This window comes from Micromonospora sp. NPDC005174, assembly GCF_040608495.1.
Taxonomy (GTDB): Bacteria; Actinomycetota; Actinomycetes; order Mycobacteriales; family Micromonosporaceae; genus Micromonospora.
On record NZ_JBEXIJ010000040.1, the window covers coordinates 1 to 53,342 of the forward strand.

48 protein-coding genes and 2 pseudogenes are annotated in these 53,342 nt (G+C 66.3%); 27 read left to right on the forward strand and 23 right to left on the reverse strand.

The window, feature by feature from the left end:
* Positions 1 to 906: 906 nt before the first annotated feature.
* Positions 907 to 1,527: a GNAT family N-acetyltransferase gene (locus tag ABZU91_RS29285; RefSeq protein ID WP_355247343.1), complete on the reverse strand. Its 621-nt coding sequence runs from the start codon at positions 1,525 to 1,527 to the stop codon at positions 907 to 909.
* 32 nt (positions 1,528 to 1,559) lie between these two features.
* Positions 1,560 to 2,800, reverse strand: a pseudogene (locus tag ABZU91_RS29290) (IS701 family transposase).
* Between the two features lie 957 nt (positions 2,801 to 3,757).
* On the opposite strand from ABZU91_RS29290, the gene ABZU91_RS29295 reads away from it, so the two are divergent.
* Together ABZU91_RS29295 and ABZU91_RS29300 are read left to right on the forward strand one after the other, a co-directional pair.
* Complete coding sequence (locus ABZU91_RS29295) at positions 3,758 to 4,423, forward strand: hypothetical protein (RefSeq protein ID WP_355247346.1); 666 nt, start codon at positions 3,758 to 3,760, stop codon at positions 4,421 to 4,423.
* 7 nt (positions 4,424 to 4,430) lie between these two features.
* A complete protein-coding gene (locus ABZU91_RS29300) occupies positions 4,431 to 6,596 on the forward strand; it encodes a DUF262 domain-containing protein (protein ID WP_355247349.1) in 2,166 nt (721 codons plus the stop codon).
* Positions 6,597 to 6,827: 231 nt separating this feature from the next.
* Here the strand turns inward: ABZU91_RS29300 and ABZU91_RS29305 are convergent, their stop codons facing one another.
* Both ABZU91_RS29305 and ABZU91_RS29310 read right to left on the reverse strand, forming a co-directional pair.
* Entirely contained in the window at positions 6,828 to 10,820 is a 3,993-nt protein-coding gene (locus ABZU91_RS29305; protein WP_355247352.1) for a hypothetical protein, read from the reverse strand.
* Between the two features lie 470 nt (positions 10,821 to 11,290).
* Positions 11,291 to 11,704, reverse strand: a complete 414-nt coding sequence (locus ABZU91_RS29310; protein WP_355247354.1) for a hypothetical protein — start codon at positions 11,702 to 11,704, stop codon at positions 11,291 to 11,293.
* Positions 11,705 to 11,864: 160 nt separating this feature from the next.
* Between ABZU91_RS29310 and ABZU91_RS29315 the strand changes: the two genes are divergently transcribed.
* The 5 genes and pseudogenes from ABZU91_RS29315 to ABZU91_RS29335 all read left to right on the forward strand — a co-directional run bounded on the left by ABZU91_RS29315 (position 11,865) and on the right by ABZU91_RS29335 (position 16,877).
* Positions 11,865 to 12,647 (forward strand): hypothetical protein, encoded by a 783-nt coding sequence (locus tag ABZU91_RS29315; protein ID WP_355247357.1) that lies wholly within the window; start codon positions 11,865 to 11,867, stop codon positions 12,645 to 12,647.
* A gap of 731 nt (positions 12,648 to 13,378) precedes the next feature.
* Positions 13,379 to 13,714 (forward strand): annotated as a pseudogene (locus tag ABZU91_RS29320) (RICIN domain-containing protein); the annotation flags it as partial.
* 159 nt (positions 13,715 to 13,873) lie between these two features.
* Positions 13,874 to 15,016, forward strand: coding sequence for a hypothetical protein (locus tag ABZU91_RS29325; RefSeq protein WP_355247476.1), 1,143 nt, complete (start codon positions 13,874 to 13,876; stop codon positions 15,014 to 15,016).
* Positions 15,017 to 15,127: 111 nt separating this feature from the next.
* Entirely contained in the window at positions 15,128 to 16,264 is a 1,137-nt protein-coding gene (locus ABZU91_RS29330; RefSeq protein WP_355247359.1) for a hypothetical protein, read from the forward strand.
* A gap of 61 nt (positions 16,265 to 16,325) precedes the next feature.
* A complete protein-coding gene (locus ABZU91_RS29335; protein ID WP_355247362.1) occupies positions 16,326 to 16,877 on the forward strand; it encodes a hypothetical protein in 552 nt (183 codons plus the stop codon).
* Positions 16,878 to 17,326: 449 nt separating this feature from the next.
* Here ABZU91_RS29335 and ABZU91_RS29340 read toward each other — a convergent pair whose 3' ends face one another.
* Together ABZU91_RS29340 and ABZU91_RS29345 are read right to left on the reverse strand one after the other, a co-directional pair.
* Positions 17,327 to 18,271: a CU044_5270 family protein gene (locus tag ABZU91_RS29340; RefSeq protein WP_355247365.1), complete on the reverse strand. Its 945-nt coding sequence runs from the start codon at positions 18,269 to 18,271 to the stop codon at positions 17,327 to 17,329.
* On the reverse strand, positions 18,268 to 18,870 hold the full coding sequence (locus tag ABZU91_RS29345) for an RNA polymerase sigma factor (RefSeq protein WP_355247368.1): 603 nt from the start codon (positions 18,868 to 18,870) through the stop codon (positions 18,268 to 18,270). Before ABZU91_RS29345 ends, ABZU91_RS29340 begins: the two co-directional genes overlap by 4 nt.
* 382 nt (positions 18,871 to 19,252) lie before the next feature.
* Here ABZU91_RS29345 and ABZU91_RS29350 point away from each other — a divergent pair, with 382 nt between their 5' ends.
* The 3 genes from ABZU91_RS29350 (at position 19,253) to ABZU91_RS29360 (ending at position 20,932) form a co-directional block, all read left to right on the forward strand.
* A complete protein-coding gene (locus ABZU91_RS29350; protein ID WP_355247371.1) occupies positions 19,253 to 19,972 on the forward strand; it encodes a hypothetical protein in 720 nt (239 codons plus the stop codon).
* A gap of 311 nt (positions 19,973 to 20,283) precedes the next feature.
* Complete coding sequence (locus ABZU91_RS29355; protein WP_355247374.1) at positions 20,284 to 20,487, forward strand: UDP binding domain-containing protein; 204 nt, start codon at positions 20,284 to 20,286, stop codon at positions 20,485 to 20,487.
* 22 nt (positions 20,488 to 20,509) lie between these two features.
* On the forward strand, positions 20,510 to 20,932 hold the full coding sequence (locus ABZU91_RS29360; protein ID WP_355247377.1) for a hypothetical protein: 423 nt from the start codon (positions 20,510 to 20,512) through the stop codon (positions 20,930 to 20,932).
* Positions 20,933 to 21,014: 82 nt separating this feature from the next.
* Here ABZU91_RS29360 and ABZU91_RS29365 read toward each other — a convergent pair whose 3' ends face one another.
* Positions 21,015 to 21,929 (reverse strand): hypothetical protein, encoded by a 915-nt coding sequence (locus ABZU91_RS29365; protein WP_355247380.1) that lies wholly within the window; start codon positions 21,927 to 21,929, stop codon positions 21,015 to 21,017.
* 112 nt (positions 21,930 to 22,041) lie between these two features.
* Positions 22,042 to 22,875 carry a hypothetical protein gene (locus tag ABZU91_RS29370; protein ID WP_355247383.1) on the reverse strand — a complete coding sequence of 278 codons (834 nt, stop codon included), beginning with the start codon at positions 22,873 to 22,875 and terminating at the stop codon, positions 22,042 to 22,044.
* A 602-nt stretch (positions 22,876 to 23,477) separates the two neighbouring features.
* Here ABZU91_RS29370 and ABZU91_RS29375 point away from each other — a divergent pair.
* From ABZU91_RS29375 to ABZU91_RS29385, 3 genes are all read left to right on the forward strand, one after another.
* Complete coding sequence (locus ABZU91_RS29375) at positions 23,478 to 26,573, forward strand: hypothetical protein (RefSeq protein ID WP_355247386.1); 3,096 nt, start codon at positions 23,478 to 23,480, stop codon at positions 26,571 to 26,573.
* 379 nt (positions 26,574 to 26,952) lie between these two features.
* The gene (locus tag ABZU91_RS29380) at positions 26,953 to 27,453 is read left to right on the forward strand and encodes an ADP-ribosylglycohydrolase family protein (RefSeq protein ID WP_355247389.1); all 501 of its coding nucleotides are present in this window, start codon (positions 26,953 to 26,955) and stop codon (positions 27,451 to 27,453) included.
* On the forward strand, positions 27,356 to 27,676 hold the full coding sequence (locus tag ABZU91_RS29385) for a hypothetical protein (RefSeq protein WP_355247479.1): 321 nt from the start codon (positions 27,356 to 27,358) through the stop codon (positions 27,674 to 27,676). The genes ABZU91_RS29380 and ABZU91_RS29385 overlap by 98 nt, the downstream gene beginning before the upstream one ends.
* 207 nt (positions 27,677 to 27,883) lie before the next feature.
* Here the strand turns inward: ABZU91_RS29385 and ABZU91_RS29390 are convergent, their stop codons facing one another.
* The 3 genes from ABZU91_RS29390 to ABZU91_RS29400 all read right to left on the reverse strand — a co-directional run bounded on the left by ABZU91_RS29390 (position 27,884) and on the right by ABZU91_RS29400 (position 31,175).
* A complete protein-coding gene (locus ABZU91_RS29390) occupies positions 27,884 to 28,573 on the reverse strand; it encodes a hypothetical protein (RefSeq protein WP_355247392.1) in 690 nt (229 codons plus the stop codon).
* 392 nt (positions 28,574 to 28,965) lie between these two features.
* Positions 28,966 to 29,565: an ATP-binding cassette domain-containing protein gene (locus ABZU91_RS29395; protein ID WP_355247395.1), complete on the reverse strand. Its 600-nt coding sequence runs from the start codon at positions 29,563 to 29,565 to the stop codon at positions 28,966 to 28,968.
* Between the two features lie 1,247 nt (positions 29,566 to 30,812).
* Positions 30,813 to 31,175, reverse strand: coding sequence for a hypothetical protein (locus ABZU91_RS29400; protein ID WP_355247398.1), 363 nt, complete (start codon positions 31,173 to 31,175; stop codon positions 30,813 to 30,815).
* A 345-nt stretch (positions 31,176 to 31,520) separates the two neighbouring features.
* Here ABZU91_RS29400 and ABZU91_RS29405 point away from each other — a divergent pair, with 345 nt between their 5' ends.
* The gene (locus ABZU91_RS29405) at positions 31,521 to 32,048 is read left to right on the forward strand and encodes a hypothetical protein (protein WP_355247401.1); all 528 of its coding nucleotides are present in this window, start codon (positions 31,521 to 31,523) and stop codon (positions 32,046 to 32,048) included.
* A gap of 99 nt (positions 32,049 to 32,147) precedes the next feature.
* Here ABZU91_RS29405 and ABZU91_RS29410 read toward each other — a convergent pair whose 3' ends face one another.
* Complete coding sequence (locus ABZU91_RS29410; protein WP_355247403.1) at positions 32,148 to 32,414, reverse strand: hypothetical protein; 267 nt, start codon at positions 32,412 to 32,414, stop codon at positions 32,148 to 32,150.
* A gap of 18 nt (positions 32,415 to 32,432) precedes the next feature.
* Between ABZU91_RS29410 and ABZU91_RS29415 the strand changes: the two genes are divergently transcribed.
* Together ABZU91_RS29415 and ABZU91_RS29420 are read left to right on the forward strand one after the other, a co-directional pair.
* A complete protein-coding gene (locus ABZU91_RS29415) occupies positions 32,433 to 32,888 on the forward strand; it encodes a hypothetical protein (protein ID WP_355247406.1) in 456 nt (151 codons plus the stop codon).
* 45 nt (positions 32,889 to 32,933) lie between these two features.
* The gene (locus ABZU91_RS29420; protein WP_355247409.1) at positions 32,934 to 33,407 is read left to right on the forward strand and encodes a hypothetical protein; all 474 of its coding nucleotides are present in this window, start codon (positions 32,934 to 32,936) and stop codon (positions 33,405 to 33,407) included.
* Between the two features lie 75 nt (positions 33,408 to 33,482).
* Here ABZU91_RS29420 and ABZU91_RS29425 read toward each other — a convergent pair whose 3' ends face one another.
* Positions 33,483 to 34,322 (reverse strand): IS5 family transposase, encoded by an 840-nt coding sequence (locus tag ABZU91_RS29425; protein WP_355247412.1) that lies wholly within the window; start codon positions 34,320 to 34,322, stop codon positions 33,483 to 33,485.
* A gap of 800 nt (positions 34,323 to 35,122) precedes the next feature.
* On the opposite strand from ABZU91_RS29425, the gene ABZU91_RS29430 reads away from it, so the two are divergent.
* Complete coding sequence (locus ABZU91_RS29430) at positions 35,123 to 35,437, forward strand: hypothetical protein (protein WP_355247414.1); 315 nt, start codon at positions 35,123 to 35,125, stop codon at positions 35,435 to 35,437.
* A 135-nt stretch (positions 35,438 to 35,572) separates the two neighbouring features.
* Complete coding sequence (locus ABZU91_RS29435) at positions 35,573 to 36,655, forward strand: NAD-dependent epimerase/dehydratase family protein (RefSeq protein WP_355247467.1); 1,083 nt, start codon at positions 35,573 to 35,575, stop codon at positions 36,653 to 36,655.
* 86 nt (positions 36,656 to 36,741) lie between these two features.
* On the opposite strand, the gene ABZU91_RS29440 is transcribed toward ABZU91_RS29435, so the two are convergent.
* From ABZU91_RS29440 to ABZU91_RS29455, 4 genes are all read right to left on the reverse strand, one after another.
* A complete protein-coding gene (locus ABZU91_RS29440) occupies positions 36,742 to 37,896 on the reverse strand; it encodes a hypothetical protein (protein ID WP_355247470.1) in 1,155 nt (384 codons plus the stop codon).
* 99 nt (positions 37,897 to 37,995) lie between these two features.
* On the reverse strand, positions 37,996 to 38,745 hold the full coding sequence (locus ABZU91_RS29445; protein WP_355247416.1) for a ZIP family zinc transporter: 750 nt from the start codon (positions 38,743 to 38,745) through the stop codon (positions 37,996 to 37,998).
* A 42-nt stretch (positions 38,746 to 38,787) separates the two neighbouring features.
* On the reverse strand, positions 38,788 to 39,978 hold the full coding sequence (locus ABZU91_RS29450; RefSeq protein WP_355247419.1) for a GNAT family N-acetyltransferase: 1,191 nt from the start codon (positions 39,976 to 39,978) through the stop codon (positions 38,788 to 38,790).
* A 54-nt stretch (positions 39,979 to 40,032) separates the two neighbouring features.
* Positions 40,033 to 40,752, reverse strand: a complete 720-nt coding sequence (locus tag ABZU91_RS29455; protein WP_355247422.1) for a protein phosphatase 2C domain-containing protein — start codon at positions 40,750 to 40,752, stop codon at positions 40,033 to 40,035.
* 62 nt (positions 40,753 to 40,814) lie between these two features.
* Between ABZU91_RS29455 and ABZU91_RS29460 the strand changes: the two genes are divergently transcribed.
* Positions 40,815 to 41,837, forward strand: a complete 1,023-nt coding sequence (locus tag ABZU91_RS29460) for an AAA family ATPase (protein ID WP_355247425.1) — start codon at positions 40,815 to 40,817, stop codon at positions 41,835 to 41,837.
* A gap of 7 nt (positions 41,838 to 41,844) precedes the next feature.
* Here ABZU91_RS29460 and ABZU91_RS29465 read toward each other — a convergent pair whose 3' ends face one another.
* Entirely contained in the window at positions 41,845 to 42,405 is a 561-nt protein-coding gene (locus ABZU91_RS29465; protein WP_355247428.1) for an XRE family transcriptional regulator, read from the reverse strand.
* 57 nt (positions 42,406 to 42,462) lie between these two features.
* Between ABZU91_RS29465 and ABZU91_RS29470 the strand changes: the two genes are divergently transcribed.
* Positions 42,463 to 43,674 (forward strand): benzoate/H(+) symporter BenE family transporter, encoded by a 1,212-nt coding sequence (locus ABZU91_RS29470; RefSeq protein WP_355247431.1) that lies wholly within the window; start codon positions 42,463 to 42,465, stop codon positions 43,672 to 43,674.
* A gap of 69 nt (positions 43,675 to 43,743) precedes the next feature.
* Here ABZU91_RS29470 and ABZU91_RS29475 read toward each other — a convergent pair whose 3' ends face one another.
* From ABZU91_RS29475 to ABZU91_RS29490, 4 genes are all read right to left on the reverse strand, one after another.
* Entirely contained in the window at positions 43,744 to 44,112 is a 369-nt protein-coding gene (locus tag ABZU91_RS29475; RefSeq protein ID WP_355247434.1) for a hypothetical protein, read from the reverse strand.
* 56 nt (positions 44,113 to 44,168) lie between these two features.
* A complete protein-coding gene (locus ABZU91_RS29480) occupies positions 44,169 to 44,420 on the reverse strand; it encodes a hypothetical protein (RefSeq protein ID WP_355247437.1) in 252 nt (83 codons plus the stop codon).
* Positions 44,421 to 44,501: 81 nt separating this feature from the next.
* Positions 44,502 to 44,963 (reverse strand): large conductance mechanosensitive channel protein MscL, encoded by a 462-nt coding sequence (gene mscL, locus ABZU91_RS29485; RefSeq protein ID WP_355247440.1) that lies wholly within the window; start codon positions 44,961 to 44,963, stop codon positions 44,502 to 44,504.
* A 39-nt stretch (positions 44,964 to 45,002) separates the two neighbouring features.
* Positions 45,003 to 45,698 carry an FCD domain-containing protein gene (locus ABZU91_RS29490; protein WP_355247443.1) on the reverse strand — a complete coding sequence of 232 codons (696 nt, stop codon included), beginning with the start codon at positions 45,696 to 45,698 and terminating at the stop codon, positions 45,003 to 45,005.
* A gap of 50 nt (positions 45,699 to 45,748) precedes the next feature.
* On the opposite strand from ABZU91_RS29490, the gene ABZU91_RS29495 reads away from it, so the two are divergent.
* A complete protein-coding gene (locus ABZU91_RS29495; protein WP_355247447.1) occupies positions 45,749 to 47,023 on the forward strand; it encodes an MFS transporter in 1,275 nt (424 codons plus the stop codon).
* A 13-nt stretch (positions 47,024 to 47,036) separates the two neighbouring features.
* Here ABZU91_RS29495 and ABZU91_RS29500 read toward each other — a convergent pair whose 3' ends face one another.
* Entirely contained in the window at positions 47,037 to 47,393 is a 357-nt protein-coding gene (locus ABZU91_RS29500; protein WP_355247450.1) for an STAS domain-containing protein, read from the reverse strand.
* Positions 47,394 to 47,558: 165 nt separating this feature from the next.
* Between ABZU91_RS29500 and ABZU91_RS29505 the strand changes: the two genes are divergently transcribed.
* The 6 genes from ABZU91_RS29505 to ABZU91_RS29530 are packed head-to-tail and all read left to right on the forward strand — an operon-like array spanning position 47,559 to position 53,147.
* Positions 47,559 to 48,419: an STAS domain-containing protein gene (locus ABZU91_RS29505; RefSeq protein ID WP_355247453.1), complete on the forward strand. Its 861-nt coding sequence runs from the start codon at positions 47,559 to 47,561 to the stop codon at positions 48,417 to 48,419.
* Positions 48,419 to 48,829 carry an STAS domain-containing protein gene (locus ABZU91_RS29510; protein WP_355247455.1) on the forward strand — a complete coding sequence of 137 codons (411 nt, stop codon included), beginning with the start codon at positions 48,419 to 48,421 and terminating at the stop codon, positions 48,827 to 48,829. The genes ABZU91_RS29505 and ABZU91_RS29510 overlap by 1 nt, the downstream gene beginning before the upstream one ends.
* On the forward strand, positions 48,826 to 49,245 hold the full coding sequence (locus tag ABZU91_RS29515) for an anti-sigma regulatory factor (RefSeq protein WP_355247458.1): 420 nt from the start codon (positions 48,826 to 48,828) through the stop codon (positions 49,243 to 49,245). The genes ABZU91_RS29510 and ABZU91_RS29515 overlap by 4 nt, the downstream gene beginning before the upstream one ends.
* Positions 49,233 to 50,255 carry a SpoIIE family protein phosphatase gene (locus tag ABZU91_RS29520; RefSeq protein WP_355247461.1) on the forward strand — a complete coding sequence of 341 codons (1,023 nt, stop codon included), beginning with the start codon at positions 49,233 to 49,235 and terminating at the stop codon, positions 50,253 to 50,255. The genes ABZU91_RS29515 and ABZU91_RS29520 overlap by 13 nt, the downstream gene beginning before the upstream one ends.
* On the forward strand, positions 50,245 to 51,606 hold the full coding sequence (locus ABZU91_RS29525) for a sensor histidine kinase (RefSeq protein WP_355247464.1): 1,362 nt from the start codon (positions 50,245 to 50,247) through the stop codon (positions 51,604 to 51,606). Before ABZU91_RS29520 ends, ABZU91_RS29525 begins: the two co-directional genes overlap by 11 nt.
* Before the next feature lie 2 nt (positions 51,607 to 51,608).
* Entirely contained in the window at positions 51,609 to 53,147 is a 1,539-nt protein-coding gene (locus tag ABZU91_RS29530) for a SpoIIE family protein phosphatase (RefSeq protein WP_355247473.1), read from the forward strand.
* Positions 53,148 to 53,342: the final 195 nt, after the last annotated feature.

Consider the following 53,342-nt stretch of genomic DNA (forward strand, 5'->3'; position numbering starts at 1 on the left):
TGCTCCGCCGCCTCGCCCGAGGCGAACCCGCCACCCGCCAACAACGCCTCACCTTCGACACACCCGACTGACAGCAATGTGAAACGCCCTCTTAGTGTCCTTCAGCATGCGCCCAATATCGATGCCGACTGTTGCGTCGTCACCCGCGAGTTCGAGTAGCGACTGCGCACGGCCGCGGTCAACGAGTGCCGCTTCACGGGTAGCGAAACCGAAACGTCGCAGCTGCCACCGCTTGCCATCGGGCTGCTTTGGTAGCTCGATTCGGTAGGCCCACGTGCCGTGGGTGGCGCTCCACGCCCCACAGGCGCGGCGCAGCCTCGGACATGCGGTGCCGATCTTGTTCTTGTTCCCATCACGGCATGAGCAACTCTTGAACGGCGATCCCCGTGACACGTGTTACTCCCGGTAGGCGCGCCTACGCCTTGCGATCGGGTCCGCAGGCGGTGGTCTGTCGCTGACTTGAGTTGGACAGGTTTGGTCAAGGTCTAGGACCCGTCGCCTTGCTTGCGAAGGGGGCAGCGACTGCAGCGGGGACGTAGAGGTCGCGCCCTCTTTCGTCGCGCATCGTCTCAACCGCTTGCTTTCGGCGGCAAAACCACCCAAATAATCCCGAATGCCCGATCCAGCCACGCTGACATAGTAAAACACGCATGAGTAGGAGAAGCTGAGACAGCTCGACTGCTCGAAGGAGTGACTAAACGATGTCCCGGTCACCCCGGGGATGTCCGGTGAGCTTGTTGCCGCCTTTGGGCGGCGCTCGCCACGGATGTTGGTGCGGCAGCAGCGGGTGACCGGGTCAGCCGGGCCTAGTACTCCAGCAGGAGATTCGTTTCATAGCTCGGTGAGGGCTTGTCGGGCGTAGTGGCTGGCCACGGCTTGTCCTTGGTACCGTCGCCGAAAAACGCTCTACTGCTGGTTGGGCCCGTCTTGTCCATCAGGAGACGGGTAGTAGCGACCTGCCGTTGCCGCTCGGGTACGCCATTCCGTAGCCAGGACGGCGAAGATGAGTTGATCGACCCACTCTCCGCGGAATAGATAACTTTCAACATGGCGTGCCTCCTGGCGCATGCCGAGTCGGGTCATGAGGCGGACGGACGCTTCATTTTTGCCATGGCACCGAGCGTAAATTCGGTGCAGGGCGAACTCATTAAAGCCCCAGTCCATGAGCGCCGTAGCGGCTTCCGTGGCCAGCCCCCGACCCCCATGGTCGGGGTGAAAGACGTAACCGATTTCGGCAGCTCGATCCAGCGCACTACGCCAAACCAACTCGACGGTCCCGACAACACCGGCATCGGTCGCCGCGGCCAAGGTCAGGCAGTCGCCTACGGCGCGCAGCGCGTCCTCGCCCGCCATGGCGAGCACCGACTCCCGGGACTGCTCGCGGGTACGCGGCACCCCGCCGGTGCTGTACGTCCAGCGGACGACATCGGGCCGGCACTGCCAGGCATATACGTCGTCGAGGTCATCCAAAGTAATGGAGCGCAAGGTGAGGCGTGGCGTCCGAATGGGGAGGGTCGGCTGGAACATCAAGCGATCTTAGTACTCCAGCAGAGATCCGTTTAAGGTTCCGTGAGGGCTTGTCGGGTGTAGTGGCTGGTCCTGGCCTGTTTCTGATGCCGGCGTCGGTAGATGGACCAGGTGATGACGTCGGCGATGCGTCGGGGTGGGTCGATGACCAGGGCGTGGAAGAGTCGGCGTAGTTCGTTGACGGTTATCGCAATCAAGCTGTCCGGGTTTTCGGTGCTGGCTGCCGTCGCGGCGGCGAGGAAAGCGTGAGCGGCGATGGCCAGGGAGGTCCAGCGGTGCCAGGCTTTCCAGCGGCGGTGTTGGTGCTGGTCGAGTCCGAGGCCGCTTTTGGTGGCCTGGAACGATTCTTCGATGCTCCAACGCCGGCCGGCGACGGCGACCAGGTGGTGCAGGGCGACGGGTTGCGGACTCCAGCAGCGGTAGAACGCCAGCTCGCCGGTGCTGCGGTTGCGGCGGATCAGCATCCAGTGATGGCCGCCGTGCGGGTCCGCGGCCAGGGGCAGGCTGATGAACGCCCAGTCGTAGTAACGGAAACCGTTCGCGCCGGTGCCGGCGGACAGTCGTTGCCACGCTCGTTTCGGCAGGCCGGAGGCGATCAGGTCGGCCCGCTGAACGCCGAGGCCGGTCGGTGCCCGGTGGGAGCAGGCCACCGCGAGGACATAGCCGAGCCCAGGCCGCGAAGTGCGGCCGCCAGCTGTGGGTCGCCGCCGTAGGCCTCATCGCCGGCGACCCACCGACACGGCAGCCCACCGGCCACCGCAGTTTCGATCAGCCGGCGTGCAAGCTGTGGCTTCGTGGCGAAGGCGACGGGGTCGGGCACGCCCGCCTTAGCACGTCGTGCCGGGTCTTCGGACCAAGATTTCGACAGGTAGAGCGCAACGTCCAGCAACGTATGCCCGAGCGGTGAGGCATACGACGACAGATGGACCGCGAGCTGACAGTTCTCGACCTTCCCGGCGGTGCCGGAATACTGCCGTTGCACCCCGACGGTGTGCACGCCCTTCTTCAGGTCGCCGGTCTCATCGACCACGAGGATCCCGTCCGGGTGTCCGAGTCGGGCCGTGACGAACTCCCGCGCGTCAGCACGCACGGCAGCGTCGTCCCAACTGGCCCGGCCGATCAGATCCTGCATTCCGCCCGGACCGTCGTCGCCGGCGTGTTCCGCGATGGTCCAGCAATTCTTGACCGGCAGCGGTGCGAGCAGCCCGGCCACGAAATCACGGACCCGCCGCCGCGGCTCGGGCCGGGTGAAGCGCGCCTCGATCGTGTCCATCAGCTCGCCGAACAGCTCAGACCATCGCTGAGCATCTACTCTGTAGGCGGCAGCCACCGCCGCATCTTCTGCAGTCCACACAACCGCTGAGACTCGACGGTGGCTGCCTGCTGCCCACGCACAAAACCACACCGACACCGCAGCTCGGAAAAGATCTCCCGCTGGAGTACTAGTACTGCAATATCAACGGCAACGCCTGGCAGTTCCGCCACGCCATCGCTCAGGATCAACTCACCGCGTTCGTGCAGCCAAACATGCTCCGTCGGAGCGCGACGCCCGGGACAGCTACGCCGCCCGGCAACTGGCACCTTTGCTGCGGGAACGGAGCGACCTCAACGGCGCGATGGCGGTGCTGCGCCGACTTGCCACGCCGGGTACAGGTCCGCCGCCGACCAACTGGCGGAATCGCTGCGAGAGCAGATCCGCTAGAACGACGCCCGGGCTGGTCGAAGAGTAACGGTATCCGGACCTGCCGCAGGCGCAGCGCCCCGTCAGGGTCCGCTCGTGCCGATGAGCGGGGGTCGCCAACGGGCGTTCACCGCCCCCCGGGCTTGATAGGCCCGGCGGTGCGATCCGGTGGCCGTCATGCTGATCATTCATTTCATGCGTAGCACCCCCTCACTCCTTACCTTCATCGGCTCGTCCGAGTGATCCAGGCATGGGCCCGCGCGACTTAGCCACGCCGAGCTTGACCAGGCGCCCTCCTCCGCGCTGATGTCGTAGACACCAAGAGAGAGGTCAACCGGGTTTACGAGCTTCGCCGCAGGTGCCAGGCGAAGAACAAGACTTACTGAACCGGGCACCGTAGTTTGACCAGAACGGACGTCAACTGTCCGGGTGTATAGCAAGAAGGCGGGCTTAACGGAACACGGAGCGACTGTCGCGCATCAGACAGAGATGCATGACGACCTATGCGCATAGCATGCAGCTACATTCAGTCAGGCCGGGAGGCGGTACGTGTTGGGCGCAGGAACCGTCGCTAAGCAGTTTGCGGAAGACCCAGGATCGGTCTTTTTTAACGTGATTCGGACCGCGCCCGAGCCGATCAACGCGCAAGCGATCAAGGCCAAGGTAATTGAGGCGGGCGTCACGAGGGCAGACGCCGATTACCGCTGGAGGCTTTTCCAACGCGGCGTCAAGTGGCATCCACAGATAATAGCCGTGAACAAGAAGTATGGATGGTCGGCCGAACGGCAGTCTGCCCGGAGCTCACTCGACGTGCTGGCCGGGTATTTGCTCAAGAATTTGCCGCCTTGGGTCGCCCAACATCTCGTGCAGAACGTGGCTGCTGCGCTCGACGCCAACGGGACGACCGCTGCTGGATGGGACCACGAGTTCGAGGAGGCCAGGTTGGTTGCCGATCTTGCCGTGGCAGTCGAGGTTCTGCAGTCTCGCGGCGAAACGATCACAGAAGTCGTGAAGCTCCTCACCGATGAGACACGGCGCAAGCGGCTGTGGCCGCTCGGCCGGCCCGGCGAGAGTCTCCCATTTGACCCGGACTCCCATGAGGCTGAGTCGGGTGCACCGGACGCCGGAGCCGTCGTTCGGGTAGTGCGCTCCGGCTATATTTGGCGCGGAAGGGGTGAGCCTATCGTGGCCGCCAAAGCGCTCGTGGCGCTTTAGGTCGGGCATGGCCAGGAGACGCAACGCCAAGAAGCTGGTCAGTGCCCGAGAGCAATCGATCGATGCGTTGTTCAGCACAGAGTCGTTCGCTCTCGACTACTACCAGCGCGAATACGTCTGGGACGAACCGCAGGTCTCGCGGCTGATGAACGACCTCTCCCGAAAGTTTCTCGATCAGTGGAGTGACGAGCACTCACTGGCCGACGTGAAATCGTACGATCCGTACTTCCTCGGCCCGTACATTATCTGCACCGCGGGCGGGCGGACCTCGCTGGTCGACGGCCAGCAGCGCATCATCACGCTCCTACTACTGTTGATCTATCTGCACCGGCAGGCAGCGGCGACTCCGAAGGCAAGCAGCAGGGCCGGCAAACTCTTGACCTTGATCATGTCCGAGCGGTTCGGCAGGCGGACATTCCGTGTGGACGTCGACGAGTACGGTGCCTGCTTTAACGCTCTGCTAAACGACCGTGGATTCGACCGCGCAACCGCGCGGCCTCCTATCCGCCGCATCTGGCAGGCGTACCAGTACATCGACATCCACTACCCATCACAGTTGCACGGCGATGTCTTGGTCATGTTCATCGACTGGCTGCTCTACCGGGTCTCTCTGGTCGTGATGGACGCAGGCGACCGCGACCGGGCAGAGGAGATGTTCCAGTCGATCAACGACTGCGGCGTCCGGCTCTCGCCGATGGACCACCTCAAGCGTTTCCTGCTCAGTGACGCCGAAGCGGATCCACGTGAGCAAGAAGGCGCATGGATCACGATGGTGTCAGCTCTGGAAGACGTTGAGAAGGGCGCCGCGTTCGCCTACCTTCGGACCGTCTTCCGGGCGAGATTTCCTGAGACCGTGCACAAGCCGGGGCCGAGCCTGAACGACGCAACACACGAGTGGGTGCGGGCGCACGAGGCTGAGATCTGGCCCAACCGCAAGAACGGCGACCGGGTCCGCCTTGTCACCGAAGTGCTGTACCCCTTCCACACCACATACGCCACGCTGCTGCAAGCACGATCCCGGATCAACCCGCATTTGCGGGCCGTGCGATACAACACATTCAACGGCATCGCCGAGCAGTTCGACCTCACCCTCGCTGCCCTGCGGTCCGGTGACTCGGAGACAGAGCGGGTACAGAAAGCCGGCTTGGTGGCCAATTTTCTCGATCTTTTCTACGTGACGCAGACGCTTGGCGACGAACCGGTCGAGCAGCGACACATCGATGAGCTCGTCTCCGCGGTCATGCCTGCCGTACGACTGTCCGAGTCGGTTGGGGAGCTTAGCCGCGCCCTCGGGGAACACGCCGCAGACTGGCCAGTCCGGCTGCAACTCATCCCGGACCTGCGCTACGACACCAAACGCAGATTTGTGCACTACGTGTTGACTCGCCTGACCGCATGGGTCGAAATGGGCGCGACCAATGGCGAGGCAGATCCCACCGACCGCTTCCTCCTGCGCCGAGACCGTGACCGCGACTTCGAGATCGAACACCTTTTCACCAGCACGGCGTCGAAGTATGCGCACAAGGCACCCGACGCCCGCTACTACGGCTTCCTGCGGAATCGGATTGGGGCGCTCCTGCTCTTGGACGGCCCCGACAACGGTAGCTACGGCGGGATGCTTTTGGAGAAAAAGCTCGCGTCGTACCGGAAGGACACTCTGCTGGCCGGGATGCTCAACCCGGACTTCTTTCAACGAGGCAACGTCCGGCTCCGGAAGTTCCTCACCGGCGAAGGCCTGTACGGCATGATCGCTACCTATGACGCAAGCACCGCGCTGGAGCCGTTTATCGAGGCGCGCGGTCGCTTCTACTGCGAGATCGCCAAGAAGATATGGAGCCTCGACGCGCTCGGACTGGCCTCGCTGCCAACGCCCGGCCCCCTCGCGCCCGGGAAGCGCACTCGCTACGGTGTCCGGTTCCAGGACTTGGTTGAGGCAGGCTTGGTAAGCGTGGGAGATCGGCTCGTCGGCCGCAGACGTGGCGAATTGTACTACGCCCGAGTCCGCCCAGACGGAAGCATCGAGACCGCTTCCGGAGTGGCAAGCGCGCCTACCAAAGCGATGGAAGACGCGGTCGGCGTAGCAAGCAACGGCTGGGCCTTCTGGGAGGTCGAAGGGACCAAGGAGCGGCTAGACACCATCCGGCAGCGCTACCTCGAACAGGTAGCCCGTTAGAGCCTTCGGATACTACGCGGCACCTCCTCGCCACTTGGCCTACCTCGCTCCAGGCAACCTGGTCGTCGGTACTGGCTGCCGGGAGCGCGCCGGCCCGTCGGACTTCGAGATCAAGCATCCTTTGGTGGGGTTGTGGGCGGATCGCCGGAGCTCCATCCCCAAGCCCTTAGGCGCCAATCACCGCCATTCTCCTTAGTCCTCCTGAAGTCGCGCACCGACGCTGCCACTGTGCTACTTCACAAGCGCCCGCATGATGGCATCCTTGTCGATCTCGCCGAGCGCGGCGAAAGTCGCGATGACGAAGCGGGTGGCGAGTTCGCGCGACGAGCCTCTGGCGTGAGCGTCACGCAGGAGGGTGGCGGCGATGGGCAGGGGATCTGGCACCGGGATTGCATCGGGGTGATTGGTGTCGATGAGTGCTTGGCGAGTTGCAGCAACCAGGTGGACAACTGGTTCACCTTCTGCGGCGGTGATCTCGATCGTGGTGGCGAGCAGGCAGGCAGCAACGCTGGCCGCCGGGGCTGGTCTTCCAAGGAAGGTGTTGGCGCCGCACACGGCCAAGTAGAGCCAGTTAGGGGTTGTGGCCGGCGCATGGGTTCGGACATGCATGGTGAGGATCTGGTAGAACCCCAGAGTGCGACTCACGTCTGCCCATGTGGCCGGTCGGGCGAGTGCGGCGCCGACGGCGGCGGGGTGCCAGTTGTCGGCGGTGGCGAGCTCGAGCAGGCGTCGTTCATCCAGCGGCATGTGACCAACGCGGCCCGTGATCAGTCGCTTGATGCAGTCTTCGTACTCGTCTTCGGTCATCGCATCGGTGGTGAGCAACTGATGTAGAACCGCCACGGTGGAGGCAGCCTGAACGCCCGTGCTGCGGGCGAGGAGGCGCAGGGCTGGGTCGTCGCTCCAGAGAACAGCATGCTCCGCGCGTGCGAGGTCGAGTGGCGATACCCAGACACCGAGCGCGCCGGGCAAGGGCTCGTCGAAGGTACGCCCTGTGAGCGGGGTGCTGCGGCGGGTGAGCGCTTCGATCGCGGCCTGGAGCCGTTCGGCGTCTTGGGCCAGCCGGTCCGCTTCGGTTTGCGTGGTCTCATCGAACAGCAGGCGGTCGGGGCGTTCCTCATACCGCATCGAGCCGGTGGTCCGCAGCGCCAGGGAGTCTTTGGCGGCGAGAGAGTCGAGCATGACGTCGTCGGTGGTTAGAACCCGGGCGAATCGACTCATCGCGGCGCGACGGACGTCGTCGGGGAGCGTGAGTAGTACCATGGCCGCCGGCGTATCGATCACGATGTCCTGGTCTTCGGCCGCTTGTGCGGCGTTGAGGCAGGCGCTGAACTCGCCGCGCTGCGGTACGTGGGCCGGCAGGACGCCGTCGCCGCGGCGTAGACATATCTCGGCGTAGCTGCGTCGGGCCGCGACAGCGAGCATTGCGAGCGGGACTTGGCCATGAGCGAGGCTATGCGCGAGGCGGCGCCACATCAGCTGCTGGTCGCTGGTGCGTCGCATCAGGGCGATCATGTCGGTTCGCAGCTGGTCGGGATCGGCACTCTGCATTCGCCGCAGATACTGGCTGTTGGGCCAGCGTTGGAAGAACTGTTCCGACTCCGCGGCGAGCTGAACGCGGAGTCGATCAGGCAAGTTCGCGAGTTCCGGCCACGGCACGATCAGGTTCATCAGCACGAACGCGACGAATTGTTCGTCGTCGCCGAAGCGGCGTAGCAGACGCAGAAATCCCGTGACGGTCTCTACCGGCTGACCCCGTCGCCGGTGCAGCTGGATCCAAGCTCGGGCGTCGGCGGTGTTGGACGGGTCGAGCGGTTGGGGTGCCTCGTGCAGGGCCCGCCACGCTTCGGTGACGTCGCCACGGTTCATGTGGCTTCGGACCAGCGCCCAGCGGGACCTAGTGTCTTCGGGCTCGACTTGCACCACGGTGCGTAGCAGGTCGCAAAGGCGGTCCAACCGTCCGCTGTCGTTGGCGAGCTGCGCCGCCAGCCGCAGCGCGTCAGCCCTACCGCTCCAGTCCGGTTCGGCTGCGGCGAGCAACGCGTCGAGTTCCTGTTCAGCCTCAGTAGTGCGCCCGTCGCGGGCGAGGACCTCCGCTGCGGCGTGGCGCAGCGATCGGTCACCAAAGTGGTCAGCGGCGTCGCGGAGGGTCTGAACCTGATCATCGATCAGGCCGGCCGCCTGGTAGGCCTGCGCGAGGCTGAGCGCGGCAGTGACTGACGATCGCCGACGATCACGCAGCTGCACGATCGCCGAACCCGGCCGACCGGCGCCCAGTTCCGCCATGGCGCGCAGTTCGACGGCCTCGTCTGGGTGGCGCTCAGCGAAGGCCGGGTACCGGGTCAGCCCGTCGACGCCGATTTGCGCCAGGCCCAGCAGCGCTTGGCCGAGTTGCTCGTCGCTGTCGCCTGCCAGTTCGGCAGCCCGCCACCAGTGCGGCTGTGGGTCCTGCCCGTCTGCCTGCGCGAGGTAAGCATCAATCCGCGCTCGCCCAGGCCCGTCGGGGACATGTTCGGCGCGTTGCCGGGCCAGGTCGAGCTGACCGAATGGGATTGCCGCGCTGGCGACGCACTGGCACACCTCCACTGAGGCAGCCTCGTAGGCGTTCGCCTCACGGCCAGGGGCGCCGAGCTCGAGGACACGGCGCAGATCCATGAGCAGCGTGCTCGCGTGGCAGGCCACCGCGACCGCCTCCGCGCTGTCGCCGCGATAGGTGCGTCGATCATCTCGGGCCCGGATCGCCAAGGAACGGGCTTCGCGCAGGTCGGCGTCCCAGTTCGGCGACTCGCCTCGGCGAGCGCGGGTGATTAGCAACTGCGCACGCGCGATAGCCAAGCCCGCCGCCCACTGGTCGCGCAACGCCTCGGCGAGCACATGCAGGCTGTGGTCGATGGCGTGACGGTCCAACACCTCCGACGCGTCGGCCGGCGCGGCGAGCCGGAGTCGAAGCACCGTGCGAAGGGTTCGCTCGTTCGGCTCCTGGGGTGCCCATGCCTCGACCAGGCGCGCTGCAGTGTCCCGGTCACCACCGAGCAGCGCCATGACCGCGCTGGCGAACGGCTCGCTATCCGCCGACGATGTCGTCAGGCCCGCGAGCGCGGCCTGCCGGCCGTCGTCGCTGCCGTTGTCGTCATAGATCAGCGCAGCGCGGGCTAGCCAATAGGCACGACGCGGAGGGCCCTGGCTCGCCGCAGCCGTGAACAGGTCCGCCGCCAGGATGCGGGCACCGTAGGAGGCGGCCAGTTCACCGGCGGCGAGTTGAACCTGCCAGGATGCCGCGCTGAGCCATTCTGGTCGATTTGTTTGCCATTCCCGCAGCACCTGGGCAGGGCGGGCTTCGATGGTCGTCACCGCGCTCACCAGGCGCCATGCCGACGTCGGGTCGTCACGCCAGGCCGCGAGTAGCCGAGGGCCGTTCAGCGCCGGCAATTGCCGCAGACGCTCATACATCTGCTCGTCCTGCATTGCGGTCGCAACGGGGGCCGGCGGCAGCGGACCGATCGTGACTACGGTGCCGACATCGCGGAGCACCATGTCGTAGGTCACGGTTGCTGCGGTCTGGGCGTACTCCGCGGACAGCTCCCGCAGCCGCCGCCAGACTGCAGCGGCCCGAGATGAATCACCTACCAGCGAAACCAGCCGGCTGACCACACCGGTGCGGTCGGCTTGGTCATCGCCTTCCAGCCGTAGTTCGATGATCCGCAAGGCCTTCAGCAGCCGCCACGTCAGCGCATCGCCTGTCGTGCTGTCCGGCAGCGGTATGCCGCCCTGCGCGGCTGCCGCCATCACGGCGTCATCGAGAGCCTTCAGGCGCGTACGGATCTTGGTGTTGGTCGCTCGTGGCGCAAACACGGCCCTGCGGAATGCGGGGTCGTCCGGCTGCTTGCGCGCGAGCGATGCCAACTGTGCCACTTCGGCGGAGCCCGTGTGCGGGGCGGCGACTGCGAGCCCAAGCCGTTCTTGGTCGGCGTCGAGCCCAGCGCGCCGGTCGTTCACCATCCGAAGGTAATCCAGCAGGAGAGACACAAAAGGGACGTTGCCAGCCCCGATGATCGGCGCTCGACGGACACCGACGTACATGGTCCGTGACATCGATGGACAGTCGCCGAGCACCACGAGATCATCGACGGGGCACGTGGCCCCCTGCTGGAACCGAACCTCACGAACCGTGAACTCGTCGCCAAGACCAACAATGGGATGCCGCTGCAACAGCGCGGCGAGCAAGACTGCCCCGTATGCGTGCTCCAGAGTGGTCCCGCCACCGCCCGTGGAGTAGGGGCTGGCGTGCCCACGGTCTATCGGCTCCACTAGGTCGCGCCGCTCCTTCCGCCATCAAGCGCCGTTCAGCAGAGACTGAGCGACCATCATGGCGCACCGGTACGACGTCGTCCCTCGCAGACGCGCTCTTTGCTGACTCCTGGAGAGCCGGGCTCGTCCCCGCCCGGCCTGGGCGGCCACCGCGCATCGATGACCTCGTCGACGTCACGCTCAGTGGTCCAGTCGTACCGGCTGGCCCGCAGGCCGGGAGCGACCCGGCCGTCCTGCGCATTGAGGTCGACCAGGGCGGCCTGCAGTTCCTCCTGTACGCCTCCAGCATAGCCGCGTGGCGCAGGCGGTGTTGGGACCGTCACCCTGGCCGCGATGAGGATCTGGCTGGCGTTCGAACTCACCCGCAGACGCACCCTGCAGCTGTTCTACGCGAGAGACCAGTCGGCGTCTCCGTCTTTGACGCTGGCGTCGCTGTAGGTGGTGGAGTTGGGCGAGGGCCACGTGCCGCCCGGGAAAGACCGGCTGTCTACTGCCTCGCCGTGCAGGTTGACCATGCTGGTTGCTTGGGCGGCGAGGAAGGCCGACAGGGTGAGGATTCCGGTAGCGACGATTGCCGTGTTGACGCCTGCCTCTTCCAAGACGATGCCGGCATCTACCCAGGAGAAGACGGCGGACCCGAACGCGGCTATCGCCGCGATCGCGGCGGCGATGAGCTTCGCCAGAACAACTGCCAGGGTGGTGTAGAAGGCTGCGCCGGCTGCCGCGCAGGCGAGGAGATGACCGGACGTGCTCGCAACGATCGCCGTGATCCTGGACGCGGCGTCGGCGTGGCTGGTCACGCTGCTGACGTAGGCGTCTCGCGCCTGCGTAGCCCTCGCTCGACTGTAGGGCCGTGACAGGATGCCTCCTGTGCGTTCCGTGCGTTCTGCGCCTCTGCTGCTAAGTGGCGCCGCTGCTTGCTCCTTGGTACATGCCGTTGGAATCCTGACTGGCAATCCGGTGTGGCGTTACGCCGAGGTGTCGAGCTTCGGTCTGCTCCTCGCCTTCGCTGTGGTCGCGGGATTGCCCACCCCCCGATGGGCTGTGCCCGCCGCCCTCACGCCGCTGCTTGTCGACTCGGTGCGAAGGATCCCGATGGACGCCAACGCTGCCGGCTGGCAGGCGCTCGAGCGTGGTCGTGGCGTTGACGCCCTGTCCGGGTTTAACGCGGGTCTCAGCCTCTGCGCCTCTTCATTGGTGGCAGTGACAGTGCTCCTTCTGGTGGTATGGCGCCCCGGCGTCTCACGGGGGCGGGCCACGGCAGCGGCGGCATTATTGGCGGCGTCGTTGCTCGGGTATGTGGTCGTCCGGGCGGTCGATATCTGGCTCGCGGTCCGTGTTGAACGGGTGCAGCATTTGACCGGCACCGGCCCGGACGAGACTCTGGTCGCCGTGGGCCTGGGTACTTTTCCGCCACTAGCGCTAGGGTTCATCGCGCTGGCGCTGGCCGCAGCGTTGGCTGGGCGCGGTAGGAGACTTGCCTCCTCAGGTGCGGTGTTGCTTGCCCTGATCACCGTGCCGCTCGTGGAAGCGAGCATTGAGGCAGTGCCTTTGCCCTTTGACGCAGGCCATCGCACCGCGTTGCTCGCCTGGCACGTCGCCGCGCCCAGGCTTTCGACGCCACACCTCATCTCAGCGATGACGACGGCGGCGCAGATGGCAGCGTACGCGCTGATCATCGTGGGTCTGACTAGCCGGTACCATCGGGCGCACGCCGCGTCGCCAGAGGAAGCCGTCGAATAGTGTCGTTGAGACAGAGGCTGGCACTCTGCTCGTTGGCTATCGGTTCGCGGCCCCCAGCCCTCGTTGCCGGACAAGGAGCATCGCGCTCGTCCGGTCGCGGCGGCCGCTGACCATGAGCGTGGACTCGGCACATCAGCGATGCGAGCGGGACGTCTCTACCGTCTCGTAACATCGCTAACCCATCCAGCTCGGCGTACGGCATGTGGCGTGGATGTAGGTGTCAACCCGAGCGAGCCGGTCCTGTTCTGTCACGGCATCCCGTACCACGATCAGCGTCGGTGGCCGCAGGTTGACCGTCTCGGACGAATAGGCCGGTCGAGTCATGTGGCCCGTGTCAGCACGTCACACGGTATGTCCCATTCGGGCTATGTCCAGCTAGGTCCGACACGGATCCGTGTCGGAAGTGTCTGTATTGGCGATTTATGTCCGTCGTCAAGCATGGACAGTTGTGAATCGCATCACCTTACAAGGCATTGATCAACGTCGTCGGTCGTGCGATAGTTCCTTTCTCACTGCGCGTGACGCATCCATCACTAAAAGTGTCGCGATGGGTGGCGATTCGCTTACACCGTATCGGGGGAGGATTACACTAGGTGTTAAGAATGTCTTATGTCGCACAGCTGCGACGAGGATTGGCGCACGCTTCGATCGTTGCCATCGTGGTTGCAGGAACCCTGATTTGTCTCGCTACTCCAGCCTCAGCGGCGGTTTCAAAGACTTTCGCTATCGGCATGTTCGGAGCTAACGAACAGCGAGTACTGTCGGCTACAGGCACGACCGATGGATCACCCGTAGGGGTTGCTGCGTACATCGCGGATGGGTCCCCTAACGCCAATACGCAACGGTGGAAATTCGAGTTTAGCAGCACACAGCCGTACACCCCACCGCGCCACCTCTACCGAATCATTCATGTACAAACCGGCCTCTGCCTGGGCAGAACCGGAACCGGAGGGCCGCAGGTCCAACTCAGGTCCTGCACGGCAGCTAATCTCTCCTGGTACACCCAACCGCCAGCGTATGGCGGGGGGTTCTGGCTTCGCAATAATGCAAATACTAACTGCCTTGACGGACTCTACTCGACCAGCGGCGCCTCCCTGAACAACTGTTGGAACCTGCCCACCGGTGGAAGGCCGGGAGAGCATTGGGTCTTGCGAACTGGGCCGTTCGAGTGCGCAACGGAGGGGACCGTTCTCTGCGTCCGCCCTCAACAACCGGTGTATGGCCTTATGGACACGTGGCAGCAGCATTCTATTACCTACACTGGAACCACCTACAGCAACATGCTGAATTCTGTTAAATGGGGAACGCTAGATTCGCAAGGGGCCAACAGTCGCTCGGAGGGCTTTGAATTCGGCTGGGAATCGAGATATTCCGCAGACCCGAGAGAAGAGAACGCATTTTGGGTCGAGTATGATGGAACATCATACGATTATCATGGCTTGTCGGATGTTCCCGGGGGTTCTGGTTCGGACGGGCGACTCCACACTTACATGGTAGTGCCAGGCGAAAACTCCCAGCTTGCTCTCTACTTCGACTTCAATCCAATCGCAAGCACAACAAAGGCCGAAAGCGCTCGAATTGGCGAGAGCAGCGGAGGTCTTTCTGCGGAGACGCTTGAAGCGGCCACGTTTGCGGGACCATATCAACACCGTATCCAGTTGCTCGACGGAAATTACACTTGGCGTCGCCCGTGGGTTGCCGAAGTCTCGACACGCGAGTTGTATCCCTGTGACGCGCCACGCAACGCTCCAGCCACAGGGGGACCCAACACACCACCTCGATGTCTCACGGCTTCGACCGTCGCAAAAGCAGGGACGAACCCTCCGTCGGTCGACTATTTCGAGGTCAGCAAGCCGTCCTCGGCCACCCTGCAGGCTCGTGCTTCCGCCGTACCCGTCACGGGCGCGAGCGAGTTCTACAACGGCGTCGACCAGCGAGCGTTAGCAGAATGCATGAACGCAGATGCGAGCCGGTGCGTAACCGATGTGCCAGGTCTGGCCGAGTGCATCGGGGCACACAAAGCATGCAACATGAATGTTCAGCGTTCACGCCCGGAGCGTGGGACCAAGCCGAGGGGCGTGAGTGAGCGGCAGGCATTGGATTTGGCTCGTAAAGCGTTGACCCTTTCTAGCCGCTCATCTGAAACTGCCAAAGTTCGCACGATTTCTGCTCAAAAACCTGCGAGCGCGATGGCAGGTTCCTCTCAAACGCTGCCTCAGCGAGACGTCATCGTCGTTGAAGGGCGGGAGAAGGTTCGAAGCCTGCTTGGTCGCCAAACCGAGGGATACGACGGTTATCGGCTCGCCTTTGATCCCGTAAATGGCTCCCTGCTCCACGCATGTCTGGGCGCATGCCCCGCTCTGCAATGACCTGCCGTAACGCCTGAGCATCTGTAAAGGACAAGCATGAGTCAACGCAACAAGGCTCCCTCGTCGGTTTCAGCAGTGCGACGCATGCTCCGGTGGACGTCAGCTGGTCTGGTGGCGACTCTCACGCTCGCGGCATTTGCGCCTTCCGCGACTGCGTCGGCCGCCGGGCCACCTGCCCAATCGTCCGCGTTGAATGGTGGCGGTCCGATAGGAACCCTCGCGGCGCTGGACCTCAAGCAGGAGTGTGCCACGCGAGCTGAGGCGCTAACCCCGACCGGCTGGTCGCTAAGCCGCTTCGAACAGTGCCATCGCCGCGACAACTACCGGATCAACCTACGCGAGACCAACGGTGAGTACATCGGCTTCGTCGAGGTTGATATATGGATTCTCGGTTTCGCGTACGACGGCAGCCGACGAGTTGACTACCTGGCAAGTCTGGAAGACATAAAAATGGCAAGCCAACTAGATGAGAGCGTCATGGAGTTGGAAGTGTCTCTGCGAGGCTGCGAACGCGCAGACCTCGTCTGCCCAGGGCCAACACGTCGAACAGACCTCATTCGCCAGTGGTACGAACGGCCCACCGCGGACGCGATGGTAGTAACCTCCCCCGACGGCGCCGGAGCAGACCCGTTTTACACTGTCGCCTTCACACCGACATTTGAGTTCAGCGTCCGCTACAAAGACGGCAGAACCATTCCCTGGACAGAGGACCTCGCACAGCACTTGGTGCGCTTCGATAGCGCTGGTCCGGCGCTAGGCGGCAAGTACAAGGGCACGGTGTTCCCGGATCACACCCCCACGTTCTCGCTGAGCCTGACAGGACCAGCCCGGCAAGAAGCCCTGCACATCCACGATGCGCTGTACAACCCCAGCAGGACGTTCCCCAGCTTCATCGGCAAGTCCCCACCCGGTTCCTCCCCACCACTGCACCGCCTCATGGACAAGACCAACCAGGACTCGAACCACAACGCAGCTGTAAAAGTTTGCAGGGACGTGTGGGGGCCGACGTACACCACCGGCGGACTTGAATGCGACGAGTACCCGTTCAAGACCACCTACGAGGGCGCTGCCAACACCACACCCTTACAAGTCTGCGGCTTCACCGCCGGCGAGCCATGGGGCTGGCACGGGTCAGCCCGGCCCATTGCCGCTCTCGACAACGGCATCGGGGGTAACGAGCTGAAAGTCTTCTACGGGGCGCAGCGGCTACTCGACTGCGACCCCTTCCACGTCACGACGGTCCCGTAACAGGCGCTACGCTCGTCAGGTCGGCCGCGCCGGCCTGACGAGCGTACGCGCGGGAGAAACGATGACCAGCCGAATCTCTCACTACGAACTATTGTTCCGACCCGACTACCGATTCTTCATCGTGCGCGACGAGGAGTGCGACGCCGCGGAGGGCGGTCAAGAGGCACTCGCCCGGTCGTACGAGCGCGGTGCTGCGGCGACGGAGTACGAGGTATACGTGACCGCCGCTCAAGACCTTCTCAAGGTACGAGCCGCCCTAGAGGTCTGGGATGAGCCGTCCGGCGCGGAAATCGGCTTCGACGACGTCTCGGCCTTCGTGCTGACATGCCCCAGCGGCACGCTACAGATGGCCGACGGCAGCGGCACCTCGATCGGAGGCATCAACCTCCCGAGCGGACCCGGCCTATACACCACGCAGGTGCAGATCCGTGGCCGGGCTGAGGCCCTCGCGGCGCTGCGGCGTCTGGACGAACCCATGACGGCGTCACCGACTTCGGCATGGACGGCCCTGTTCGCGCCCTACGACGGGATCGAGGAGTACCTGATCCGCGTCTGGTTCTCGGCGCCTTTGCCTGACGATGATGACGACGAGGCCCGTCCGCACGGGTCTTGATCGACGGAACCGCCTGAGGCGGCTGGTCCTTGGCCAGGGTTCGGCTCCGGATAGGTGGTCGAGCCGCGCAGCCCGATTTCGAACACAGCGCCAGTGGCGCAATCACCAAACTCCCAGCAGAGGTGACCACACGATGTGCAATGGAAGATGACGTCCGTAGCGGCTTCGGCCGCGCGGCCAGCCGGCCATAGGCAGGTCAGCAGCGTTCTGCCGATAAATGATCGGTGAGGGCTTGGTGCTCGCGCAGCAGCGATCGTGTCGGGCGACCTGACGGCTGTCGCAGAGCACCTGCACCCGATCGGCGACAACGACGATGTCGAGGGGTCGTCCCATCGCCACCGGATGCACCGAGTAGTCGTTAGGTCGAAACGGACCGATGCCGGCCGGTGCCCTCGCGATCGAGGGCGCCGGCCGGCTCTCGGCAGTACCGCCGTTCGTCCTGACAGGTTTCAGGACGGAAGCTTGCCGACCTCGGTAGTCGTGCCTTGTCTCATGACTGCTGAGCTGGTGGTGCCGAGAAACGCGAACGAGGCTGGGTGGAATACCAGCGCTTCAGTACCGCCAGCGGAGATGCCAACTCCCTGTCGACCTGCGCCGTCCTGCACGTTAGCTACTGCAACGACGCCTGGAAGTTGGGCCAGAGCCTTGAAGATCGCGCTCCGCTGATCAGGTCGCAGATACGTCCCTGTCATGAGAAGCGATCTTGCCCTTTCGAACGCCAGGGCGTCCTGACCCGCGATCGGTCCAGCGCTTGGTGGCGAGGAATCCTGTCGACCCGGACGATCGTCCTTCAGCCATGCCAGCACTGCAGCGGGCTCGGTGGGAAAGCTTGCTGGTAGAACACCGCGTGCGCAGCGCGAGAACTCGGAAGCGCGTATGTCCGAATCCTGGGCCTCGCGGCAGCCAGCGAGCACAACCCAAGGATCCCACGCTGCGTTGCCGCCCTCTGGACGCTGTCGTTGCTTGCCGTCCTTCGTCGGCTCCACCGAAAGCCAGACTTGTGTCACTACCGGTGCTTGCCTGATGGTCTTGATGGAGCCGTCAGGCTGCTGAACTTGCTCCGGGTAGCTGCTGATCGTCTCGGTGAAGATGTACCCCGCGCCTTGAGGCCGTGAGGCGGTCGACTCTTGGCTTACGGCGGCAGCGTTGTCGAGGACTGTGGCGGCTCGGGGTGTGGCCGCCTGGCCGCCGGGTGTGTTCGGGCTTGGCCTCAAGGTCGCTGCCCCTGCAATAGCGCCCGCCACGGTGAGCGCCAGCACCCCGGCTTGCCACGTTTTGAGTGGCCGTTTCCGAGACGAGTCACGGAAGGCTGACGCGGGCGGACCGGCGAGAGGCTCATCACCTCGAGGGGCTAGGTCATCGCCCAACTGTTTGATGAGATCTAAGTCCTTCACACCAACTCCAAGGTGATGTCGTCAGGCAGATGTCTGCGGATCTTCTGTCGCGCCCGGTGGAGCCGTGATCGGACCGTGCCGAGCGGTATCTCGAGCGCTCGGGCTGCCTCTTCGTAAGTCAGGTCAGCCCAGGCGACCATGAGCAGCACGTCCCGCTCCCGACGGGAAAGCTTCGCCAACGCCTCCACGAGCGGCTTCCGCCAGGTGTGAGCCGAGGTTGCATCAGCGACTCGATCGGCAAGGTCCTCGTCACCTCGATCCTCAAAAGAACGCGAGAGGGCCCGGTACCTGGCCTGCTCAACCCGGTGATGACGAGCGATCTCTCTGATCGCAATGGCGAAGAACCATGGCCGAGCATCACTGTGGCTGAGGTCGTACGTCCGCCTGGCGCGGAAGGCCTTCATGAAGGTTTCAGCGACGACATCCTCCGCGGCCTCCCGTCCTAGACGGCGGTACGCGTACCCGTGCAACACCCTGGCGTGCCGTTCGTACAGCACGCCAAACCGGCCAGGCTGCGCTAGCGACTCCTCGATGACCTCGGCGTCGGTGCTCTCGCCCGCGCGCGAGGGGCCTTGAGCGCCGTCCTCCGTGTCGATCACTGCCTCAACCCCGCCTCCCTGGATCGTCTCGTTGGACGTCCCATCTATGCACGGGAGGGACCAAGGGTTCGCTCGCTGGACGCCATCGACGGCAGTGTTACCGATTCGTTATAAATACAGACGGTCACCAAACTTTCACGGAAGGCTCTCTGACCTGCTTGTTCATGCTGCCGCTCGGAGTACTCCCCGCGACAAAGTAAGCGCAGAAGCGTCGATGTGATTTGACGATGCGGTTGGGGTCCAAATTGTGGCCCAGCTTGCTGTTAGCCTGAGGACCGCCACTTGGGCAACAAAACATTTGTTGCTTAGCGGGCGACTCATTTTCGCATGGCTTCACGACGATTCTCGCTGCAAGCCAAAGCTCACACGGGGGAAGGAATTGATGGCAACTTCGAAGAGGTTAGTTCGTCTCCTGCTGGCCGCAGCCACTGCCGTAACCGCAGTGGCCGCAACTGGAGGACCTGCACAGGCCGGCCAGGCCTCGGCAATGTCGGCAGATGCGACGGTGTCGGTGGCTCTTCAGTCGCTGATGGAGTTGTACCCGGGATCCCAGGTGGTCAGCGAAGACACCCTTCGGATCGCTCCTGGCGTCGAGATCAGCATGCCGGCCGACCAGCCGCGGGACAAACGTGTCCTCTCCAAGGAGGCTGTCAAGGCAGCCCTCGCGTCTCCCAATCCTGTCCGGCCCGCCGCATCACTTCCAGCTTCGGCTCCGACTGCGGCTAAGGCTCCGGCTCGATCAAGCAAGCCGGCTGATCGCACGTTCGCAGCCGCCGGCGGTTCGGTCTACACGTGCGAATACAAGTACCTCTGCATGTGGGCGGACGCGGGTTACATCGCGGGATACAGAATTAGGTTCTACGACTGCGCGTTCATGGATCTCGGGGCGATTAACTTCCCGACGGGCGGCAAGTGGAACGACAAGGTGTCGGCTTACGTCAACAACCAGACGGACGGGGCCAACACCTACTTCTACAATTGGAACGGCGTGAGTAGTTGGATCTATCTCTTCGGCAGTACTGCACTCGACTGGCATAGCAACCTTGCCGCCGACACGCCTTACAACGACAAAATTGACGGGGTGCACGTCTGCGACACCTGATCGCGCACTCGGATGAGCGCGGCGGTCTCGCCGCATTCATCTGATCAGAGACGATCCCTCTCTGCCACCCCACACTCCACAGTGCGGGGTGGCAGAGGGCGGTTCGGGAGTGAGCCCTCCCGGTACCTTTGACAAGTCGTGCAGCAGCCCGGTATGTGCGGCGCTGGATCTCAAGGCGGGCAGCGATTCGGTGGTCCGGAGTCCGAACGGCATACTCCGGCCCGTTACCCTGCACGACCCCGTCGCCGCCGACCGCTTCCGCCGCGAACAACCCACCCCTCGCCGCGCACCTCGCCGACCGTGTCGACGACGTGTTCGACGACGCCGACACCATCGTGGTCGCCACCGAATGGACGCACTACCGCGACCTCGACTGGGCCAAATTCGCCCCCACCATGCGCTCACCACTCGTCCTCGACGGACGCCACTGCCTCGACGCCGACAGGCTCACCGAATTCGGCTACCGATACCTCACCATGAACTCCCCAGCTCTCCCTCCGCGCAGGCAGCCGTAGCTGCTCACGATCCACAAAACACATGAACCGGCTTCTCGCCGGGCAGGCCACCGTTTCCAACGGCAGCCTCACCGTTGTCGCGCTGGCTTTCGAGGCCGGCGTCTCTCGGATGGCCCTGGTGAAACGCCACTGCGACCTGCGCGCCGAGTTCTACGCCCGGGTCCGCGCCGAAGCCCACCAAATCCCGGAGGCCGAGCAACGACTGCGGGAGACCGCCGCCACACTGAAGATAACCGTCGCGAACCAAACCGCTGAGCTGGCCGAACTACGAGCCCTGGCCACCAACCTGACGCTCGCCAACGCGGTGCTGCGCAACATGCCCGGATCAGCGTCAACACGCGGACCCGCGGTCGACACCGCAAGGCCGAACTGCGCCGCCGACAGCAACGACCAGGACGACATCCCCGACAACCTGGTCTCCTTCAGGCGACGGCTGGCGAGGTAAAACCCTCGAGATCGGCATGCATCCACCCGGTGGCGTCAATAACCGGCGACACCGGGCTATCCGAAGCCCCGTTCGTAAAAACCTATTCGCCACCGTAGTAGTACGCGAGATCCTCGGTCAGGCCGAATTCCGCTGCCAACCGCCGCTCACGGGCCGCCTGCAGGTCGGCCGGTGCCACCTGCTCCATGTCGAGTTCCAGCGTGTACAGCGGGAAGATCCAGTGCTCGCATACGAACCGCGCCGCCTCGACGTTCTCGTCGTCATTCAGGCGCAAGCCAGCATCGACCAAACGCTGGATGACAGCGACGTTGAGGGGCCGCAGTGCGCTCCAGTGCATGCTGTCGTCCACCTCGATCCCGTCCCAGACGGCCTGAGTTGCTTGGAACCCGTTCTCGGTGAGCAACCCGAGCCGGTGCATCGCGCCGACCAATCGGATGGCCACCGAGGGGATCGGCGCATGCTGGAACGGCTCGTCGATCATCGCGGCGCGGCTCGCCGGTCCGGTCCAGGAACCGTTGCCATCCTCGTCCCTGATGTAGTCGACGTAGAGACGCTCTTCGCGGCGGGTGATGACCTCGTTGCTGAAGATCCAATCCACATCCATTGGCCCGTCGAGGTAGAACTCGGCCCGTAACCCGTTGACGTAGCGGCGCACCTCCGCGAGGTCCGCCGGCGCTCCGCCGTAAGCCTGAACGTACAGACCGCGGGCGAGGTGCTGGTAGAACCGGCGCCGCAGCAACTGTTCGACGCGCTGCCGGTTTTGGTGCCCCCATCCGGCCCGAGCAACGTCCAGCAGGATGAGGACCTTCGCCGCCTCCTCGTCGGCAAAACACCGCAAGACTGCGGCGCTCTGGTGCCGACGAGCAGCCGCCAGCGGAGCCGCATCCGCCTCCAGCGTGGCGACACTCGCGGCCAGGTGCGCAACGCCCTCGGCGATCACACCGAAACGCTGCCGCGCCGGCAGGTGGAGAATTTTGTCAAGCTGACGAGCGTGCACCCGCCAAGGGTCTGGCGTTTCCCGCGGCCGGGCAACCGATATCCGCCAGCCGAGGCGGCGGCGCCGCTGCACGGGATTGGCGTCGCGGCGAGACGACGGTTGAACGCGACTTTCAGAACGGCGGCTCGTCGCCGGTCGTCCAGGGGGTCGGGGGTGGGATGGCACCAGCCGGCAGCGGCAGGTTCGTCACCACATACAGGTTGAGGATGTCGTCGCGGTCGATGAACATGATCTGGCTTCGCTTCGCGTCGTCGAGGGCGTTACCGAGCCAGTTCCGGGCGGCTTTGGTAATCTCGCCCCCCGCGACGATGAACGCGTGGTCCACGAGAACCCGCTTGTTCGTCTCCGGGTCGAATATCTGGTGGGCCAGCATCATGAGCGCTTGATGGTGGATCTCGCCGATGCCGGCATGCCCGGCCTTCGTCACGCCCGAGGCGTCGATCTTTCCCTTCTTCGCCTGTAGGCCGAAGTACAGGTAGTGCTGGGTCGGCAGGGTGTACCGCATCCAGATGTCCTTGCCGTACTCGAGCGCCTTGTCCTTGTGCCCTGCTGCGGTTACCCGGTGGAAGCCGAGCTGACGGAACAGCGGAAGCAGCACCTCCTCGATCAGATCGTCCTCGCTGCAGGTGTTCAAGTACGCCGCGAGTTCCTGCCGCCTCCTGATCTCCATGACCGTAAACGGCCGGTGCGGATTCGCCCGGAACACGCTGACGGTGCTCGAACCGAGGTGCCGCAGGTAGCAGTGCCGGTCCTCGGCGTAGAACGCCTCGAACCCCTCCCGGGTGAGAACGTCGTTAAGCTGACGAAGAGCATTCTCACGCTCCGCCCCCTCGTTCATCGCCTCGCTCGGACTCATCAGATGGTCGATGACGCGGCAGAAGATCTCCGGAGGCCGGCCTGGCCCATCGTGCGGCTCAGCCAACATCGCTTCCAAGACGTCAGCCACCCAGCGATGCCGAGTAGACCCGTCGTGTACCCAGTCGGTGTCGAGCTCTTGGAAAAACTCGGTGATATACGAGCTCGAGCGGTACGGGAAGTACCTCGGCTCCTCACCGTGCTTCGGGTCATCCGAACCGAGATTTCCACAAATCAGATCGCCAAGTGCCTCCAGGTTCCGGCGCCTGAACCTCACGTACGGACCTCCCGCCACCGTCGGACTACTCGACAGTCTGCCGCGCCTCGCCAGGAGTCGTCGGTCGGGCGCCGTCCTCCAAGCCGTTGTGGTCGAACGTGCGCAGGCCGGCAGCGGAGGCGAGGATCCGGGTGCCGTGATCGTGCGCGAGTTGCCGGGCGCCGGGCGCCGGGCGCGGTGGGGGCGGGGTCGGTGCGCGCCGGACAGGAGGTCGGCGTCCAGGCGGGTGTCGGCCGCGTACCCGATCCGCAGCCCGTGTTTGGCGGCCCGCGGCGTAGGCCTTCGGGCCGTGCGGCGCCGCACGGCCCGAAGGCCACCTGGTCCGGTACAGAGTCAGCGTGTCCTAATCGCATTGCAGGGAGTCCTGAACTGCCCCCGTGATTTGCGGCTCACTTGAAAGACGGCATGATTGTTGCGTGGCTGAACCCATCGCTGAGGCTGAGGCGTACATCCAGTTCCGGCTGGGTGAGCTCGCATCGAGGAACGAGCATCATCGTTTCGAGGAGATCGCCACCCGGATTGCCCGCAAGCGCATCAGCTCGAACATCCTGATCGCGACGGGCCCGGTCACTTCGGGTGGTGACCAGCAGCGGGACGCTGAGACCTACACCACCCGGATCCCGGACGAGTTGCCGCACTCTGCGGGCTTCTCGGCGTCTGCTTCGACCGCGCCCGTGGTGGTGGCGTGCACCGTGCAGCGGGAGAAGCTGAAGAGCAAGATACTTGATGACTTGGCCGGCATCTGCGACGAGGATGCGGACTCTGTCTCTCATGTCGCGTTCTTCAGCGTGCATGCGATTTCGGAGGGCGTCACGCATGACCTGAAGAAGACGGCTCGTGAGACGTACGGGGTAACGCTCGATGTCTTCTGTGGTGCTGACATCGCGACCTTTTTGGCCGAGCCGGACCTGGTGTGGGTGGCCCGGCACTATCTAGACCTGCCGTCGTCGTTGGTGCCACCGCCGGAGGGCGAGTCTGCGCCGGGGTGGTACGCCGACTTGTTAGAAAGGCTGCGCCAGAACCATGGCCCGGCGGCTCTGACCCCTGCGACTCAGGGCGAGGTGACGCAGGGTCTGCGATTCGCGACGTGGGACAAGGGCGCGAACGCAGATCTGCCCGAGTGGCTGGACTTTATGGGCGCGTTCTTGGCTGATTCGGAGGATGGTGAGGACTCCGAGCTGGTGTTCCGGGCGTGCTATGAGATGGCCGTCGCACGGTTCAGGGGCATGGGGGTGGCGGCCGGTGTTGAAGATCTAGTCCGCCGGGCCCTTGCGTTCGCGTGCCGAAGCAGCCATCCGAATGTTGTCGAGGACGCCGTGACCTTGGTCTCCTACTGGGGGGTTATGTGGTCGAGCGGCGTTGGGCGGGCCGAGGTCACCGAGATTTCGGACGCCGTGGAGCAGTTGCGTGTGCACGTAGGAGGCTTGATCGCGGGAACGGATCCCTCGACTCATCCGATACGTGCTGCGTCGTTGACCGGGACACTTGTGTTCCTTCACCTAGTGCCCAATTGGCGAAAGGCGGAGCAAGAGCGCGGCCGACCGCAGCGGGTGGCGGTGGCCGCGAACGTCGGGGTGAAGCTGGACGAGTTCGAGGTAGATACCTCGGCGCTGGTCGAGGATGACTTGGTAGACGCCGATTCGGCGATGAAGAACCTGGAAACGCTGGTTGGCTTGTTGCCGCGTGCGCGTGCGTACTCAGTGACTCAACTGGCGAGGGTGTTCACCATGTTTGCGCCGCTCGTGTCCGAGCATCCGTCCTATGTCAAGGTCCGCGACGGTCTTGATGCGGCTACGGCCGAAGCCCAGGGTCAGGCAGCGACGGCTGAGCGATGCCGAGATCGCACGGCGGCGTTCATGAAGGCCGGGAAGCCGCTGGAAGCTCTGCTCGAGCTGCATAACGCGAAGGCGAATTGGTTCACCGGCGACACGCTGTACGGCGCGGTGTTCGCGATGCGGTTCATCGGCAAACTGTTCGCTGAACTGAATCTGATGTACGCGGCGAAGATGTACGCGTGCAGCGCTGCAGCCCTGGCATCCGCGCACGGTGATGCGGACGTAAAGCCTCAACTTCCGAAGGCTCTGTTGGAGGCGGCACAGCACTCCCAACATGCGGGTTGCTGGGCTGACGCCGCAGGACTGACCGAGATCGCGCTGATGGCCCGCGCCCAGTACCTGACCGACCCGTTCGACTTCGAGAAGCATCCGGACCTGGAACGCCACAGGACGAACGAAGCCTTGGAACTGTCTGCGGTCCGGAAGTTTTGGCCCACGCTTGAGACCCTCATCGCCGAAGCACACTATCGCACCGAGTGGTTTGACCTATTGACATCAATGATTTCCGGATCGGGTGCCGAGTACGAGATGTCCGAGGCTGAATTCCAGCAGGCCGCTGCAGAGCAGCTCGCCGGGCCCGTGTTCGGTGATGCCGGTCCCACCCGCATCGTCGACTTCGAGGCGCTCGGTGTGCGATGGATCTTCAGCTACGGCAATGACCGGACCACCGTCCTAGCATCGGAAGGACTCGTGGCGGCATTCCAGATCCTACTTGCCGACATCGCGCTTCACCACCCGGTCCTCATTAAGAGCACGGTCCGCGTGAGCGTGGATGTAAGGACTGACGCGGGCCATGAGGTCGACAAAGTTGATATCGACGACGCCGAACCAGAGCTTCGTGCCGACATTGTCCTGTCCGCAGACTTCACCGACAGCGACGTGCGCGAACGGTCATTGGTCGCGACATGCTTTCAGCTCCTGCACGCTGTCCACGCCCGGCCGGCAGCCGACCTTCAGGCGCTGATGGAGCCGATGATCAAGGCCGGTCTCATGCACAAGCTCTTCATCGGGCGGCCATACGAGGAGGTGGCCGGACTGCTAGACGACCAGCACTATGCAAGGTGTGCTGCTGCGACTCGACCAGCGTCCTCGGCCGGGTTCAGTCCGAGAGCACCAGCTCCGCTGGCCGCGTCCACGCGTGCCGGCTCCGGCTACGACCGCGGCGCGGCGATTCAGGCCATCCGCGAGCGGTACGAGGTTGCAAACCAAGCCTTGCTGTACACGTTGCCCCGACTGCTTGCAGACGAGACCTGCCGCGCGAGGATCGTTCGTTTGCGAGAGGCCGGATGGCTCGACTGGCAAATCTTGGTTGTCCTCGTCAATGTCGCCTGGAACTGGCGGATCTTGAAGGCTGGCATCAGGCCAGGCTTCGGCGACCCAGCAGCGGCGATGCGGCTGGCGAGAGAGCCAGAAACCAAGGCGTCGCCAGAAATTCCGCTTGAGATCTTCTCTGACGTCGCTCTCGCCACCCACACCTTGATGCAGACCACCACGGTGGCGCAACGTTGGGGCCTTCGGGGTCGGCAGGAGCGGCCTACTGAGGAAGCGATGAGAGATCTGCTCGTACGTCGGTACCGCTACGGGATGGACGACATCCCGCACCGCGATCTACTCGACTGTGTGGACGAGGGCGGGCGACTCCGTCGCTTCCTTGAGGCGGACACCGTCAGGGAGTAGATCGTAAGCCGAGATGCTCTTGCCGCGGCATGTCGCGCCCGCTGAGACAGCTCAGGACGCAGAACTCATAAACACATGTACTTGACGGGAAACGCCGCCGTGATCCTGGGCGACGGGACCATCCTCGCCGACGCCGCTTTGTGAGCGCCAGTAGGCCTGCGATTGCAAGAATCGCCGGCCCACTGCCCGAGCCGCGGGCGCCCGAGTAACAGCGACCGCGGCCCCACCGCCTCGGTGGGGTCCCACGCGGCATGGAGTTCGTCTGAGGCGTGGTGTCGAGGTTCATCACCACGGTGTTGCCACCGGCGCGGGCCATGAATTGGCCACATGATCGCCCCGACGTGAGTGGGGCCCCGTCCATTGTCCTGACGGTCGGGCGATGCTCTTCCGCAACTGGATCCGGCACGCCGGTCACTACTCCAGCCGCTACCGCGACCCTGTCCAGCCAGGCGAATACAGCGACGACGCCCAGCTGCTACTCGCGACCGCCCGCGCGTGTCTTGCCGGCGACCGCTGGTGGCAGCGGCTCACCGAGGCCGAACTCCCGACCTGGCTGCTCTACCAGCGCGGCGGTGGCGGAGCAGTACTTCGCGCCGCCGCCGCATGGTCCTCCGGCCGCCCACCCTGGGACGCTGGAAAGTCGGCCCGGGCCCAAGACTCACTTGCCCGATACCGCAACGCCGGCGCCAACGGCATCGCCATGCGCATCGCCCCCCACGTGCTGTGGGCCGATACCCCTCGCGCCCTCATCCAGGGTGTCGTGCGCGACGGCATCACCACTCATGCACCCCCGAGCCCTGGTCGGCGCGCTCGTCTACGCCTTCGCCCTACGACACGCCGCCCAGACACAAGCCACCCACGGGTTCGGAGACAGCATTGAAGCCGCCGCCGGCGGCCTCATCGACGCCGACCAGATCCTCCCGGAACTGCCTGCAGGCTGGGCCACCAGCAGCGAGCTCGATCAGTTCGCCGAAGCTTGGCGCGACACCAACAAAGAAGCACAGCAACTGCTGGAGATCATCGCGGACTCGCTACACCAAGGCGCCATGAGCCACGGACCGCGTCCGCTGACGCAGAGATCACCGCCTGCACGAACGTCTTGATCATCGCCTGCAACACGTCCGGCGACGCGTCCTCGATTTGCTCGCGCAGCGGCCAACAGAAATCGCATTCTCTGGTGCGGCCATCGCGTTCTCTCGTCCTTCTCCGACTTGGTCGCCTTGAAGGACGACACGATGGCGTCTCTCATCTACGCAACACCCATCACGGGCAAGCCGTACACCACTTCCCTGGACGCAACCATTCTGGGTTCATCGCTGCTTGAAGTATTTAAAAAGATGCCGCTCCCGCGTCTGCAGCACTGCAGCCATGGCGCCCAGGATGGCTCCTACTGCACCCAGCATAAACGTTTGAAGCCCCAACATCGTTAGGAAATGGCTTACATCTAGCATTTTGCCCAGCTGGAAGCAGGCGAGCCAAGCTGCAGTCACACAAAAAGCACTCCCACACCACGCCAGTGTCTCGATGGCAACTTGAACAGCTTGGTCGATGACCTTGACTCCCACATGACGAGCGGACGACAGTTCGAGCCGTCGGAGCCACACGGAGAAGAAGCCGGCAAATCCGCCAAACACTAGGCAAACAAGAGGAAGGTATCGTGTCGGGCGTTGCTCAAATCGAGACGCGCCGTCGAAATCATCCCCCAATCTAGGGTTCAACTGCTGAACTCGCGCGTTGTCGGCAGAGAGCGCCCCGACGGTGAGCGTCGAGCGCAGGAGCGAAGCTACCGGAGCTCCTGTTGGCCAAACGACGACCCAGCACTCGTCAAACACGTCACCAACTGGCACAGGGCTTAGCACCGCAGATTGAAGGGTCGGCAGGCGACCATCATCTGGATATCCGTAAACGCCCGAGACCGAGGACTCGCCACGCGTAGTGGCAATCGACCATAGATCTTCCGGTTGCCCAAGGGATTCGGCTAACGCCTCGGACACGAACACGCCGTCCAGTGAATTACTATCGCGCCGTTGAATCAACGGCAACACACTAGTGAAACCGGGAGAAATCTCTCGGAAAGTCACACCGGCTTGAGGAAGTGCACGCACTATGGGCTGCTCAGCCCCGACCCGTAAAGCGCCGGCACCAACAACACCCTCTAGCTGCGCCAGTTGTTCACAAGACCGTCCGTCAATATTCCCAGGGGCGTTAATGAGATAAGTCGAGCCACCACTACTCTTAAACTCTCGACCATCTTCTATAACTTTGGATGTTACGCTTAGATCGAGGTACGCTAGAGTACCAGTAATTGCCACAAGCATTATTGTCCATGACAAAGCCCTCGTGGTCCCGGAGATGACATTGCGCCAAGCCTCTCCGAAGATAGCAGCAACTTTCAATGTTGGCTCAACTCAATCGAGCGATGGCAAGCGTCGCGAGTTCGAGAATCATGCGTTGCCACCATCACCAGCATGCCGGCGCTCACTAGAACGCCGATCGTGTCAATAACTGTCAGGGAACTCGAAGCGTCTAATTGGGCAGTGGGCTCGTCGATTAGCAGCAGATCTGGGCCGGATGCTAAGGAACGCGCGAGCATCAGACGCTGAGCCTCGCCTCCGGAAAGTTTGTGGAACTGTTCATGGGCTACTCGAGAAAGCCCGAAATCAGACATTACTTCGAGAGCCTTCTCGGTCGCCTCGCGACGGCCAGCGCCTGCCGCTAGCAGTGGTTGAACAATATGGTCCAGAGCCGATCGTCGGGCGACACCGTGTGGATTCTGGAACACCCACCCAATACGTGATACGCCTGCCAACTCCAAATCTCCGTGAGTTGGCTTGATCCATCCGGCGATTATTCCGAGTAAAGTACTTTTCCCCGATCCAGACGGACCCGTCAGAGCAATCAACTCACCCGGTCGAACTTCGAAGGACAAGTCCCGAAACAACCAATGATTGTCTTGGTACGCATGGGAGAGATTCTTCGCTATTACTCGCATCGCAAATCAGCGTCCGGTTGGGTTTGGACCTTCAAACCAGTCGATTGTATCGACTCCCAGGTGATCAACGACCGGCCAAGAGAGGAGCCGACGATAGAAACCGGGTACATCACATTCGTTGGTGAGTAGACACACGCATCCCCACTCTGCGAGAAAACGATCGCGGCAGCTGGAACACTAGCGACGGGAATGGCTTCCTTCAGCGAGTAGTTCGCCATCAAAGGTACCTTGCCGTCGGACTGAAGCCAGGTTCTGTATTCGGGCCCGCTCTGCAGCCGACTGAGATCCTCAGCCTTTGTGATTCTTCCAGTGGAATCCACCTGCAGGCTCGTCTCGCCGACTGATAACTGCCGGTCACCCGGGACGAGTTGTGCCGGTAGGGCTCGGATCCGTGCCGAGTCGACCTCGGGCGTCAAGGCCGCGATTGCTGATCCGGCCGTTACCTGCTGCCCAACGGACACGAGACAAGCTTGAACGGGCTGGGTATGGGGCGGAAGCCAGACAAAAACAGAACGTGATAGTTTTGAACCCTTCCATTTGAGCCCGGCCTTAGTCAAGTATTTCCTAGCTGCTTCTATTGTTACGCTGTCGAATCGCGCCGTCTTGGGGACCCGGTATCCCGCTAGAGAGAGCGCCTCCTGAAGGGACAGAACATCTCTGCCCTTGACACCGCGCGTGAAATCTCGCCAAAATGGAGTAGCGGTAGCAATAGTCACATGAGGTTCTCCGTCTACCTCGACGATTGCGCGACCCAGTTGGAGCGGGTTGCCGGGCCGGCAGGCAACATTAGTAACTGTGCCGGATACGCCGATTATCGCTTTGAACTCTGTGCCGACCTCCGGAAGAAGTTCGACTTGACGCTTGTCATCAAAGGTCTGAGGGACGGCATCCATTGTTCCGTTGGTGCTGGACCTCGCGAGCTCCAGGGGTCTCGGGTTCTCCCGCACCAACGCCAGAGCTGAAAGAGCTGAAATTGCGGCCACGAGACAGGCCCCTAGAACAAGCGTTCCTATGGAGGACGACTTTACGGCCTCTCGCAGTGCACTGCGACGCTCAGTCGTCCTTCCGGATTCTCTCTTCACGGACAACACCAGAACTCTCTAGGTCAACGAAGTATGCGACCACTCCGTAGGCCTGTTAATCTACCTGCCCACGCAATGGCCGCATACCCGGAGCACCGACTGGCTAGAAACGAGCCGCGCCCATTCTCCAACACAGTTGGTAGCTAAGCATTCCGCCGAGACTCATCACCAAGGTGCGAAATCCCAGTTGGTCCAGCTGGAACCGGTGTTCGCCCTCACCGCGTTGCCGGCATTCGTGCCCCTGCTGTTACTAACGAACGATGTGAAGTACTGAATTGGGCCGGTGTAGGTCTTGACCACGCTGCTCTCATAGCGGTCAATCCGAGCCTGCACTTCAACACAGTCCACATTCTCGACGTTAGTGGCAGTCGACGTCTTGGATGGCGAGACGCGGCAGGGACCCATGCTCAGTGCCCACGCCGGCTGCCCCACAACCGTAATGGCTCCCGATGCGACAACCCCCACCACCGCGACTCGGACCAACGCCTTGCGGACTTTACCGAAGCCTAGCATTCCCCGTTGGGTCATGGATCCTCCTTGTAAGGCGAACACCATCGATGCGAATGCGTTGATCCTTCCAGGCTCCAGGCTCATGGTCAAGCCCACGAAGGCTCGGACGATTTGACCGCTGTCTGCCTGCCTTCGGTCGGTCCCCCCACGGCGAATTGATGGTAGATTGAGGGCGATTAGTCCGCTTTGACCTCTCCCCGACACGCCATAGTTATTGACCAAGACGAAATGCCGGTCTATCGTCAACGGATCTTGCGACGACGGGTGACACAGCTTTCTGCCGGCTATTCAAGCAACCGATAGCTAAAGGTTAGACTCACGCTAGCCAGAAAGGCGCTTCTGCACATGCTCCGAGGTCAACTGATGTCTGTGGCGGCGTTGCTGGCCCTCACCTCGATCACTTCTTGTTCGAGTAAGACGGAACCCGCCGACCCCTATAGTGCAGAAATTCGGCGGGCCGCAGCGACGGCGACTTCGGACTTTGAGAAAGAAGCGCTTTCGGATTCGAAAGTCAGTAGAGCAGAGTACGAGGAAGCCGTCTCTCGCTTCATCGAATGTGTTAGACAGAAGGGTGTCGCGATCGAAAAAATAGATCAATTCGGATATTACATCTATGAAACCATTACGGCTCCCAATGCTCTCGCTGCGCAGGATGAATGCAACAAGGGCACAAAAGCGGTTATCGAGCCGTTGTACGTCAGCCGGCTTACGAACCCCAACAAGGCCGACCCCAATCAGCTATTTGCCGCGTGCCTCCTAAAACACGGTGCTGCGCCTGCTGGCTATTCAGCGGAGACTGCGAAACGCGACAAGAGTGAGAGTTTCGCGAACGCCCCCTACGACTCTTCTGATCCCCGCGTCACCCAATGCCTTGCCAATCCGGTGCTCTAGTTACTGCCGTAACAACGAACGCTCTCACGCGTTGGACGATACGCCGCTCTGGTCTGTCGTCACCTAGGCGACATTGCGGCGGTCAGGCGGCGGCGGATCTTATACGAGTGCGGCGCGGCTGTTCAGAATCACTCGCCGGGAGTCGGCGACACGGTCGGTCGTAATTGTTGTGCTGTCCCGCATCGCGCAGGCGAGGGTTCGGATGCGCCGCATCGCGGTGTCCACGTCGTCGTCGGATGTGCTGGGCAGGGTGATCGCCGCTTGAACGTAGCGGACGCCGATCTTTAAAGCCGGCCGCGAGGCGGACTTGCTCTGGTCGAGCGCCCAGCCGTGATGATGCCACCGCTTCCGGCTCGGTCTGCGCACCAGAATAGGATGCGTCAAGTGAGTTTCGACTTCATCGAGAAGCAGCCCGCGCCGGATGACCAGGTGATCTGGTATCCATTCGCTGAGAACAACGACTTCAGCCTGAGCTGGTGGGACTACCGCTCCCTTGACGGGGACAAGTCATACACCTTCTTGGAGGTCCGCCAGGGCGGTGCCGAGGTGGCGCGGATCGAGCTTGATTCCGACGTCATGATCGATCACTACGTCGGAACTCCTGAGTTGGGCAATTCGGCACTTGAGATCGAACTGATCGAGGTTGCGGAGCCGCAGCGACGTCGAGGTGTCGGCACGAAGATCATCCGGGGGTTGGTGTCCAGGTACCCCGATCGACGACTGCTCGCGTTCAGCGAGGAAGCCGACGACTTCTGGGCGTCGCTGGGATGGACGCGATACGACCATCCAGAGGGGGCGTCCTACCGTCCCTTGTTCATCCAGACGTCCGCTGGAGTCTAAGAGCGTGTTTGAGAAGCCAAAGCCCTGGGTCGGCGACTGGACTTGATGACGAGTTTGGAGAATGGCCCGGTGTTGTCGCTGCGCTGGGACGTCAAGAACGTGGGATCGGCTGACCTGCACTGGGTGGTGGGATCTGATGACCTTACGGTTCACACCACCTACCTTGGGGACGGGCTTGGCTCGCTGTTGCAGGCCGCTCTTGATCTCCAGCTGGGATCCAGCGCAACGGTCGCGCTTTTAGTAGCTGAACCCGCTGGTACCTGGTTCATCTTCTCGGGCGCGACCGAAGAGGTGTATGTCCAGATCGTGGAGTTCGATGATGTCGGTTCGGACGACCATCGGTGGAGCGGTGGTGTCAGCCGGTGGCATGGCCGCGTTGAGGTGGCCGGCCTGATCTCTGCGGTGCAGCGTATGGCGGAAGAGGCCCTCGATCGCGCCGGTTCTCTGGATCGCTACCAGCGGAACTGGGGCGGAATTCCGTTCCCGTCGGAGAAGCTGGCCGCGCTCCGGCAGGCGTGAATCTGCCGACCATCAGCCTCGCATCGCAGAACCGGTCAGGAGCCCCGGGTGCGCCGAGGCGGTTGGGAAGGTATCTCATGCGTCGTCTGGCCAGCGCCGGCGTTGCTGACGGATAGCGGGTCCGCCTCGGGTGAGACGGCGGAGCATGCCGTTGATCGCGGCCCAGCGGATCATCGCTTCGGAGGTGGCCGGGTGGCGTTCGTAGTCTCGGGCCAGCCACCGGTGTGCGGTCAGCCGCGCAAGCGAGCGTTCGACGACCCAACGTCGGGCGATCACCGCGAACCCTTTCTGGCCAGGGGCCTTACGCACGATCTCCAGGGTGGTGCGCAGGATCCGCTGGCACCAGTCGACCAGCACTCCGGCAAAGCCTGCGTCGGCGTAGACGAACCTGACTGGGGTGAACAGGTACGCCGACAGCAGGGTGGTCTTGGCCCCGTCGCGGTCCTGCACGCTCGCGGCCATGACGCACACGACCAGCAGAAGCCCGAGGGTGTCGGTGACGATGAACCGCTTGCGGCCTTTGACTTTCTTGCCCGCGTCGTAGCCGCGGGTCTGATACGGCACGGTGTCGGCGCCCTTGACGCTTTGGGAGTCGATGATCCCGGCCGAGGGCTCCTCGGCACGGCCGTGGGCGGCGCGGACCCGCCGCCGCAGCACGACCAGCATTCGCTCGGTGACCTTGCCGTCCTCCCAGCGGGTGAAGTACCAGTACACGGTCTGCCACGGTGGGAAGTCGACCGGCAGTTGCCGCCACGAGCAGCCGGTCCGCACCACATACAAGATGGCGTCCACCAGGTCGCGGCGCGGATGCTTCTCCGGCCGGCCGCTGGTTCTCCGTGGAGGCAGCAGCGGCTCGACGAGAGCCCATTGGGCGTCGGTCAGGTCCGAGGGGTAGCGGCGACGCAGGCGCGGCATCCGACCACTATGGACAACGGCGGCGGAGCTGTCACGACAACGGACCGCTGAACACGAAGACTTCTCAAACACGTTCTAAGGCATGTGCGTAAGCCTGGTCAGAGCCATTCGCAGATGATGGGTGATGGCCAGGACGGCCTCGAACCGGACGGCCTCGCAGTCGTAGCGGGTTGCCACGCCGCGGTGGCGCTTGGGTCGGGCTACGCCGTTTTCGACGCCATGTCGTGTCCGCTGGGGGTTCCCGGTCGAACTTTGGCGGGCGTCCGCTGCGGCTGCCTCTATCTTTGCGATGGGCGTTCTGATGCTCAAGCAGGGCGACTGGTGGGGCCGTGGGTGTTCCGTGGGTGGCCGGATGCCGGCGACCGTGGACGGATTGTATGCCTAGATTCTGGATTTCGACCACGAGCAATCTTGGATCAGACAAACACAACGGGTGACGACCGCAGTGACCTGCTGATACGCGGTGGCATGTTCCTGGATTCGCGCCCAAGAGTTCGGACGAAAATGGATTCCGTTAAGTAACGGTGGCAAAAAGCGCTTCTGAAAATTAAAAGTCCACAGCTCTGCCATTGAGCTAGCGGCCCGCGCGCTCAGGTTACCTGACAGTCAGCGATGCCGGCTCTCGGCTTCCGGCCGGCCGCCGATGCCTCATCAGCGCACGTGATCAACACCAGATCGGCGCTGTGGCGGTGTCCGGGGCGGGGGATAGCCCCAGGTCGGCGACGTGGAGTGGATCAAGCAGCGAGCGGTGGAGCGGGTCGAGCGGTGGGCGGGCGTGCATGGCCAGGGGTGGTCGGGGAATGGCGACGGTCATGAGGGCGAGCGGCAGCCCGGCCGTGGCGGCGTCCGGGGAGGAGATCGGGCCGGACGGCGTACGTCAGCCGGGTGGGGAAGCGCACGCCTGGCTGCCCGGCCAGAACCAGACGGTCTGCGGCCTGGCCCTGAGCCGTACCCGGCTGCGTCGCTTCCCGCACGTGCGCTTCGACTACTCGGGCACCGACGTGCTCACCGAAACCGACGCGGTGGGTTGGATCTGCTCGCGCTGCCTGGCGGCCACGACTGGCCGGCGCGGCAAGGAGAAGCACGGCTGGGCCCGGAACTCGCCTCGCCCTTGATCGACTCGGCTTCCGGGAAGGCGGGGCATCCGAGCGGCCGGGACGCCCCCGTTTTCCGGGAGACCGAGTCGATCAAGCGGCCCGAAGCTGGGACGGACGGTGGTTGAGGGCCTGCTGGGCGGGTACGGGTCGGGCATGCGGATCGTGGTGGTGGGGGCGAGCGGCAACGTCGGTACGGCGGTGCTGCGGCGGCTGCGCCGGGAGCGCGGTGTGGAGCTGGCCGGGGTGGCCCGGCGGTTGCCCGGCCCGGATGCCGGTACGCCGTACGACCAGGTGGAGTGGCACTCCTGTGACATCGGCGCGCCGACTGCTCCGGCCCAGTTGGCCGAGATCTTCGCTGGCGCGGACGCGGTGGTGCACCTGGCCTGGCAGATCCAGCCCAGCCACGATCAGCGGGTGCTGCGCCGGACCAACGTCGACGGCAGTCGGGCGGTGTTCGACGCGGTGGTGCGGGCCGGGGTGCCGGCGTTGGTGTACGCGTCGTCGGTCGGCACGTACGCGCCCGGTCCGAAGGACCACCCGATCAGCGAGCGGTGGCCGGCCACCGGGGTGTCCGGATCGTCGTACAGCGAGCACAAGGCAGAGGTCGAGGCGCTGCTGGACGGGTTGGAGCGGGAGCACCCGGCCGTGCGGGTGGTACGGCTGCGACCCGGGTTGATCTTCCAGAGGGACGCCGGCGTGGAGATCACCCGCTATTTTCTCGGCCCGTTCGCGCCGGTACGACTTTTGCGCTTCGGGCGGATTCCCCTCGTACCCACGAACCGACGGCTGCGGATGCAGGCGGTGCATGCCGACGATGTGGCTGACGCGTACGCGAGGGCGGTCATGGGTGATGCGCGCGGCGCTTTCAACGTCGCCGCGGACCCCGTGCTGACTCCGGAGCTGGTGGCTCGGCACTTCCACGGTTGGACGGTGCCGGTCGCGGCGCCGGTGCTGCGGGTGGCGGCGGCCCTGACGTGGCGGGCACGGCTGCAACCGGTCGACGCGGGCTGGGTCGAGCTGGGTCTGAACGCGCCGTTGATGTCCAGCGAGCGGGCGGAGGCCGAGTTGGGCTGGTCGCCCAAGATCGACGCGCTGACCGCACTCAAGGAGCTGTTCGCCGGCATGGCCGGTGGCGAACACACGGCCAGCCCGCTCCTGTCTGCCGCAGCTCAGCAGCCCGGTCGCCCCACCGGCCTCCTGGCGGGCCGTCCCCCGGGCCAGGGGAACCCCTACTGATGATGATCAAGAAGTTCGCGTCATCAGACGGGCGAAATCTGACGCACACCTCTTGATCACCGCGCTCAAGGGGGAGGGGGCCGGGATCAGCTCAGGTTTGCGCCTAGGAAGAAGATGCCGGGGTGGCCGGGGGTCTCGAACCTGCCGCTCGGGTTGCGGCGCAGGGTCGAGCTTTCGATCTTCATCGTGCCGGTGCGGTTGTTGCTGACGAAGAAGATCGCTCCGCCGCCCTCGTTGGCCTTGTTGTTCTCGATGACCGTGCCGGCGATGCGGACCGCGAACTCGTTGCCGTCGCAGTAGATCGCCCCGCCGCTGCCGCCGCCGGGGGTGCCCGACTTGGCCGGGTTGGCGCCGTTGCCGATCGCCTCGTTGTTCCTGAACAAGCTGTTCAGCACCGTCCACGACACGCCGATGCTGCTCAGCGCCCCTCCGTTCGAGCAGGAGCCGCCGTCGAAGGTGCTGCTCACGACGTACACCGGCTTGTTCTCGTACTGGCTGAGCACCCGCACGGCCGCGCCGCCCAGGTCCGGGCCGGTGCGGTCGCAGCGGTTGTGGACGAAGCGTGAGTTGACGACCTTGAGCCGGCCGCCACGTACGAAGATCGCGCCGCCGCCGCCACCCTCGGCCTTGTCGCCGGTGGAGTTGCCGTCGGCGAAGGTCAGATTCTGCACGGTGAGTTGCGGGTGGTCCTGGTTCTGGCAGTGCGAGGTGGTCCAGCCCTGGGCCTCGTCGCAGGTGTTCATGTAGAGGATGCGGCGCTGCCCCTGGCCGCTGAGGGTGACCTTGCCGCCGCCGTCCAGCACGACCTTCGGTCCGTTGGCGTTGCGGACCTTGGCGGTGGCGGCCATCTTGATCGTCACCGGGGCCGGTCCGCAGTTGAACGCGATGACACCACCGGCGGCGACGGCCTTCACCACGGCTGCGGAGGTGCAGCTCGCCGGGGTGCCGGTGCCGATGGTCCGGGTCGGCTTCGAGGTGTCCACGGCACGGGCCTCGGTGGGCACGCTCGCGTGGCCGTTCGGATTGCCGGCTGCGGCGACCTTCGCGGCGGGCTTCGGGCTGGCGCTGGCCCCGGGACCGCCGAGGGCGTCGCGTCCCGCCGGCACGACGTCCTGGTCGCCGGTCGCCACGCTCTGCGGCGTGGCGGACGGTGCGGCGTTCGGCGTCGGCTTGTCGGACGCGCACGCGGGCAGGGTCGCGGTGGCGACACCGAGGACGAGCAGGGCAGCAAGCGACGTCATGCGCACCAGGTGATGCTAGGAGCCCGGACGACCCCGCGACGAATCCGCCATGCCGGTTTAATGCGCCGCTAAGCAACGGCGGTCCGCCGGGATGGCCGGTCAGGCGTGGGAGAGGGCGAACGCGGTCAGGAAGCCGGCGACCGTGATGAGACCGACGAGCAGGTGGGCGTCCTCGAACGCCTCCGGAACCATCGTGTCGGTGATCATGGCGAGGATCGCTCCGGCGGCCAGCGCGGTGATGGCGGCCAGCACCTCCGGTGGCGCGCCGCCGAGCAGCGTGTTGCCGACCAGCGCGGCCAGTCCGCTGATCAGTGCGATCCCGGTCCACAACAGGAACACGTACCGTCGGGTCCGGCCGGCCTGGCGCATGCCCGCCGCGCTGGACAGCCCCTCCGGGATGTTGCTGAGGAACACCGCCACGACCGTGACCAGGCTGACCGCGCCGCCGGCCAGCAGGCTCGCGCCGATCACGACCGATTCGGGTACGCCGTCCAGGAGCGCCCCCACGGCGATGGCCGACCCGGACCCGGGGTGCTCACCCTCGGACGGCTGCTGACCACCCGAGCGCTTACGGTTCCGCGCGCCGCGCCGGGCCAGGGCCACGTTGGCGAGGGTGTACGCGCCCGCGCCGCCGGCCGCGCCGATCACCGTGGGCAGCAATCCGCCCTGGTCGTGCGCGACCTCGATCAGCTCGTACGAGACGGCGGAGAGCAGCACGCCCGCGCCGAACGCCATGACCGACGCGATGAGCCGTTGGGGCACCCGCGCGAACCAGCCGACCGCCGCACCGATCAGCAGCGCCGACCCGGCCAGCAGTCCCCATCCACCCGCCTGTAACCACTCCGGCATTCCGGGAACCGTACCCGCTCGGGTGGGGACGGCAAACCGTGCTCAGAAGTCGGCGAAGAGGTACGGCACCGCGCGCGGGAAGATGCCGCGCAGCTCGGCGGCCGCGTCGACCGGGACGTCGCCCAGCCCCCGCAACGGCAGCTCCGACGGGTCCAGCACCCCGTACGCCAGGGCGGAGAGTCCCGCCGCGCTGAGCGTGGTGGTGGGCGCCGGGCCGCTGTCGCCGGCAACGACCTCGAGGATGCCGGTCGTGCCGTCCAGCAGGTGCGTGCCGGCGAGCCAGCGGTCCCCGGTCAGCTCGACCTGGACCCGGCCCGCCCCGACGGGCAGCCCGTGCAGCGCGTCCAGCGACAGGAGCCGGGCCATCGGCGCCGACGAACCGGGACGGCCCGCCCGCGCCTCGACGTGTACGTCCAGGTCGGTGAGCCACAGCTCGGGCAGCTCGTCCGGCGGGACCTGGACGCTCACCCGTTCGATTTGGTCGACGTGCCGGGCGAGGAACTGCAGCAGCAGCGTCCGGGCGAGCGGGTCGGTGGCGAGCAGTTCGCTGCCGTGCAACGTGCCGCCGTGCTCGTCGATCCGGTAGGTGAGCGCGCCGGTCACCTCGCCGTCCACCCGGGCGGTGAGCAGCCAGTGCTCGTCGCGGTCGCGCAACCCGACCGCCCGGTAGTCCGGGAACAGCGAGAAGCCGTGCCGGTCCCGCAGGCAGCGCTCGGTGAACGCGCGCCACGTCGGGTAGCCCGCCCCGATCCGCTCCCAGCCCACCTCGCCGGGGAGTTCGGCACGCAGCAGCGGCCCCAGGTCGGCAGGGGTGAAGGTGACCGTGCGCGGCTTGGGCAGCCCCACGTAGCCGAACCGGGCGTAGAAGCTGGGCCGGAACGGGTAGAGCGCGCTGACCGTGTGCCCCTCGTCGCGCATCTCGTCGAGTAGCTGGTGCAGCAGCGTCCGTACGTGCCCCTGGCGGCGGGCCAGCGGATGGGTGGCCACCCCGGCGACGCCGGCCATCGGCAGCACCACGCCCCGCAGGTTCTGCCGCATCGGGATGGCCGAGGCGGCGGCGAGCGTGTCGCCGCCCTCCTCGACGATGAGCGTCGTGTTGCCCTCGCTGTAGGGCAGGTAGTCGCGGAACTGCTCGACCCGGGCGGCCCCCAGCGGTGACGACTCGAACGCGTAAGCGGCCAGCGGGAAGCTGGTGGTGAGGCGGTCCTCGGCGGACACCCGGCGGATGGTCATCCGCTCATCTCAACCCGCCGAGATGAGCGGAGCAACCGGATTGGCCGGATCGGGTCAGCGGGTGGTGACGTCCGAGACGACGACCGTGACGTTGTCGGGAGCGCCGGCGTGGTGAGCCAGCTTCACCAACTGCTCGCCGCACTGCTGCCGGTCGGAGTACATGCCCAGCGCCGCCGCGATGTCGTTCTCCTCGACGTAGTCGGAGAGCCCGTCGCTGCACAGCAGCAGCCGGTCGCCGGGGACCACGGTGAGGACGCCGACCGCCGGTGGGGTGTCCGCGCCCTGCACGGCCCGGGTCACCAGGGAGCGCTGCGGGTGGTGCCGGGCCTGGTCGGGGGAGAGGGTGCCCTGGTCGACGAGCGCCTGCACGAACGTGTCGTCACGGGTGAGCTGGGTCAGCTCCCCGTCGCGCAGCAGGTAGCAGCGGGAGTCGCCGACCTGGGCCAGCACCAGCGTCTCGGTGGCCAGCAGCGCGGCGGTGAGCGTGGTGCCCATCCCCTCGCGCGCCGGGTCGACGGTGATGGCGGCGTGGATGCGCTGGTTGGCGGTGCTCACCACGGCACGGAGCGCGTCTGCGGCCTCGTCCGGGTCGGTGGGCGGCGTCAGCTCGTCGAGGATGCGGATCACGATCTCGCTCGCCACCTCGCCCGCGGGCAGGCCACCCATGCCGTCGGCGACGGCGATCAGGCGGTCACCGGCGAGGGCCGAGTCCTCGTTGTTGGTGCGGACCAGGCCGATGTCGTTGAGGATGGCCGAGCGGAGGATCAGCGTCATGGTGCCAGCTTGCCAAGAACACCCCGCCTTCGTCTCTACGCACTACTGCGTAGGGTTGAGAAATGATGCCGGTGTCCATGGTCGGACGCGCCGGCGAGCTCGCCGAGCTCGACCGGGCGTGGTCCGCCGTGGCGGCCGCCGAGCGCCGCGCGCCGACCGTCGCGGTGCTCACCGGCGCGGCCGGCGTGGGCAAGAGTTTGCTGGTAGCCGCCGCGGTGGACGCCTTCACTCCGCGTCCGGCAGTGGTGCTCTCGGGAGCCGCCCGGGTGCACGGCCCAGCCCCGTACGACTGGTTGGCGGCGGTGCTCACCGGCCGCGACACCGGATCGCTCGCCCTGCCGGCCGACGCGCTGGCGTGGCTCGCCCAGCAGCCCACCGCGCCCCGCGAGCGGTACGCCCCGGGCACCCTGCTGCGTCTCGCCGTCCGTACCGTCCAGTTGCTGGTGGGCACCGGCCCGGCCGTGCTGGTCGTGGACGACCTGCACGCGCTCGACCCGGCCAGCGTCAACCTGGTCGGTGAGCTGGCCACCGTGGCCGAGCTGCCGGCGCTGCTGGTCGTCGCCAGCCGGCCCGCCGCCGACGCGGTGGCCCCGGACCTCACCCGCCGCGCGTTGGCGCGCCTGTGCGGGGTACGCGGCGTCGTCCGTCAACACCTCGGCCCGCTGCGCCCGGCCGAGGTCGCCGAGGTGCTGACCCAGGTGTACGCGGACGACGGTCCGTCGGAACGGCTGGTCACCTCGGTCTGGCGACACACCGGCGGCAACCCGTACGCGTTGACCGAGCTGCTGGCCGCGTACGCCGGGGAGGGGCCGGACGCGTTGCTGCGGCGGTTACCCGGACCGCGTACGCCCCTCGGCCCGGCGGCGGCGGTCGATGTCGAGTTGACCGCCCGGGAGGTCGAGGTGCTGGGCTGCCTGGTCAACGGGATGTCGAACAAGCAGGTCGCGAAGGCGCTGGGCATCTCGGTCCGCACGGTGACCGTGCACGTGTCGAACCTGCTGCGCAAGACCGGTTCGGCGTCGCGGACCGAGGTGGCGCTCTGGGCGGTACGTCGGCGGTTGCCGGTCCCCGCCCCGGTGGACTGAGCCGGGCTCAGCGGCGGGGGTAGCGCAGCAGCAGGCTCGCGGCGACCTCCTCGTCGCCCACCGCCGCGTACGTGTGCGGCACGTCGGAGACCCAGCGGAGGTGATCGCCGGCCGGGGCGGTCAGTGGCGCGTCGGCCGGGCCGGCCCGCAGCACCCCGGCGAAGACGGTGATGTGTTCGGTGACGCCCGGCTGGTGGGCGGGGGAGGTCTGCACGACGCCCGGCGCGACGCGCATCCGGTACAGCTCGTAGGTCGCGTCGGTGTCGGTGAACACCTCCAGCAGGGTGGCGGTGACGGCGGTGCCGTGCGCGACGGGCCCGGGTGCCGGATCGGCGAGCAGGGCGGTGAACGGTACGCCGAGCTGCGCCGTGACCGCCCAGAGCGTCTCCAGGGTCGGGTTGCGGGTGCCGTTCTCCAGGCCGGACAGGGTCGCCTTTCCGATGCCGGCGCGCCGGGCCAGTGTGGACAGCGAGATCTCCCGCTCCTCGCGCAGGGCGCGTACGCGCCGACCGACGACGGCGGGGTCCACGTCGAGGCCCGGTCGGCCCGCTGGTGGTTGCTGCGGCATCGGGCTATCGTGCTACACGCTGTCGTTCCGTAAACGGAACGCTCGGAAGGTGGTGGCATGGGCGGGCGCTCGCAACCGGTGCTGGCCGGCGTGGTGACCGCGCTGGTCGGCTTCGCCAGTTCGTTCACCGTCGTGCTGGCTGGGCTCCGCGCGGTCGGCGCGTCGGACGCGCAGGCGGCCTCCGGGTTGCTGGCCCTCTGCGTGACGTGCGGGCTCGCCGCCGCCTGGCTGGGCTGGCGGCACCGTATCCCGATGAGCGTCGCCTGGTCGACGCCGGGCGCGGCCCTGCTGGTGGCGACCGGGCCGCCGCCCGGAGGGTGGCCGGTCGCGGTGGGCGCCTTCCTCGTCTCCGGGCTGCTGATCGTCGCGGCCGGTCTCTTCCCACCGCTGAGCCGGGCGGTGGCCGCCATCCCCAAGCCGGTCGCCGGCGCGATGCTCGCCGGAGTGCTGCTGCCACTGTGCACCGCCCCGGTCCGGGCGCTCGTCGAGCTGCCCACCGTGGCCGGCCCGGTGGTGGCCGGCTGGCTGTTGCTGCACCGGTTCGCCCGCCGCTGGGCGGTGCCCGGCGCGCTGCTGGTGGCGGTGGTGGCGATCGCGCTGACCGCGCCGCCGGCCGGCCTGAGCGGTGCCGCGCTGATCCCGTCGGTCACCCTGACCGTGCCCGCCTGGAATGCGTCGGCGCTCGTCGGGCTGGCCCTTCCGCTGTTCCTGGTCACGATGGCGGCGCAGAACGTACCCGGCATGGCGGTGCTGGTCGGCTACGGCTACCGGCCGCCGTTCGGCGCCGCGCTGCGAGCCACCGGGCTGGCCAGCCTGCTGGCCGCTCCCGCCGGCGGACACGCCGTGAACCTCGCGGCGATCACCGCCGCGCTGGCCGCCGGCCCCGACGCCCATCCGGACCCGGAGCGCCGGTGGGTCGCCTCGGTCACCGCCGGCGTCGGGCTCGCTCTGCTCGGGCTGGGCGCTGGCGTCGCTACAGCCCTGGTCGCGGTCGCGCCGCCGATCCTCATCGAGGCCGTCGCCGGACTGGCCCTGCTGGGTGCGCTCGCCACCGCGCTCGCCGCGGCGGTGACCGACCCCCAGGCCCGGGAGGCCGCCGTGGTCACCTTCGTGGTGACGGCGTCCGGGGTGACGCTGATCGGCGTGGGAGGCGCGTTCTGGGGGCTGGTCGCCGGCTGCCTCATGCTGCTGCTCTTCCGCCGCCGCCCGACCCGGCCCGTCTCGCCTTCCCCGACCGAGCCTTCCGGCCTGATCCACTCGGGTTCGTGAAAGGCGGGGTGTCCGGGCTGCGGTGACGCCCCACTTTGCGTGGACCCGGTGTCGATCAGGGCGACGGGCTCACCCCTCGGCTGGCAGGTCGGCCACGCCGACAGCGAGCCGTACCCGACCCTCCGCTACGGCGGCGATCCGGTCGGCCGGGACGTACACGGCACCATCGGCCGACTCGGTGGAGACCTTCAGGTAGCCGGTGTGCAACAGACGCGCCGCCAGGTCGGCCGGCACGTCCGGCTCCTCGACCGCCGTTGCCTCGATCAGCTCGTCCAGGCTGCTGCCCGGGTCGGCGGTCGGGGTCTGCACCGTCACCGCGTTCGGGTCGCCCCGCTGGACCAGGTCCACGGTCCCGATCTCGGTGCCGGCGACGTCGATCACCGGCATCCCGGTGGTGATCCGAGAGATGGTCACCTGCTGCTCGTCCTGCTGGTCCATCTCTCAGCGGTTCCCGGGGCGGCGCGCCACTAAACGCCGCCTCCGGAGCCGCGCACTCAGCTGGTGGGGAGAGTCCAGCCGCCCGGTGGGCGCGGGGACAGCTCCCGCCAGGTGTCCGTGCCGTCGAGCAGCGCCCGGACGGTCTCCTCGGCCTCGTCCGCGCTGCCGTACTCGTAGAACCGGGAAATGCCCTCGGCGCCGCCGGCCCGCTGCTCGACGTGCCACCGATCGGCGTCCACCCGGAGGAAGACGTCCCGCCGGGCCAGCCGCCCCCATTTCCCGTTCCACCAGTGCTTCCGCTGCTCCATGGCGGGACTCTATCGAACACACGTACGAGAAGGTGCGGCCCCTGCGGGATTCCCGCAGGGGCCGATGTGCATCCGGTCGGGTCAGCGCTGCGTCGGCGGTTCCGTCCGGCGGCCCAGCACGTCGTCCAGTGCCCCGCGCTGCTGGCCCGGGGTGGTGTGACCGGCGGAGACCAGCGCGTCACGGATCTCGGTGAGCAGCTTGACCTCCTCGCTCGGCGCCGCCGGCGGCGGCTCCTCGCCCCGCTGCCGCCGCTCGGCCAGCTTGTTCATCGGGAACACCACGAAGAAGTAGAGCACCGCAGCGGTGAGCAGGAACGTGATCACGGCGTTGATGAATGCCGCCCAGTCCACGTAGTTGCCGTCGGTGATCTTCCACCTCCCGGCCGACAGGCCGGTGCCTCCGCCGAGTGCCTTGATCAGCGGTTCGAGGAACGACTTGGTCAACTGGGTGACCACGCCCGTGAACGCCGCGCCGATCACGATGCCGACCGCCAGGTCGACGACGTTGCCGCGCATGATGAAGTCTTTGAAGCCCTTGAGCATCCGTACTCCCGAGGTGTCCGATTTTCCGTCGCGGACAACCTATGCCCCAGCGGGAAGCTCCAGAAAAGCGCCGGCCTCGATCGCCGCGCGGCCGGGGTCGCCGGCCCGGATCGCCTCGACCAGCCGAGCGTGATCGACATAGCGCTCGGGGGTCAGCGCGTCGCCCATCACATGGGCGAGGGTGCTGTGTAGGGCGGTGCCGACCGAGGCGTACAGGTCGGCGAGCATCGAGTTGTGCGCGGCGGCGACCACCGCGACGTGCAGCGCCGCGTCGGCCTCGATGAACACGTCGACCCGGCCGCCGCGCCAGGCCGCCTCGCGGTCGGCGAGCGCGTCGTCGAGCGCCACCAGGTCGGCCGGAGTGCGTCGTAGCGCGGCAAGCCGGGCAGCCTCCACCTCGAACGCGCGTCGCACTTCGACGGCCTCGACCATCCGGTCGTCGCCGAGCCGCCGCGCCACGACCGGCGCCAGTTCGTCGGTGGACACCACGTACGTGCCAGAGCCCTGCCGACATTCCAGCACCCCGGCGTGCACCAGGGCACGGACCGCCTCGCGGACCGTGTTGCGCCCCACGCCCAGGGCGGCCACGAGTTGGGGTTCAGTGGGAATGCGCCCACCGACCGGCCACTCCCCGCCCAGGATCCGGGCGCGGAGCTGCTCGATGGTCTGTCGGATGCGGTGGCCGCGGGGTGCCACCGGTGGTCGTGTGGAGGGGGAATCGACCGAGAGTGGCACTGGTTACATCACCGGCCTCAAATTCATCCCATGACTATAGGTTAACGGTCATGAACCCGCCACCCATCGCCGCTCCGGCCCCACCCCCTCCCGGCGTCGTCGACACCAGTTCGGGACCTGAGCCCGCAGGCCGTCGCACGCGCCCGGCGACCGGTGGCGCGCTTGTACTGGTCGCGATGCTGCTGGTCGCACTCAACCTGCGCACTCTGGTGACGAGCCTCGGCGCCCTGCTCGACGAGGTCCGCGACGGGCTGGGATTCTCCGGAGCCATGGCCGGCCTGGTCACTACCCTGCCGACCATCGCGTTCGCCGGCCTCGGCGCTCTCACCCCGTGGTTGGTCCGTCGGGTGGCTCCCGCCCGCGTGCTGGTGGTCGCCATGCTGGCTCTCACCGTCGGCCAGGTGCTCCGGGCCGTCACCGAATCCGCCTGGATCTTCGTGCTCACCAGCACGCTGGCACTGGCCGGCATCGCGGTCGCCAACGTCCTGATGCCGATGTTGGTCAAGCAGCACTTCCCGCACCGCACCGGCCTGGTCACCGGGGCGTACACGATGGCGTTGACCCTCGGGACCTCGGTCGCCGCGGCGGCCGCCGTGCCGATCGCGCACGCCTTCGGGTCCTGGCGGGCCGGGCTGGGCGTCTGGGCGGGGCTCGCCGCAGTGGCCGTACTCCCGTGGGTGCCGCTGGCGCTGCGGACCCGAGCCGACGCGCGGCGCGCGGCCCCGACGGCCTTCGCCGTGCCGACGCGGGTGCGGCCGGCGCGGACGCGCCTGGGCTGGGCGATGGCCGTGTACTTCGGAGCGCAGTCGCTCAGCGGGTACGCGGTCATGGGTTGGTTGGCCCAACTGTTCCGGGACGCCGGTTACCGGCCGGAGTCGGCCGGACTGCTGCTGGCCGGTGTGACCGCGCTCGGCGTGCCGATCGCGCTGCTGATGCCCACCATGGCCGGTCGGCTGGACACCCTGCGCCCACTGGTGATCGGGCTGTCCGTCGCGTCGGCTCTGGCCTACCTGGGCCTGGCGGTCGCCCCGCACGGCGGTGCCCTGCTCTGGGTGTTCCTGTTGGCGATCGGCCAGGGCTCGTTCCCGATGATCTTGGCTGCCCTCGGCCTGCGCGCGCGCACCGCCGAGGGGACCGTCGCGCTCTCCGCGTTCGCGCAGAGCACCGGGTACGTGATCGCCGCCCTCGGCCCGCTGACGGTCGGCATCCTCTACGAGATCACCGGCGGCTGGACCGCGCCGATCGGGTTCCTGTTGGCCGCGCTCGCCGTGCAGACGGCTGCGGGCATGGCGATCGCCCGTCCCCGCTACGTCGAGGACGAGTAGGTCGAGACGGTGGTCAGGAGGACGCCGGTGTCGGTTCGCCGGCGACGGCCTCGCCCACCGTCGGATAGGTGTGCAGCACCTCGACGAGCCCGCTCACCTCGAGGATGCGCAGCACTCCCCGCTGGGGGGCGGCCAACCGCACCACACCGCCGGCCTCGTCACAGCTGTTCTTGGCGCGAACGAACACCGACAGACCGGTCGAGTCGCAGAACGAGACGTCCGCCAGGTCGAACACCAGCCGGTTGCGGCCCTTGTCGAGCAGGTCGGTGATCTGGTCCTGCAACTGCGGTGCGGTTGCCATGTCCAGCTCGCCCGCGACCGACACGACGACCACGTCGCCGCGTTGTTCCGTGTGCACCGTCAGGGACATTCGCCAGACCTCCTGTTATCGGGGGAACGGTATCCCACGACCGGGGTCGTACGCAGAACGGGAGCCGGCAACCGGTGGTCATGGTCATTCCATTGCTACGGAGCAAGTAGTTGTGCAGGCCCCGGTGATAGAGTCCGGCCGGTCCAGGTCGAGGGGGGTTTTGCGATGGCGTTGAACGCCGAGGAAAGTGGTCGGCTCGCCGCGCTGCTGAGTGGGCACGCCGAGCAGGTCACGCGGCGGTGGACCGACATCGTTGCCGATTCGCTACGGGGTCGGCTGAGCCACGCCGAGCTGCGCCGGCAGGTCGGGGATCTACACCAGGTGATCATCGGTGCCGCCGAGCAGGGCAGCTTCGACCTGTCCGCCGAGAGCGCCGGCGAGCTGCGCGCCGCGCTGTCCGAGCTGTCCCGGGGCCGGGCCCGGCAGGGGTTCTCCGCCACCGAGACGACGATCAGCGTCTTCGCGCTCAAGGATGTGCTGGCCGAGCTGCTCCAGGAGCCCGGGGCCGCCAACGCGCTGCACGACTTCGTCGCCTACTCCAGGCTGATCGACGAGCTGGGGCTGTTCACCTTCGAGAGCTTCGTACGCACCCGCGAGAGCCTGATCGCCGACCAGGCCGAGCAGTTGCTCGAACTCTCCACCCCGGTGGTCAAGCTCTGGGAGGGCGTTGTCGCCGTCCCGCTGGTCGGCACCCTGGACTCCGCCCGAGCCCAGGTGGTCATGGAGCGGTTGCTCGAGACCCTGGTCGACACCGGCTCGCCGTACGCGATCATCGACATCACCGGCGTTCCCGCCGTGGACACCCAGGTCGCCCAGCACATCCTGAAGACCGTGGTGGCCGCCCGGCTGATGGGCGCCGACTGCATCATCTCCGGCATCCGGCCGCAGATCGCCCAGACCATCGTGGCGCTCGGCATCGAGTTCGGTGACATCGCCACCAAGGCCAGCCTCGCCGACGCGCTGCGCCACGTGCTGCGGCTCACCGGTGTCGAGACCGCTCGCCGTCAGTCACGCCGGGGCGCCTGATGGAACGCGTACCGATCCTCAAGATCGGTGACATCCTGCTCGTCTCCATCCAGCTCGACATGTCCGACCAGACGGCGCTCCAGCTCCAGGACGATCTCGCCGAGCGGATCGTGACCACCGGCTGCCACGGCGTCATCATCGACATCACCGCGCTGGACATCGTCGACTCGTTCGTCGGTCGGATGCTCTCCACCATCGCGTCGATCTCCAAGGTCCTCGACGCCGAGACGGTCGTGGTGGGCATGCGGCCCGCCGTCGCCATCACACTTGTCGAACTGGGGCTGTCGCTGAACGGCATCCGTACCGCGCTGAACGTCGAGCGCGGCATGGAGCTGATCGCGGCGGCCAACGCCGACGAGCTCGCCTACCAGCTCGACGACGATCCGGACGCCGAGACGGCCACGTCGTGACCACGGGCATCGACCTGGGCCACCCGCAGGCGCAGTCGGTTCGCAGCGACGAGGACGTGGTCCGCGTCCGGCAACTCGTCCGTGCGGTGGCGGTCGCCGTCAAGCTGTCGCTCGTCGACCAGACCAAGGTGGTCACCGCGGCGAGCGAGCTGGCCCGCAACACACTGGTCTACGGCGGCGGGGGCACCGTGGAGGTCACGACCGTCGACAACGGCCGACGCAAGGGCCTGCGGATCGTCTTCGCCGACTCCGGCCCGGGCATCGCGGACCTCGACCTCGCCCTGACCGACGGATACACCACCGGCGGCGGCCTCGGCCTCGGCCTCAGCGGGTCCCGCCGTCTGGTCGACGAGTTCGACATCGAGACGTCGGCGGAGACCGGCACCCGGATCACGGTCACCAAGTGGTCGCGGTGAACGGGGACCCGGTCACCGACAGCGGCATCTGGTTCCGGGTGGAGGCCGGCAGTACCGCCAGCGCCGTACGACGCGCCGCGGAACGCCTCGGCGGGCAGCTCGAGATGGGTGCGGCCCGCATCGCGGACCTGGCCATCGTCACCGCCGAGCTGACCAGCAACCTCGTCAAGCACGCTGACAATGGCGTCCTGCTGCTGCGGCCGGTCCGCCGCGCCGGGCAGGCCGGCGTGGAGCTGATCGCCATCGACTCCGGGCCCGGTATGGCCGACCTCACCGTCTCCTCCCGGGACGGCCACTCCACCACCGGCACGCTCGGCATCGGTCTCGGCGCCATCGTCCGGCAGGCGAGCTGGTTCGACGGGTACTCCCTGCCCGGCAAGGGGACCGTCTTCGCCGTCCAGGTCTGGCCGGCCGAACCCGCGAGACCGTCCTGGGCCGGTGGCCTTACCCGTCCCATCACCGGCGAGACGGTCAGCGGTGACGGGTACGCCGTCCGGCTCGCCGACGGCCGGCACCAGGTGCTCGTCAGTGACGGTCTGGGGCACGGCCCGTTGGCCGCCGCCGCCACCGAGGCCGCGCTCGCCGCCTTCCGCAACGCTCCGGCCGGTCCGCCCGCGGCCGTGGTGAGCCACCTGCACCGGAGCATGTCGCACACCCGTGGTGCGGCGCTCGCGGTCGCCGAACTGGCGGACGGCGTGCTGCACTACGCGGGGCTCGGCAACATCTCCGGCATGATCGTCGACGGTGACGGCCAGCGCCGGGGGCTCGTCTCGCTGCCCGGCATCGCCGGCCACCAGCGACCGACGGTGCGCGGCTACGACTACCCGTTCGAGCCCGGCTCCCGGCTCGTCATGCACAGCGACGGCGTCGTCGACCGCTGGCGGTTGGCCGACTATCCGGGCCTCGTCGAACGGTCCCCGCTGGTGCTGGCGGCAACCCTGCTGCGCGACGCCGGGACGCGGCGCGACGACGCCTGCGTCCTGGTGGCGAGGTCCGGGCATGAGCGTTGATCCGGCCTCGGTGCCGCTGTTACAGATGGCGCTGCGCGTCGAACAGGACATCTTCGTCATCCGCCAGCGTGGCCGCGAGGTGGCCGGCGTGGTGGGCCTCGAACACCAGGATCAGGTGCGGATCGCCACGGCTCTCAGTGAGGTCGCCCGGGACCTGCTGCGGCTGACCGGCGGCGCGGATGTCACCTTTCACATCGACGCAGGGTCCGACGGCCGCTTCCACCTCCGCGCCGACCTGGCGCCCGTGGCCCCGCTACCCGACGGCCGCTACGAGCCGCAGTCCGGTTCGGTGTCCCGCCTGGTCGACAGTCTGAGCGTCACGACGGTCGAGGAGGTTACGGTCGTAAGGATGTCCCGCAGAGTCCCGGCGAGCGCGCCGATCCCGACCCCGGAGCGGCTGACCGAGTTCCGTGCCGAACTCGGTCGCATCGCGCCGGGCAGCGCGCTGGACGAACTGACCGTGCAGAACGGGCAGCTCATCGCGGCACTCGACGAGGTGCGCAGCCAGCGCGACGAGCTGGCCGTACTGAACGAGGAACTGGCCGAGACCAACCGTGGTGTGCTGGCGCTCTACAACCAGCTCACCGAGGAGCTGGAGGAGACCAACCGCGGGGTGGTCGCCCTCTACGCCGAGCTGGACGAGAAGTCGGCTCAACTGCGCGCCGCGAGCGAGTCGAAGAGCCGGTTCCTGGCCAACGTGAGCCATGAGCTGCGTGCTCCCGTCACCGCGATCATCGGGCTGGGGCGCCTGCTCGCCGACTCCTCCTCCGACCCTCTCACCACCGAACAGGTCCGCCAGGTCGGTCTCATCCGCTCCTCGGCAGAGGATCTGCTCGGGCTGGTCAACGAGCTGCTGGACCTCGCCAAGGCCGAGTCCGGCCGGATCGAGCCGGACTGGGCGGACGTGGACCTGCGCCCGGTCTTCGGCCAACTACGCGGCACCATGCGGGCGCTGGCCACCCGGCCCGAGGTGGAGTTGACGGTCGAGGAGCCGACCGCGCCGGCCGTGCTCCGCACGGACGAGGTGCTGCTCGGTCAGGTGCTGCGCAACCTGCTGCACAACGCGTTGAAGTTCACCGAACGTGGCGAGGTACGGCTCAGCATCCGACGCCGCGACGACCGCTGGAACTTCGAGGTCAGCGACACGGGTCCGGGCATTGCGCCCGAGCTGCAAGATCGGATCTTCGAGGAGTTCTACCAGGTGCCCGGCGCGACCCGGGTCGGCGGCACCGGTCTCGGCCTGCCGTACGCGCGGCGGCTGGTGACCCTGCTCGGTGGCACGTTGGAGCTGGCCAGCGAGCCCGGCCGGGGCAGCACGTTCACCGTCTCCCTGCCCACAGGCGGAGCGTGACGGTGGACGGCGGGCCGACGACCGTCCTGGTGGTCGATGACAGTCGTACCAAGCGTTACCTGCTGGTCAGTTGGCTCAGTCGGGCCGGGTACACCATGCTCGAAGCGGAGAGCGGCGCCGAGGCGCTTGCCCGGGTCGAGACCGACCGGATCGACCTGGTGGTGCTCGATGTCCGGCTACCCGACCTGAGCGGCTACGAGGTGTGCGAGCGGATCAAGGCGGCGCACCCCGCGATGCCGGTGATCCACGTCTCCGCGCACGCCGTGGACGTCGCCGACCGGGCACAGGGGCTGACCCGAGGCGCGGACGCCTACCTGGCCGAGCCGATCGAGCCGGAGGAGCTGATCGCCACCTCCCGGGCCGTCCTGCGCTACTACCAGGCCCGCCAGCGTGCCGAACTGCTCGCCGAGCGGCTGCTGGGCCTCGCCGACACCACCGTCGCGGTGCACGCCGCATCGACCTTCGCGCGGCTGCTCGAAGTCGCCGCCGAGGGGGCCGCGCAGATCTTCAAGAGCCCCGCCGCCGTGATCGCCGAGACGTTCGACGGTGACTGCATCGCGGGTGTCTGCGCCGGGCCCGGGGCCGAGGCCGCCATCGTGCCGTGGATCGTCGACGACACCGGAGTGCCCACCGGCGCCACCGTGCGGGTGGAACCCCCGGAAAACTGGGGGCTGCTCGCCTGGCCCGCAGACGACACCGTGACCGTGGCCGCGGCCCGACTGCGGGAGGACCGGGCACCGCTGTACGTGGTGGTCCCCACCGCCACCCAGACCGCCCGGACTCCGGTGCTCGTCCAGCTCGCCCAGGCGGTGGCGGCGGCGGTCGAGGCGCAGCGTTCCTTCGACGAGGAGCACCGGATCGCCGTCACCCTCCAGCGCAGCCTGCTCCCGCGCAGCCTGCCCACGGTCGCCGGACTGGACTTCGCGGTGCGCTACGAGCCCGCCAGCGCCCAGACCGAGGTGGGCGGCGACTTCTACGAGCTGGTGATGCTCGACGGCCACCTCCTGCTGGCGATCGGCGACGTCGCCGGCCACTCGCTGCACGCGGCCACCGTGATGGCCGAGCTGCGGCACGCGGTGCGGGCGTACGCCGTCGAGGGGCACCAACCCGGCGAGATCCTGCACCGGGTCAACGAGCTGATGCGTACCCTGCTGCCGGACGAACTGGCCACGCTCTGCGTCCTGCTGCTGCACCCGCCGAGCGGGCGGGTCCGGCTGGCCAGCGCCGGTCACCTGCCGCCGCTGCTGCACCGCGACGGCACGATCGAATTCGTGCAGCACTCGGCACCCCTGCTCGGCGTCCGCGCGCCCCGACCGGCCGACCTGGAGTTCGTCCTGCCGGCCGGCGCCACGCTGGTGTTCTACACCGACGGGCTGATCGAGCGCCGGGACGCCACCATCGACGAGGGGCTGGCCGCGCTGGCTGCGGTGTCGGCCACAGTGGACGACAACCTGGACGACTTCTGCGCCCGCCTGCTTGTCGAACTGGCCCCCAACAAGATCCAGGACGACGTAGCCGTAGTAGTCCTCCGCCGCCACTAACCGCGCCTCCACCCCCTTCTGGGCCGGTGATCATGAAGTTGTTGCCCCCTGGGCCGGCGTGTCATGGCAATAACTTCATGATCAACGGGGTGGGGTGGGGTGGGGTGGGGTGGGTGGGGGCCGCGATCTGGGTGCGGTCGCCGCGCTGCCGGACCGCCATCACCCGGTCCACCGCCTCCCGGCGGGCCAGGAACT

What these genes read in the sequence shown, in the direction of transcription:
- ABZU91_RS29285 (WP_355247343.1), bottom strand. Translation starts at nt 1,527, where the DNA reads ATGTTCCAGCCGACCCTCCCCATTCGGACGCCACGCCTCACCTTGCGC.
- ABZU91_RS29300 (WP_355247349.1), top strand. Translation starts at nt 4,431, where the DNA reads ATGGCCAGGAGACGCAACGCCAAGAAGCTGGTCAGTGCCCGAGAGCAA.
- ABZU91_RS29325 (WP_355247476.1), top strand. Translation starts at nt 13,874, where the DNA reads ATGGACACGTGGCAGCAGCATTCTATTACCTACACTGGAACCACCTAC.
- ABZU91_RS29335 (WP_355247362.1), top strand. Translation starts at nt 16,326, where the DNA reads ATGACCAGCCGAATCTCTCACTACGAACTATTGTTCCGACCCGACTAC.
- ABZU91_RS29350 (WP_355247371.1), top strand. Translation starts at nt 19,253, where the DNA reads ATGGCAACTTCGAAGAGGTTAGTTCGTCTCCTGCTGGCCGCAGCCACT.
- ABZU91_RS29360 (WP_355247377.1), top strand. Translation starts at nt 20,510, where the DNA reads ATGAACCGGCTTCTCGCCGGGCAGGCCACCGTTTCCAACGGCAGCCTC.
- ABZU91_RS29380 (WP_355247389.1), top strand. Translation starts at nt 26,953, where the DNA reads ATGCTCTTCCGCAACTGGATCCGGCACGCCGGTCACTACTCCAGCCGC.
- ABZU91_RS29385 (WP_355247479.1), top strand. Translation starts at nt 27,356, where the DNA reads ATGCACCCCCGAGCCCTGGTCGGCGCGCTCGTCTACGCCTTCGCCCTA.
- ABZU91_RS29395 (WP_355247395.1), bottom strand. Translation starts at nt 29,565, where the DNA reads ATGCGAGTAATAGCGAAGAATCTCTCCCATGCGTACCAAGACAATCAT.
- ABZU91_RS29400 (WP_355247398.1), bottom strand. Translation starts at nt 31,175, where the DNA reads ATGACCCAACGGGGAATGCTAGGCTTCGGTAAAGTCCGCAAGGCGTTG.
- ABZU91_RS29405 (WP_355247401.1), top strand. Translation starts at nt 31,521, where the DNA reads ATGTCTGTGGCGGCGTTGCTGGCCCTCACCTCGATCACTTCTTGTTCG.
- ABZU91_RS29420 (WP_355247409.1), top strand. Translation starts at nt 32,934, where the DNA reads ATGACGAGTTTGGAGAATGGCCCGGTGTTGTCGCTGCGCTGGGACGTC.
- ABZU91_RS29425 (WP_355247412.1), bottom strand. Translation starts at nt 34,322, where the DNA reads ATGCCGCGCCTGCGTCGCCGCTACCCCTCGGACCTGACCGACGCCCAA.
- ABZU91_RS29430 (WP_355247414.1), top strand. Translation starts at nt 35,123, where the DNA reads ATGGCGACGGTCATGAGGGCGAGCGGCAGCCCGGCCGTGGCGGCGTCC.
- ABZU91_RS29435 (WP_355247467.1), top strand. Translation starts at nt 35,573, where the DNA reads ATGCGGATCGTGGTGGTGGGGGCGAGCGGCAACGTCGGTACGGCGGTG.
- ABZU91_RS29440 (WP_355247470.1), bottom strand. Translation starts at nt 37,896, where the DNA reads ATGACGTCGCTTGCTGCCCTGCTCGTCCTCGGTGTCGCCACCGCGACC.
- ABZU91_RS29445 (WP_355247416.1), bottom strand. Translation starts at nt 38,745, where the DNA reads ATGCCGGAGTGGTTACAGGCGGGTGGATGGGGACTGCTGGCCGGGTCG.
- ABZU91_RS29450 (WP_355247419.1), bottom strand. Translation starts at nt 39,978, where the DNA reads ATGACCATCCGCCGGGTGTCCGCCGAGGACCGCCTCACCACCAGCTTC.
- ABZU91_RS29455 (WP_355247422.1), bottom strand. Translation starts at nt 40,752, where the DNA reads ATGACGCTGATCCTCCGCTCGGCCATCCTCAACGACATCGGCCTGGTC.
- ABZU91_RS29460 (WP_355247425.1), top strand. Translation starts at nt 40,815, where the DNA reads ATGATGCCGGTGTCCATGGTCGGACGCGCCGGCGAGCTCGCCGAGCTC.
- ABZU91_RS29465 (WP_355247428.1), bottom strand. Translation starts at nt 42,405, where the DNA reads ATGCCGCAGCAACCACCAGCGGGCCGACCGGGCCTCGACGTGGACCCC.
- ABZU91_RS29470 (WP_355247431.1), top strand. Translation starts at nt 42,463, where the DNA reads ATGGGCGGGCGCTCGCAACCGGTGCTGGCCGGCGTGGTGACCGCGCTG.
- ABZU91_RS29475 (WP_355247434.1), bottom strand. Translation starts at nt 44,112, where the DNA reads ATGGACCAGCAGGACGAGCAGCAGGTGACCATCTCTCGGATCACCACC.
- ABZU91_RS29480 (WP_355247437.1), bottom strand. Translation starts at nt 44,420, where the DNA reads ATGGAGCAGCGGAAGCACTGGTGGAACGGGAAATGGGGGCGGCTGGCC.
- mscL (WP_355247440.1), bottom strand. Translation starts at nt 44,963, where the DNA reads ATGCTCAAGGGCTTCAAAGACTTCATCATGCGCGGCAACGTCGTCGAC.
- ABZU91_RS29495 (WP_355247447.1), top strand. Translation starts at nt 45,749, where the DNA reads ATGAACCCGCCACCCATCGCCGCTCCGGCCCCACCCCCTCCCGGCGTC.
- ABZU91_RS29500 (WP_355247450.1), bottom strand. Translation starts at nt 47,393, where the DNA reads ATGTCCCTGACGGTGCACACGGAACAACGCGGCGACGTGGTCGTCGTG.
- ABZU91_RS29505 (WP_355247453.1), top strand. Translation starts at nt 47,559, where the DNA reads ATGGCGTTGAACGCCGAGGAAAGTGGTCGGCTCGCCGCGCTGCTGAGT.
- ABZU91_RS29510 (WP_355247455.1), top strand. Translation starts at nt 48,419, where the DNA reads ATGGAACGCGTACCGATCCTCAAGATCGGTGACATCCTGCTCGTCTCC.
- ABZU91_RS29525 (WP_355247464.1), top strand. Translation starts at nt 50,245, where the DNA reads ATGAGCGTTGATCCGGCCTCGGTGCCGCTGTTACAGATGGCGCTGCGC.